The sequence below is a fragment of the Pseudomonas sp. B6(2017) genome (assembly GCF_002112765.1).
In the GTDB taxonomy this organism is placed as follows: Bacteria; Pseudomonadota; Gammaproteobacteria; order Pseudomonadales; family Pseudomonadaceae; genus Aquipseudomonas; species Aquipseudomonas piscis.
Genome location: NZ_NEIQ01000019.1, coordinates 56,525 through 113,677 on the forward strand (window position 1 = coordinate 56,525; position 57,153 = coordinate 113,677).

Annotated in this window: 47 protein-coding genes and 1 tRNA gene (1 of these 48 running past the window's edge); 18 read left to right on the forward strand and 30 right to left on the reverse strand. The window is 63.8% G+C overall.

Going from position 1 to position 57,153, the window contains the following annotated elements; all coding sequences use genetic code 11:
• Positions 1-94 precede the first annotated feature (94 nt).
• Positions 95-1,024 (reverse strand): LysR family transcriptional regulator, encoded by a 930-nt coding sequence (locus CAG11_RS27155; protein ID WP_022641456.1) that lies wholly within the window; start codon positions 1,022-1,024, stop codon positions 95-97.
• 229 nt (positions 1,025-1,253) lie between these two features.
• On the opposite strand from CAG11_RS27155, the gene CAG11_RS27160 reads away from it, so the two are divergent.
• The 3 genes from CAG11_RS27160 (at position 1,254) to CAG11_RS27170 (ending at position 3,686) form a co-directional block, all read left to right on the forward strand.
• Positions 1,254-2,537 carry an aspartate aminotransferase family protein gene (locus CAG11_RS27160; protein WP_085599106.1) on the forward strand — a complete coding sequence of 428 codons (1,284 nt, stop codon included), beginning with the start codon at positions 1,254-1,256 and terminating at the stop codon, positions 2,535-2,537.
• The gene (locus CAG11_RS27165; protein WP_085599108.1) at positions 2,537-3,262 is read left to right on the forward strand and encodes a type 1 glutamine amidotransferase; all 726 of its coding nucleotides are present in this window, start codon (positions 2,537-2,539) and stop codon (positions 3,260-3,262) included. Before CAG11_RS27160 ends, CAG11_RS27165 begins: the two co-directional genes overlap by 1 nt.
• Before the next feature lie 265 nt (positions 3,263-3,527).
• Positions 3,528-3,686, forward strand: coding sequence for a YqaE/Pmp3 family membrane protein (locus CAG11_RS27170; protein WP_011063854.1), 159 nt, complete (start codon positions 3,528-3,530; stop codon positions 3,684-3,686).
• 34 nt (positions 3,687-3,720) lie between these two features.
• Here CAG11_RS27170 and CAG11_RS27175 read toward each other — a convergent pair whose 3' ends face one another.
• The 16 genes from CAG11_RS27175 to rpsU form a co-directional block, all read right to left on the reverse strand.
• Positions 3,721-5,553 (reverse strand): S9 family peptidase, encoded by a 1,833-nt coding sequence (locus CAG11_RS27175; protein ID WP_085599110.1) that lies wholly within the window; start codon positions 5,551-5,553, stop codon positions 3,721-3,723.
• Complete coding sequence (gene pqqE / locus CAG11_RS27180; protein ID WP_085599112.1) at positions 5,519-6,685, reverse strand: pyrroloquinoline quinone biosynthesis protein PqqE; 1,167 nt, start codon at positions 6,683-6,685, stop codon at positions 5,519-5,521. Before pqqE ends, CAG11_RS27175 begins: the two co-directional genes overlap by 35 nt.
• Positions 6,657-6,932, reverse strand: coding sequence for a pyrroloquinoline quinone biosynthesis peptide chaperone PqqD (gene pqqD / locus CAG11_RS27185; protein ID WP_022641451.1), 276 nt, complete (start codon positions 6,930-6,932; stop codon positions 6,657-6,659). Before pqqD ends, pqqE begins: the two co-directional genes overlap by 29 nt.
• On the reverse strand, positions 6,929-7,681 hold the full coding sequence (pqqC, locus tag CAG11_RS27190; protein WP_053137658.1) for a pyrroloquinoline-quinone synthase PqqC: 753 nt from the start codon (positions 7,679-7,681) through the stop codon (positions 6,929-6,931). Before pqqC ends, pqqD begins: the two co-directional genes overlap by 4 nt.
• A 93-nt stretch (positions 7,682-7,774) precedes the next feature.
• Positions 7,775-8,686, reverse strand: a complete 912-nt coding sequence (pqqB, locus tag CAG11_RS27195; RefSeq protein ID WP_022641450.1) for a pyrroloquinoline quinone biosynthesis protein PqqB — start codon at positions 8,684-8,686, stop codon at positions 7,775-7,777.
• Positions 8,687-8,788: 102 nt separating this feature from the next.
• Positions 8,789-8,863 carry a pyrroloquinoline quinone precursor peptide PqqA gene (pqqA, locus tag CAG11_RS27200; protein ID WP_003194766.1) on the reverse strand — a complete coding sequence of 25 codons (75 nt, stop codon included), beginning with the start codon at positions 8,861-8,863 and terminating at the stop codon, positions 8,789-8,791.
• A 156-nt stretch (positions 8,864-9,019) separates the two neighbouring features.
• Positions 9,020-11,479: a pyrroloquinoline quinone biosynthesis protein PqqF gene (gene pqqF / locus CAG11_RS27205; RefSeq protein WP_085599114.1), complete on the reverse strand. Its 2,460-nt coding sequence runs from the start codon at positions 11,477-11,479 to the stop codon at positions 9,020-9,022.
• Positions 11,480-11,527: 48 nt separating this feature from the next.
• Positions 11,528-12,322 carry a carbon-nitrogen hydrolase family protein gene (locus tag CAG11_RS27210; RefSeq protein WP_085599116.1) on the reverse strand — a complete coding sequence of 265 codons (795 nt, stop codon included), beginning with the start codon at positions 12,320-12,322 and terminating at the stop codon, positions 11,528-11,530.
• A gap of 106 nt (positions 12,323-12,428) precedes the next feature.
• Positions 12,429-14,111, reverse strand: a complete 1,683-nt coding sequence (locus CAG11_RS27215; protein WP_085599118.1) for an NAD(P)/FAD-dependent oxidoreductase — start codon at positions 14,109-14,111, stop codon at positions 12,429-12,431.
• A gap of 160 nt (positions 14,112-14,271) precedes the next feature.
• Complete coding sequence (locus tag CAG11_RS27220) at positions 14,272-14,733, reverse strand: Lrp/AsnC family transcriptional regulator (RefSeq protein ID WP_022641446.1); 462 nt, start codon at positions 14,731-14,733, stop codon at positions 14,272-14,274.
• Between the two features lie 94 nt (positions 14,734-14,827).
• Positions 14,828-15,928, reverse strand: a complete 1,101-nt coding sequence (locus CAG11_RS27225) for a pyridoxal phosphate-dependent aminotransferase (RefSeq protein WP_085599120.1) — start codon at positions 15,926-15,928, stop codon at positions 14,828-14,830.
• A 167-nt stretch (positions 15,929-16,095) separates the two neighbouring features.
• Positions 16,096-16,172 (reverse strand) — tRNA-Ile (locus CAG11_RS27230).
• 15 nt (positions 16,173-16,187) lie between these two features.
• Positions 16,188-19,934: a bifunctional diguanylate cyclase/phosphodiesterase gene (locus CAG11_RS27235; RefSeq protein WP_085599122.1), complete on the reverse strand. Its 3,747-nt coding sequence runs from the start codon at positions 19,932-19,934 to the stop codon at positions 16,188-16,190.
• 107 nt (positions 19,935-20,041) lie between these two features.
• Positions 20,042-21,889: an RNA polymerase sigma factor RpoD gene (rpoD, locus tag CAG11_RS27240; RefSeq protein WP_022641436.1), complete on the reverse strand. Its 1,848-nt coding sequence runs from the start codon at positions 21,887-21,889 to the stop codon at positions 20,042-20,044.
• A gap of 67 nt (positions 21,890-21,956) precedes the next feature.
• Positions 21,957-23,927: a DNA primase gene (gene dnaG / locus CAG11_RS27245; protein ID WP_085599124.1), complete on the reverse strand. Its 1,971-nt coding sequence runs from the start codon at positions 23,925-23,927 to the stop codon at positions 21,957-21,959.
• 459 nt (positions 23,928-24,386) lie between these two features.
• Positions 24,387-24,602, reverse strand: coding sequence for a 30S ribosomal protein S21 (gene rpsU, locus CAG11_RS27250; RefSeq protein ID WP_002551877.1), 216 nt, complete (start codon positions 24,600-24,602; stop codon positions 24,387-24,389).
• 202 nt (positions 24,603-24,804) lie between these two features.
• Here rpsU and tsaD point away from each other — a divergent pair, with 202 nt between their 5' ends.
• A complete protein-coding gene (gene tsaD, locus CAG11_RS27255) occupies positions 24,805-25,830 on the forward strand; it encodes a tRNA (adenosine(37)-N6)-threonylcarbamoyltransferase complex transferase subunit TsaD (protein ID WP_022641434.1) in 1,026 nt (341 codons plus the stop codon).
• A gap of 46 nt (positions 25,831-25,876) precedes the next feature.
• On the opposite strand, the gene plsY is transcribed toward tsaD, so the two are convergent.
• Positions 25,877-26,446: a glycerol-3-phosphate 1-O-acyltransferase PlsY gene (plsY, locus tag CAG11_RS27260; protein WP_022641433.1), complete on the reverse strand. Its 570-nt coding sequence runs from the start codon at positions 26,444-26,446 to the stop codon at positions 25,877-25,879.
• 74 nt (positions 26,447-26,520) lie between these two features.
• On the opposite strand from plsY, the gene folB reads away from it, so the two are divergent.
• Positions 26,521-26,874 carry a dihydroneopterin aldolase gene (gene folB, locus CAG11_RS27265; RefSeq protein WP_085599126.1) on the forward strand — a complete coding sequence of 118 codons (354 nt, stop codon included), beginning with the start codon at positions 26,521-26,523 and terminating at the stop codon, positions 26,872-26,874.
• A complete protein-coding gene (folK, locus tag CAG11_RS27270; RefSeq protein ID WP_085599128.1) occupies positions 26,865-27,380 on the forward strand; it encodes a 2-amino-4-hydroxy-6-hydroxymethyldihydropteridine diphosphokinase in 516 nt (171 codons plus the stop codon). The genes folB and folK overlap by 10 nt, the downstream gene beginning before the upstream one ends.
• 47 nt (positions 27,381-27,427) lie before the next feature.
• Here the strand turns inward: folK and CAG11_RS27275 are convergent, their stop codons facing one another.
• From CAG11_RS27275 to CAG11_RS27325, 11 genes are all read right to left on the reverse strand, one after another.
• A complete protein-coding gene (locus CAG11_RS27275; protein ID WP_085599130.1) occupies positions 27,428-28,657 on the reverse strand; it encodes a multifunctional CCA addition/repair protein in 1,230 nt (409 codons plus the stop codon).
• A gap of 65 nt (positions 28,658-28,722) precedes the next feature.
• The gene (locus CAG11_RS27280; protein ID WP_085599132.1) at positions 28,723-30,285 is read right to left on the reverse strand and encodes a SpoVR family protein; all 1,563 of its coding nucleotides are present in this window, start codon (positions 30,283-30,285) and stop codon (positions 28,723-28,725) included.
• Complete coding sequence (locus CAG11_RS27285) at positions 30,282-31,556, reverse strand: YeaH/YhbH family protein (RefSeq protein WP_053137622.1); 1,275 nt, start codon at positions 31,554-31,556, stop codon at positions 30,282-30,284. The genes CAG11_RS27280 and CAG11_RS27285 overlap by 4 nt, the downstream gene beginning before the upstream one ends.
• A 140-nt stretch (positions 31,557-31,696) precedes the next feature.
• Complete coding sequence (locus tag CAG11_RS27290) at positions 31,697-33,619, reverse strand: PrkA family serine protein kinase (RefSeq protein ID WP_011063831.1); 1,923 nt, start codon at positions 33,617-33,619, stop codon at positions 31,697-31,699.
• A 302-nt stretch (positions 33,620-33,921) separates the two neighbouring features.
• Complete coding sequence (gene glpE, locus CAG11_RS27295; RefSeq protein ID WP_022641427.1) at positions 33,922-34,251, reverse strand: thiosulfate sulfurtransferase GlpE; 330 nt, start codon at positions 34,249-34,251, stop codon at positions 33,922-33,924.
• A 29-nt stretch (positions 34,252-34,280) separates the two neighbouring features.
• Entirely contained in the window at positions 34,281-35,141 is an 861-nt protein-coding gene (locus tag CAG11_RS27300; protein ID WP_085599134.1) for a symmetrical bis(5'-nucleosyl)-tetraphosphatase, read from the reverse strand.
• Complete coding sequence (apaG, locus tag CAG11_RS27305) at positions 35,141-35,521, reverse strand: Co2+/Mg2+ efflux protein ApaG (RefSeq protein WP_022641425.1); 381 nt, start codon at positions 35,519-35,521, stop codon at positions 35,141-35,143. Before apaG ends, CAG11_RS27300 begins: the two co-directional genes overlap by 1 nt.
• A gap of 125 nt (positions 35,522-35,646) precedes the next feature.
• Positions 35,647-36,456 carry a 16S rRNA (adenine(1518)-N(6)/adenine(1519)-N(6))-dimethyltransferase RsmA gene (rsmA, locus tag CAG11_RS27310; protein ID WP_022641424.1) on the reverse strand — a complete coding sequence of 270 codons (810 nt, stop codon included), beginning with the start codon at positions 36,454-36,456 and terminating at the stop codon, positions 35,647-35,649.
• Positions 36,453-37,442, reverse strand: coding sequence for a 4-hydroxythreonine-4-phosphate dehydrogenase PdxA (pdxA, locus tag CAG11_RS27315; RefSeq protein ID WP_085599136.1), 990 nt, complete (start codon positions 37,440-37,442; stop codon positions 36,453-36,455). Before pdxA ends, rsmA begins: the two co-directional genes overlap by 4 nt.
• Complete coding sequence (gene surA, locus CAG11_RS27320) at positions 37,439-38,755, reverse strand: peptidylprolyl isomerase SurA (RefSeq protein ID WP_143494776.1); 1,317 nt, start codon at positions 38,753-38,755, stop codon at positions 37,439-37,441. Before surA ends, pdxA begins: the two co-directional genes overlap by 4 nt.
• On the reverse strand, positions 38,736-41,570 hold the full coding sequence (locus tag CAG11_RS27325) for an LPS-assembly protein LptD (protein ID WP_085599138.1): 2,835 nt from the start codon (positions 41,568-41,570) through the stop codon (positions 38,736-38,738). Before CAG11_RS27325 ends, surA begins: the two co-directional genes overlap by 20 nt.
• A gap of 131 nt (positions 41,571-41,701) precedes the next feature.
• On the opposite strand from CAG11_RS27325, the gene CAG11_RS27330 reads away from it, so the two are divergent.
• From CAG11_RS27330 to CAG11_RS27340, 3 genes are read left to right on the forward strand one after another with little or no spacing between them, the layout of a single operon-like run.
• A complete protein-coding gene (locus tag CAG11_RS27330; protein ID WP_085599140.1) occupies positions 41,702-42,727 on the forward strand; it encodes an aminoglycoside phosphotransferase family protein in 1,026 nt (341 codons plus the stop codon).
• Complete coding sequence (murU, locus tag CAG11_RS27335; RefSeq protein ID WP_053137601.1) at positions 42,724-43,398, forward strand: N-acetylmuramate alpha-1-phosphate uridylyltransferase MurU; 675 nt, start codon at positions 42,724-42,726, stop codon at positions 43,396-43,398. Before CAG11_RS27330 ends, murU begins: the two co-directional genes overlap by 4 nt.
• 1 nt (position 43,399) lies before the next feature.
• Positions 43,400-44,167 (forward strand): TerB family tellurite resistance protein, encoded by a 768-nt coding sequence (locus tag CAG11_RS27340; RefSeq protein ID WP_085599142.1) that lies wholly within the window; start codon positions 43,400-43,402, stop codon positions 44,165-44,167.
• A 50-nt stretch (positions 44,168-44,217) separates the two neighbouring features.
• On the opposite strand, the gene CAG11_RS27345 is transcribed toward CAG11_RS27340, so the two are convergent.
• Entirely contained in the window at positions 44,218-45,210 is a 993-nt protein-coding gene (locus tag CAG11_RS27345) for an alpha/beta hydrolase family protein (protein ID WP_085599144.1), read from the reverse strand.
• 74 nt (positions 45,211-45,284) lie between these two features.
• On the opposite strand from CAG11_RS27345, the gene CAG11_RS27350 reads away from it, so the two are divergent.
• The 9 genes from CAG11_RS27350 to CAG11_RS27390 all read left to right on the forward strand — a co-directional run.
• Positions 45,285-47,684 carry a PAS domain S-box protein gene (locus CAG11_RS27350; RefSeq protein ID WP_085599146.1) on the forward strand — a complete coding sequence of 800 codons (2,400 nt, stop codon included), beginning with the start codon at positions 45,285-45,287 and terminating at the stop codon, positions 47,682-47,684.
• 13 nt (positions 47,685-47,697) lie between these two features.
• The gene (locus tag CAG11_RS27355; RefSeq protein WP_022641414.1) at positions 47,698-48,327 is read left to right on the forward strand and encodes a response regulator transcription factor; all 630 of its coding nucleotides are present in this window, start codon (positions 47,698-47,700) and stop codon (positions 48,325-48,327) included.
• Positions 48,328-48,626: 299 nt separating this feature from the next.
• Positions 48,627-49,751 (forward strand): ABC transporter ATP-binding protein, encoded by a 1,125-nt coding sequence (locus CAG11_RS27360; protein ID WP_022641413.1) that lies wholly within the window; start codon positions 48,627-48,629, stop codon positions 49,749-49,751.
• A 45-nt stretch (positions 49,752-49,796) separates the two neighbouring features.
• Positions 49,797-50,840 carry an ABC transporter substrate-binding protein gene (locus CAG11_RS27365; RefSeq protein ID WP_022641412.1) on the forward strand — a complete coding sequence of 348 codons (1,044 nt, stop codon included), beginning with the start codon at positions 49,797-49,799 and terminating at the stop codon, positions 50,838-50,840.
• Between the two features lie 76 nt (positions 50,841-50,916).
• Positions 50,917-52,164, forward strand: a complete 1,248-nt coding sequence (locus tag CAG11_RS27370) for an ABC transporter permease (protein WP_053137591.1) — start codon at positions 50,917-50,919, stop codon at positions 52,162-52,164.
• A 13-nt stretch (positions 52,165-52,177) separates the two neighbouring features.
• A complete protein-coding gene (locus tag CAG11_RS27375) occupies positions 52,178-53,002 on the forward strand; it encodes an ABC transporter permease (RefSeq protein ID WP_022641410.1) in 825 nt (274 codons plus the stop codon).
• A 101-nt stretch (positions 53,003-53,103) separates the two neighbouring features.
• Positions 53,104-54,477: a sigma-54-dependent Fis family transcriptional regulator gene (locus tag CAG11_RS27380; RefSeq protein WP_085599148.1), complete on the forward strand. Its 1,374-nt coding sequence runs from the start codon at positions 53,104-53,106 to the stop codon at positions 54,475-54,477.
• A 195-nt stretch (positions 54,478-54,672) separates the two neighbouring features.
• The gene (locus tag CAG11_RS27385) at positions 54,673-55,821 is read left to right on the forward strand and encodes an iron-containing alcohol dehydrogenase (protein ID WP_085599150.1); all 1,149 of its coding nucleotides are present in this window, start codon (positions 54,673-54,675) and stop codon (positions 55,819-55,821) included.
• A 73-nt stretch (positions 55,822-55,894) separates the two neighbouring features.
• Positions 55,895-57,153 carry the 5' portion of a hypothetical protein gene (locus tag CAG11_RS27390; RefSeq protein WP_085599152.1) on the forward strand. The gene runs 184 nt beyond the window's last position, so the window shows 1,259 of its 1,443 coding nt (coding positions 1-1,259); it begins with the start codon at positions 55,895-55,897; the stop codon falls past the right edge of the window.

Genomic DNA, 57,153 nt, shown 5'->3' on the forward strand with positions numbered 1-57,153 from the left:
AGGATGGTGGAGTGAAATGGATGTCAGGGAAACAGTCTGCAAAGCCCCGCTTCGGCGGGGTTTTTCTTTTGTGCGGATTTTTTCCCGATCCGCTTCAGGCCAGGGTTTCTGGCAGTGCCGGCCCGCCCAGCCGCGTGTCCTGGCTGTGCAGCGGATCTTCCAATAGCGTGCGCAGCAATTCCAGGGTTCCCTGCTGACGCTGCAGGTCACGACAAACCAATCCGACTTTCAACGGCACCCTGGGCTCGCTCAAGGGTTTCCAGAGCAATTGCCGATTGCCGTTCTGCTGCTGGGAGCGTCCCGGCAGTACGGTGGCCAGCCGGGTATGGGGCAGGCTGTCGAGAATCCCGGCCATGTTGTTCAGCTCCGCCTGTACCTGCGGGCGGCGCCCCAGGTTGGCCAGTTGGGCCTGCCAGATCTGGCGGATCTGGAACTCCTCTCCCAGTAGCAGCATCGGCAGTTCGGCCGCTTGGCTCATGGAGACTTTCTTGAATTCACGCAGGGGATGCTGCTCGGGGATGACCAGGGTCAGTTCGTCTTCGTACAGCGGTACGCCATGCAGCCCCGGTTGCCGCGGTGGCAGATAGCTGATGCCGATATCCAGCGAGCCATTGAGCAAGCGCCGTTCGATTTCCAGGCCAGTCAATTCGTAGATCTGCACCACCAGGTGCGGCTGGGCCTTGCGCACCCGTTCGAGCATCTGCGGCACCAGGCTGCTGTGCACGGTTTGCAGCACGCCGATGGCCAGGGTCCGCAGGGCCTGGCCCTTGAAGTTGCGCAGGGCTTCGCGGGCCTGTTGCAGGCCATCGAGCAGGGGCAGGGCATGGTTGTACAGGGTATGCGCGGCCAGGGTCGGCAACAGGCGCTTGCTGCTGCGCTCGAACAGGCTCACATCCAGGTGCTGCTCCAGCTGGCGAATCTGCTGGGAAAGCGCTGGTTGGGAGATCGAAAGGCGCTCTGCGGCGCGCCCTACGTGACCTTCTTCATACACCGCGACGAAATAACGCAGTTGCTTGAAATCCATAAGTAATTCTTATCGAAAAAGCTTAAAAATCGAAATGGCCCAAAGCCCCGTAGGAGCCTAGTCTACGCCTATTCACAGGGCTTACAGGGCCACGAAAGAAGATGAGTAGCGTTCAGGTCGATGGTTCTTACATAGGAAAGGCAACAAACATCGACCCAGGACAGGTCCATGACGAGGGCCAAGGCACCCTTGCAAAGCAGATCGGATCATGGTCATGGAGCCTGCGGGCATGAACCTGTTCAACCTGCGTCGCACCCCGCCCAGCCTGGACCAGCTGGCCATGGCCCCGAGCGCGGCCACTGTGGTCGACAGCCTCTCCAGCGACTGCCTGATGCCCAGTGTACCCAGGCCGCAACCGGTATTCGTCCGTGGCCAGGGCTCCTGGTTATGGGACAGCGATGACCGAACCTACCTCGACTTCACCCAGGCCGGAGCCGCCAACAGCCTTGGCCATAGCCCGTCGGTGCTGGTCAACGCCCTGACCGCCCAGGCGCAATCGCTGATCAACCCCGGCTCCGGGTTCTACAACCGCGGCATGCTCAAGCTCGCCGCGCGGTTGTGCCGCAGCACCGGCAGCGACCAGGCCTATCTGTTGGGCAGCGGCAGCGAGGCGTGTGAAGCGGCGATCAAGCTGGCGCGCAAATGGGGGCAACTGCATCGCGGTGGCGCGGCGGGCATCATCACCGCCAGCCAGGCTTGCCATGGCCGGGGGTTCGCCGCGCTGTCGGCGTCTGCGGGCAATGCCACCGGCAATCGGTTCGAGCCGCGCCTGCCGGGTTTCAGCCAGGTGCCGTTCAATGACCTGCCGGCCCTGCATGCGGCGGTGGATGCACAAACCGTAGCGATCATGCTCGAGCCGATCCAGGGCGAGGCGGGAGTGGTGCCGGCCACCGAGCATTACCTCAAGGGCGTGGAGCGACTGTGCCGCGAGCTGGGCATCCTGCTGATCTTCGATGAAGTCCAGACCGGTATCGGTCGTTGCGGCACCTTGCTGGCCGAACAACTGTATGGCGTGCGCGCCGACATCATCGCCCTGGGCAAGGGCCTGGGTGGCGGAGTGCCGCTGGCGGCCCTGCTGGCCCGAGGCAAGGCCTGCTGTTTCGAGCATGGCGAACTGGATGGCACTCACCACGGCAATGCCCTGATGACCTCGGCCGGGCTGGCGGTACTCGACTGCCTCCAGGAGCAGGGCTTCTTGCAGCAAGTGCGCAGCAATGGCCAGTACCTGGGCCAGGGCCTGGTTCGCCTGGCCAGCCGTCATGCCCAGGGCCAGGTCCGTGGCCAAGGGCTGCTCTGGGGCATGACCCTGGCCGATGCCTCGGCCGAGGCGGTGGTCAAGGCCGCCTTGCAGGAAGGGTTGCTGCTCAATGCCGCGCAACCGGACTGCCTGCGCTTCACCCCGGCGCTGACCGTGAGCAAGGGCAATATCGATGAAATGCTGCTGCGCCTGGCCCGAGCCTTCGCCCGGGTCCGCACCGCGCAGCTGCAATGCCGCAAGGGAGTAGCCGTCTGATGCGTGTATTGATCCTGCAGCACAGCGCGGCTGCCGGTCCGGGGCGAATCAACCAGTGGCTGCTGGAGCGCGCCACTTCGGTGCATATCTGCCATGTGCATGCCCAGGCCCGCCTGCCACGGCTCGACAGCTTCGACCTGCTGATCCTGCTGGGCGGTCCCATGAGTGTGCATGACGAAGTCCAGGCGCCCTGGCTGGTCGCGGAAAAGCGCCTGCTGCGCAAGGCCCTGTCCACCGGCAAGCGCGTGCTGGGCATCGGCCTGGGCGGCCAGCTCCTGGCCCAGGCCCTGGGCGCCCAGGTCCGCCCCTGCGCGGCCAGCGAGATTGGCTGGTGGCCGGTGGAAAAGTATCCCAGCGCCCAGGATTCTCCCTTGGGGCTGGCGTTGCCGGAACGCCTGATGGCCTTCCACTGGCATGGTGAAAGTTTCGATCTGCCCAAGGGCGCCCTGCCGCTGTATCGCTCCGCCGCCTGTGCCAACCAGGGGTTCATCTGGCAGGAACGGGCCATTGGCTTGCAGTGCCTGCTGCAGAGCGATTTGCAGAGCATCGAGGCGCTGCTGCAATCGCGCCCCCGGGGTTGGTTGAGCGCCGAGCAGGATGCCGGGCCTGAAAGCGTCGAAGACCGCCAGGCGATCCTCGCCGGCATCCCCCATTGCAGCGGCCTGGCGCCGACCCTGTTCCGAGTGCTGGACTACTTGTCCGGGCCCCTGCCGACCTTGCGCTGACAGAATTCCTGAACCGTCTCGCGGTATAACGCATCGCCCCGTGCCTGATCTTTCGCACGGGGCGTTTTTTTGTCCCCGTCTTTTCCAGGCCCGAACACCCCCAGCGGCATGGCTCTGAAGCTACTGAGCATGGTGCACAAACATGGGATCGAGATTCGCGCCTGAGCGGGCCATGGGCCGCTTGGCAATTGGGCTGAACCCTGGCCTGGGGCCAGGGTCGATTGCAGGTAGGGCTCATCCGAGCCATTTCTGTCAGGAGTCATCCATGGATCTGATCCGCATTATCTTCGCCATCCTGTTGCCGCCCCTTGGCGTGTTCCTGCAAGTGGGATTCGGCGGCGCCTTCTGGTTGAACATCCTGTTGACCTTGTGCGGATACATCCCCGGTATCGTGCATGCGGTGTACATCATCGCCAAGCGCTAGAAAGCATCAGGCCCGCTCCAGGCGGGCCTGATATTCAGTGCTGCGCCTGCAACACCTTGCGGTAGAACAACCATTCCTGCTCCAGGGCGTGCGCCTGGTTCTGGGCCTTGCGAAAGCCGTGGCGTTCCTCCGGGTAGTAATGGGCCTGGGCGCAAATTCCCTGTTCTTGCAGGGCCTTGAGCATGACCCGGGTCTGCTCGGGCACCACCACCGCGTCCAGTTCACCCTGGAAGAACACCACGGGCACCTGGATGTTGCTGGCGTGCAGCAAGGGCGTCCGGGCCAGGTAGCGCTCGCGGTCCTGCTCGGGATCGCCGATCAGCCAGTCCAGGTAGTCGCCTTCGAACTTGTGGGTGACCCGTGCCAGTGCCAGGGGATCGCTGACGCCATAGAGGCTGGCGCCGGCACGAAAGACCCGGGCGAAGGCCAGTGCGCACAAGGTGGTGTAGCCACCGGCGCTGCCGCCGCGGATGAACGCTTGCCCGGGGTCGATCAGGCCTTGCTGGTCGAGGTAGGACACCACCGCGCAGGCGTCTTCCACGTCCACTTCGCCCCAGCGCAGATGCAGGGCCTGGCGATAGGCCCGGCCGTAGCCGCTGCTGCCCCGGTAGTTGAGGTCGGCCACGGCGAAACCGCGCTGGGTCCAGAACTGGATGCGCGGATCGAGTATCGGATAGCAGGCCGAGGTCGGGCCGCCGTGGATGAACACCACCAGGGGTGGACGTCCCGCGCCATTCATGGCCGGGTAGAAGAAACCATGGGCCTGGCCCCCGCCGCTGGGATAGCGAAGGGTCTGCGGACGGCTGATGAGCTCCGCAGGCAGGGGGGCGACGCCTCCGGCCAGGACCTGGACCTGGCTCGTGGCACGGTCGATGGCCAGCACTGCCGAGGGGCTGGTGGGCGAGGCCGCGATGCAATACAGCCGCTGCGAATCCAGGGCCAGGCTGCGAAAGCGACTGTAGGCACCGGTGAAATCCTGCGGTGCAGCATCGGCCTGGTGCAGCCCGAGACGGCCGAAGCCGTCCTCGGTCCAAGTGCCCAGCCAGCTATCGTCGCCCAGTGGCAGCCAGGTACAGCCGCCCAGTTGCCAGGGGGCCGGGGCGTGGTCCGCCGGCGCGCAGGGCAGTGGGCGCAAGCCCAGGCCCGACTCGGCCCAGGGCTGCCAGAAGCCCTGGCGGTCGGTGAGGCAATGCAGCTTGCCGTGCGGATCGAAGCGCGGTTGTTGCAAGGATTCCGGCTCGTCGTTGCCCGCCACGCAGCGCGGTTCGCCCCAACTGGCGTCGGCCAGGCGCTCGGCGAGCATCAGGCGGGTGCTGGTCCAGGGTTGGTGCGGGCGGTCCCATTCGATCCAGGCCAGGCGCTGGCCGTTGGGGCTCAGGGTCGGCGCGGCATAGAAGTCGGCGCCGGTCGCCAGTAGCTGGCGCTGGCCGCTGGCGCCGTCGAAGGCCACCAACTGATGCCGGTCGGCGCATTCCTCCACGACCAGCACCTGGCCGGCGTGCTGCTGCAGGTCGCCGTAGCGGCATTCGCCCTGGGTCAGGGCCACGGGGGCGCCCCCGTCCAGCGGCTGGCGGTACAGTTGTTGGTCGCGTTCATTGACGAACACCAGGCTGTCCTGGCCGACGCAAAAGGCGCCGCCGCCGTATTCATAGACCCGGCTGCGGACGCTGAAGCCCGTGGGTGTCAGGCAGCGAGCCTGGCCCTGGTGCCAATGCCAGATCCGGCAGGCACCGTCCTCGGGGCGGTACTCGTTCCAGAACAAGCCGTGGGACGTCAGTTGCAGTTCGGCGAAGTCGACGCCGGCGGCCGTGGCCTGGCTGGCGCTGAAGGGCTCAACCCTTGGCGATGAGGCGTGAGTTTCGTTCATTGCGAAATGCCAGTTGTTCGATGGTCTGGGTGGCGGTTTCGGACTCTTCCCGGGCCTTGAGGATCATCCCGTGGTGCGGCGACTTGCTGCATACCGGGTCGGCATTGCTGGCGTCGCCGGTCAGCATGAACGCCTGGCAGCGGCAGCCACCGAAGTCCTGTTCCTTCTCGTCGCAGGAGCGGCATGGCTCGGGCATCCAGTCGTAGCCGCGAAAGCGGTTGAAGCCGAAGGATTCATACCAGATGTGCTGCATGCTGTGCTCGCGCACATTGGGAAACTGTACCGGCAACTGCCGCGCACCGTGGCAAGGCAGGGCGGTGCCGTCCGGGGTCACGGTCAGGAACAGGCTGCCCCAGCCGTTCATGCAGGCCTTGGGGCGTTCCTCGTAATAGTCCGGAGTGACGAAGATCAGCTTGCACGGGTGGCCCTGGGCCTCCAGCTTGGCGCGGTACTCGTTGGTGACGCGCTCGGCGCGCACCAGCTGCTCGCGGGTCGGCAGCAGGCCAACGCGGTTGAGCTGGGCCCAGCCATAGAACTGGCAGGTGGCCAATTCGACGAAGTCGGCTTCCAGGGCGATGCACAGCTCGATGATGCGGTCGATTCTGTCGATATTGTGCCGATGGGTGACGAAGTTCAGCACCATCGGGTAGCCGTGGGCCTTCACCGCACGGGCCATCTCCAGCTTCTGCGCGAAGGCCTTCTTGGAGCCGGCCAGCAGGTTGTTCACCTGCTCGTCGCTGGCCTGGAAGCTGATCTGGATATGGTCCAGGCCAGCCTTCTTGAAGTCGCTGATCTTCTGCTCGGTGAGGCCGATTCCGGAGGTGATCAGGTTGGTGTAGAACCCCAGCTTGCGCGCCTCGCCGATCAGTTCGGCCAGATCCTGGCGCACCAGCGGTTCGCCGCCGGAAAAGCCCAGCTGCGCGGCGCCCATCTCCCGGGCCTCGCGAAACACCTTGAGCCACTGGGCGGTATCGAGCTCCCTGCCCTGTGCCGCGAAGTCCAGCGGGTTGGAGCAGTACGGGCATTGCAGCGGACAGCGATAGGTCAGCTCGGCCAGCAGCCACAGTGGCAGGCCGATCTCCGGCTTGGCGGGCACGTTGGAGTCAGCCGAGTTCGATCCAGTGCTGGGCACGGGCGACCTCCATGAATTGCTCGATATCGTCACCGAGCTCGGCGACCCCGGGGAACTGTACCTGCAGTTCGCCGATGATCGCCGCCACGTCGCGCTCGCCATCGATCAAGCCGCCGATCAGGGCAGCGCTGTCGTTGAGCTTGATCATGCCCTCGGGGTACAGCAGGACATGGCCCTTTTGCGCCGGCTCGTACTGGAAGCGGTAGCCGGGGCGCCAGCGTGGGGTTTTGCTGCGATCGAAACTCATAAGGTGATCCCTTTGTGCCAGACCCGCTGCTCGGTGACGCTGTGATAAGGCGGGCGGTTCAGTTCATAGGCCATGCTCATGGCGTCGAGCATGCTCCAAAGAATGTCCAGTTTGAACTGGAGAATTTCCAGCATGCGCTCCTGGCCCGCGCGGGTGGTGTAGTGCTGCAAGGTGATGGCCAGGCCGTGCTCCACGTCTCGCCGGGCCTGGCCCAGGCGCGTGCGGAAGTACTGGTAGCCGGCCGGGTCGATCCACGGATAGTGCTGGGGCCAGCTGTCCAGGCGCGACTGGTGGATCTGCGGGGCGAACAGTTCGGTCAGGGAACTGCTGGCGGCTTCCTGCCAACTGGCGCGCCGGGCGAAGTTGACGTAGGCATCCACGGCGAAACGCACCCCCGGCAATACCAGCTCCTGGGAGCGCAACTGGTCCGGGTCCAGGCCCACGGCCTGGCCCAGGCGCAGCCAGGCCTCGATGCCACCGTCCTCGCCTGGCGCGCCGTCATGGTCCAGCAGGCGCTGGATCCACTCGCGGCGTACTTCCCGGTCCGGGCAGTTAGCGAGGATCGCCGCATCCTTCATGGGGATGTTCACCTGGTAGTAGAAGCGGTTGGCGACCCAGCCCTGGATCTGCTCACGGCTGGCCCGGCCTTCGTACATCGCCACGTGGTAGGGGTGATGGATGTGGTAATAGGCGCCCTTGGCGCGCAGGGCCTGTTCGAATTCGGCGGGGGACAGCGGGGTGTCGGTCATCTGGGTTCTCCGGGGCTTGGCCTGGTCGCGGGCGGGCCCGCGGTTGCGCACACGGCCCCAGGGCGCTGGGGCCGAGCTTGTGGGGGATAGGCCCTACAGCTCAATACTCATTCCGTCGTAGGCCACTTCCACCTTTCGGCGTACCAGTTCGGCACGTTCGGCGGAGTCTTCGTCGAGGATCGGGTTGGTGTTGTTGATGTGGATAAGCACCTTGCGCTGGCGTGGCAGCTGCTCCAGCACTTCGAGCATGCCGCCGGGGCCGTTCTGCGCCAGGTGGCCCATCTCCCGGCCGGTGCGGGTGCCGACGCCACGGCGCTGCATCTCGTCGTCTTCCCACAAGGTGCCGTCCACCAGCAGGCAGTCGCTGGCGGCCATGATCTGCAGCAGCGGCGCGTCCACCTTGCCCAGGCCCGGCGCGTAGAACAGTTTGCCGCCAGTGCGCAGGTCCTCGACGATCAGGCCGATGTTGTCGCCCGGGTGCGGGTCGAAGCGATGGGGCGAGTAGGGCGGCGCGGCGCTGCGCAGGGGCAGAGGGGTGAAGCGCAGGTTGGGGCAGGCGGCCACGCTGAAGCTCTGGTCCAGTTCGATGCGGTTCCATTGCAGGCCGCCGTTCCAGTGGCTGAGCATCTTGAACAGCGGGAAACCGGTGCTCAGGTCCTCGTGGACCATGTCGGTGCACCAGACCTGGTGCGGGCAGCCTTCGCGCAGGCTGAGCAGGCCAGTGGTGTGGTCGATCTGGCTGTCCATGAGGATGATGGCGCTGATCCCGGTATCGCGCAGGGCTCGGCCGGGTTGCATGGGGGCAAAGCCCTGCAGTTGGGCGCGAATATCCGGAGAAGCGTTGCACAGCACCCAGTTCACCCCGTCATCGGAGATCGCGATGGACGACTGGGTACGGGCCTGGGCGCGCAGGCTGCCGTCGCGAAATCCCGCGCAGTTCACGCAGTTGCAGTTCCACTGCGGAAAACCGCCGCCGGCGGCGGAACCTAGAATCTGGACAAACATGGGCGCTCCCTGGGCTGTGACTTGAAGATTGTGGACGACTGAAAATGAAAACGCCCCGGACGGGCCGAGGCGTTGCGCTGGATGTTCCGACGAGGTCAGAAATCAGCGGCTGGCGAAGTACATGGTGACTTCGAAGCCGATGCGCAGGTCAGTGTAAGCAGGTTTGGACCAAGTCATGAAAATGCTCCTTTGAGGTGGGTGGGACGGGTGTTGCCTATACATATAGTCCACCTCCGGGCGGAGATGTTCAGATGCTTAGGCGGCTATCTTACTAAATTCCCATAACGGCTTGCCTGCAATTCTAAAGAAAGCTCATTACAGCGCTGGTAACGATCATTTTGCCCCTTGCCAGGGCGAGCCCGGGGCAGGCCCGTTGGCCAGGACCCTCCAGCCTCCGGCGGCTTGCTGCAACTGCCGGGCGGCCTGGATCACCAGCGCGGGCGTCAAGACCTCGATGCTGGCTTGCAATCGTTCCAGGTAGTCCGACGGATGGCCGGCCAACTTCGCCTGCCACAGCAGTTGCGCCGCCTGTTCCAGGGGCAACTCAGAGGCCCGCAACTGCTGGGCCAGGGCTTGGCGCTGGTCGAGCCAGGCCTGGGTATCGAGGGCCTGCAATTGTTCGGGCAAACGCAGGAAGAACTGTTCCAGATGGCCGAGGATTTCGCCCAGGCTGGCGTTCGGCGACTGCACCCCAAACAGCAGGCCGGTGCGGCCATCGAGTTGGCGCACCGCGCTGAACACGCCATAGCCCAGTTGCAGCTCGACCCGCAGACGCTGGTAGAATGGGGTCTGGCAGAGTTGCCCCAGCAGGCGCCAGGCAGCTTCGTCAGCCAGCAGGCTCGATGGGCTTGGGCAGAACAGCAGCAGTGCCTGCTCTACGCTGTCCATGGGCACCGTCTGCCAGGCAGGGCCGGTTCCTGGCTGCGGCGCCTGGCCCAGGTTGGCATCCGCGGTCCCGGGCATTCGTTGCAGGGCCCGGGCGAAGGCGTCCTGTCCGTGGGGCGGCACGCCCAGCGCCAAGCCATCCCAGCGGGCCGTGGCCCATAGCGCTTGCAGGGCGTCGGCGTTCAAGGTCGTACCGCTGTCGGGCAGTGGTTGTTCGGCGAAGGTCTTGAGCAGTTGGCGCAGGGGCATCGGTGGTGTCTCGACGTCTGTCCTGCCTGCTTGCCAGAACTCCGGGGATGGTTGGCCCAGTTGTCGTAGCGCTTGTTGCAGCACCGCCGGCATGGGTTGCTGCAGCCCGCGCAACTGCAGCAGCCAGTCCATGCCGCAGGAGCTGAAGCTCAGTTCTACCCCGGCTTGCCGGGCATCCCCGGCCAGGGCTGCCAGGCTGTGCTGCAAACGCCGGTGCAGGCCGCTCGGCGCGGGACTGGCCAGGCGCCAGCGCAACAACAACTGCCCTGCCTCGGTATCGGTGGGCAAAGCCTGGCTGAAGCTCAGGGCCGGGTTGTCCCGGCGGCCTCGGCTGCGGTCCTGGGCGAAGGTCCGCAGGCCGCGATGCTTGCTGCTCTGGCCGCGAATCAGGCCGGCCTGGGGCTCCTCGACGGCGCCGCGCAAGAACGGGTTGGCGGGCGGCAACTGCCAGTCGCCGCTGAAGTCATCCACAACCTTGGGCTGCAATTGCCGCAGCAGCGCCTTGAGGGCCACGAGTCCGGCGGCGCCCAGCTCCTGGGCGGCGTGCCGGCTGTCCCGACGGGCCAGTTCCAGGGCACTGTCGACTTGCAGCCGGCGTTGTTGCAGCAGGGCGTATTCCTCGCACAACTGCGGCCAGTCGCCCTGGGCGCCGAAGAACCCCAGCCAGTCCAGCACCAGCTGGTGGATTTGTGCTGGCGCCTCGCTGGGCGCGTGGCCCAGGTCCAGCTCCAGGTGCAGCAATGCTTGCCCGGCGAACTCATACCGCGCCTGGGCCTTGAGGCTGCGGGCCAGTGACTGTTGTTGGAGCTTGGCAAGCAATCCGCCGGGTTTACCCGATTGCAGCCAGGTACAGAGGAAGTCCAGCGCCACGCCGGCGCCTGCCGGCAGCCCTTCAAGGGCGAACAGCAGGTCCAGGCGTTGGCCGTCGAACCGTTGATAGTTGTTGGCGTTGCTGGCCAGCAGTGGCACTGGTGCTATTTGTTGCTGGCGCGGGCCAGTAGGCAGGACCGCGCCGTAGCGTTCGGCCAGGGCCCGGAGTTCGGCCAGGGGTTGTGGTCCGGCCAGACTCAGGGTCATCTGCCCAGCCTGGTAGAAATCGCGGTGGAACTGCCACAGGCCCTGCTGGAAGGCCGGGTTGGCCAGGTTCAGGCTATAGCGGTTGCCGGCATGGAAGGCCCGCAGCGGATGGGTCGCGGACAGGCCGTCGCACAAGGCGAACTGGCGTTGGGCGTTGGCGTCCCGGGACCAGGCGAGGAATTCCGCATGCAGCACTTCGCGTTCCCGGCGCTGCTCGGCGAGGCCTAGGCGGGGCTGGGCGAGCATGTCGCACAAGCGCTCCAGGCCGCCGGCGAAGGCGTTGATTGGCAATTCGAAAAAGAACTCGGTGTTGCGCTCGCCTGTGCTGGCGTTCAGTTGTCCGCCCTGGGCGCGAACGTAGGCCATCAACCCCTGCTCGGCAGGAAACCGCTCGGTGCCGAGAAACAGCAGGTGTTCCAGGAAGTGCGCCAGGCCCGGCCAGGCCTGTGGTACGTCATGGCTGCCAGCAGCGACCTGCAGCGCCGCGGCGCAGCGTTTCAGGTGGGGAGCATGGCGCAGGGAGACCTGCAGGCCGTTGGCCAGGGTTTCCAGGTGGGGCAGGGGGTGGTTCGGCGCAGGCATGGGCACATCCAGGACAGAGAGGCGCCCATGCTAGCGGATATCCCCGGATCAGCGCTTGCCCAGCGCTGCGTAAAGTTCGGGGCGACGATCGGCCAGGTAGCGATTCAGGGTCCGGGATTCGTTCATCAAGTCGCGGTCCAGGGTGCCGATGATCAAGGTCTCGTCCAGCCCGGCCAGGGCGATCCGGCTGCCATCCGGAGCGGCGATGCTGCTCTGGCCGCAATAGCGGATCTGTTCCTCGCGGCCGCAGTAGTTGGCGTAGGCCACGTAGCATTGGTTCTCGAAGGCTCGGGCACGAATGGTCACGTCGGCGACGAAGTCGTAGGGAATCATGTTCGCCGTCGGCACCAGGATCAGCTCGGCGCCCGCCAGGGCCAGGCGCCGGGCATTCTCCGGGAACTCGATGTCGTAGCAGATCAGGAAGCCGAGCTTCCAGCCGTTGAGCTCCACGAGGGGGAAGTCGTCTGCGCCGGCGCTGAACATCGAGTGGTCCAGGTCACCGAACAGATGGGTCTTGCGGTAATTGCACAGGCGCTGGCCGTTGGCGTCGATCAACTGCACGGCGTTGTAGATCCGGCCGTCGGCGTCACGCTCCGGATAGCCGTAGAGAATCGCCATGCCGGCGGCCTGGGCGATGGCGGCGATCCGTTGGGCGGCAGGGCCATCCTGGGCCTCGGCCAGGGCGCCGACGGCCTCGGGACCGATGTTGTAGCCGCTGAGGAACATCTCCGGCAGCACCAGCAGATCGGCCTCGGTGGCCTGCATGACCACCTGGTGCAGGCGTTGCAGGTTGCCGGCCACATCCAGCGGCAGTGGTGGGCACTGATACAAGGCGACGCGCATGTTCTTCACTCCTCTGACTTGCGATAGCGGCTATCTTCGCCGCTACCGCAGACTCGGGCCAGGTCCGGATGGTGCCTTTGCAGGGGCCGGCCTGGCCCGGTATGGCTCAGTCGGCCAGGGCAATAGGGCCGATCTGGTTGAACACATCGCCCGGTCCCGGATTCTCCGGATGAGAGGCGCCGCCGAAGTGCTTCATGATGCCCCACACGGCGTTGAGCGAAGTCTGCACCGCACCCTCGACCCAGGCCGGGGTCCAGGAGACGTCGTCGCCGGCGATGAAGATGCCGCGCTGTTCGGCCGGCATGTCGTCCTGCATGAAGTGCGCATACATCCGCTGGTTGTAGCGGTAGTGGCCCGGCAGCGCGCCCTTGAAGGCGCCGAGGAAGTGCGGGTCGGCCTCCCAGGAGACGGTGATCGGGTTGCCGATGACGTGGCCGGCGATGTCGACCTTCGGGTAGACCTTCTTCAATGCGTCCAGCGCAAGCTGCACGCGCTTTTCCACTGGGTGCGGCAGCATCTTCATGGCATCGCTCATCCAGGAGTAGGACAGGCAGATCACCCCGGGCTTGTCGTCGCCGTTGTCGAACAGGTAGGTGCCGCGAGTCAGGCGGTCGGTGAGGGTCATGCTCATCACGTCGCGGCCGGTCTGCGGGTCCTTGTCCTTCCAGAATGGCCGGTCGACCATGACGAACGTCTTCGACGATTGCATGTAGCGGGTGCGGTCCAGGGCCATCCACATCTTCTGCGAGAACAGCGCTTCCTCGCACTCGATCTGGGTGGTCAGCAGCCAGGTCTGGCAAGTGGCCAACACCGCCGCGTAGTGGCGGGTATCGCCCCAGTAGTCGGTGACGGCGAAGGTGCCATCGGCGGCGCGGGCGATCTTCTTCACACCGGGACGCGGTGCGCCGTTGTGCAGCTTGGCCAGGGAGGTGCCGGCCGGCCAGTGGGCGCATTTTTCCGGAACGTGGCTCCAGATGCCGCGAGGCACTTGCTCGACGCCGCCCACCACCAAATGCTGGTGGTCGTCGCAGTTGGTCATCACCACGCGGAAGATTTCCAGCATGGAGTTGGGGAAGTCCGAGTCCCAGCCACCGGTGCCGAAGCCCACTTGGCCGAAGATCTCGCGGTGGCGGTAGGACAGCTGCGAGAACGCCTTGGAGGTGGCGACGAAGTCATAGAAGGTGCGGTCGTCCCATTTGGGTACCAGCTCGTCCCACAGGGCCTTGAGCTTGAGCGTATCGCGCTCGCGGATGGCGTCCTGGATCTGTGAGAAGCGTGCGCCGTCTTCCAGGGCGTCGGCCCAGGCCCGGGCCACTTCGCGGAAGATCTCCGGCAGGTCGTCCATCTTCTCGGCGTAGTGGCTAGTGCCTTCCAGGTCGACCACGGTGCTGCCCGAGGCTGGCGTCAGCGGGTTGGGGAAGGGGCGGGTTTCCAGGCCGAGCTTGTCGACGTAGTGGTAGAAGGCGGTGCTGGACACCGGGAAGCGCATGCCACCCAGCTCGGCGATGATGCCGTCGGCGCCTTCGAAGGTTTCCGAACGCAGGCGGCCGCCCATTTTCGATGCTTCGTAGACCACCGGCTTGAGGCCCATCTTCATCAATTCATAGGCTGCAACCAGCCCGGAGATGCCGGCGCCGACGATCGCCACTTCGGCGCCGTGCTGGGCCTTTGGAATGCTGCCCAGGCCGGCGGGATGCTCGATCCAGTCATCGAAGGCGAAAGGGAAGTCCGGGCCGAAGATGGTGATCGGTTTCTTGCCGTCTGCAGGATGGCGATTGTTCTTGTTCATGGCTGACCTTGGCGGGCGGCTCAGCGGAATGCTGAGTATAGGAAAAGATGGCAGCCATTCTAGAGAGGGGGAAACTCGTAAATAAGACGCAAACTGTCGTCGTTATGCATTGTTATTTTTCAATATGACGAAATATGTGTTCAGAGTGACGAACTGCTTGTCACAGTGCGTGCCCGCGATCGATCTTGCTGCTGAGGATGATCGAGGTGGTGGTCTTTTCCACGCCATCGATGCTGCCGATCTGGTCCAGCAACTGGTCCAGTTGCTCCGGGGATTCGGTGCGCAGCCAGGCCACGTAGTCGAATTCGCCACTGACCGCGCACAGCTGCTGGACCTGGGCCATGCCGCTCAGGCGACGCAAGACTTCCTTGCCGGAGCGTGGCTGGACCTTGATGCCGACATAGGCTTGCAGCCCGCCATCGACCACCCGCTGGCCCAGGCGCACGCCGTAGCCGGTGATCACCCGGGTCTTCTCCAGGCGTGCCAGGCGCGAGGTCACGGTGGTGCGGGCGATGCCCAATTGCCGCGCCAGCATGGCCACGCTTTCACGTGCGTTGATCTGCAAGGCGGCGATCAGCTGGCGGTCGACTTCGTCGAGAACGGGAGGGCGGCTATCGGACAAGATGGGCTCCAGCGCGGTGGTCGGGGAGCGCACATGTTAGCGTCTCCCACGGTCCGCCGCTCGCTGCCCGGACTGGGTCCTGGGCGGCGTGGGCTCAGGCGGGAATGACCTGGGCGAAGGCGTGGCGAAAGCGCTGCATGTCCTGTTCGTCGCCGATGCTGACCCGTGCCCAGTTCGGCCAGCTGTCCCAGACCCGGCCGATCTTTACCTGGCGTGCCGCCAGGGCATCCACCACTTCCTGGGCCGGACGCCGGACATCGACCATGAAGCAGTTGGCCTGGGAGGCGGTGCAGTTGAATCCGCGTTGCTGCAGCCAGGCGATGGTTTGGTCGCGCAGTTGCTGGTTGTGCCGCTTGCGCTCGCCCAGCAGCTTTGGGTCTTCCAGGCTGGCCAGCCCTCCCAGCAAGGTCGATGCCGCCGGTACGTTGTAGCCGCCGTAGGTTTCCAGGCGCTCGAGCAGCGCCGGCTGGCCCACAGCTAGCCCCAAGCGAGCCCCGGCCATGCCGTAGATCTTGGAGAAGGTGCGCAGCACCAGCAGTTGCGGGTGTTCCTTGACCAGCGGGATGCAGGTGCTGGCCGTGGAGAAGTCGATGTAGGCCTCGTCGATCAGCATGACCGTGCCCTTGGGCAGGCGCGCCAGGGCCTGTTCGATGGCCTTGCGTGGCGTCAGGGTGCCGGTGGGGTTGTTGGGGTTGCACAGGTAGAGCAGGCCCGGCGCCGGGTCGACGGCGAGCATCGCCTGCAGATCGTGGGCGTGGTTGGCGTCCAGCGGTACCTCATGCACCTTGGCCTGGCATCCCTCGGCAGCTTCCCTGGGAGCCTCGTAGGAGGGGGTGGCCATGACCAGGCTGGCGTCCTGGGTGAAAGCCATGACCGCATGCTGCAATGCTGCCTTGGAGCCGCAGAAGCTCTGCACATGATCCCCGGGAATGCCCTGCTGGAGGGCGAACAGCGCGTTGAGCCGGTACTGGATCTTGTAGGGATAGCGACCGCTGATGGCGATGCCTTGCTGCATGGCCTGGCGGCTGGCGGGAGAGGGGCCCCAGGGGCTCTCGTTGAAGTTGATCAGGACATCGCCGGAAGGCGATTGGAGGGGCGGTGCGGCGGGCTCGGCGGCCCGGCTCCATCCTGGTAGTCCAAGCAACGGCAAGGCGGAGGCGAGTCCCACCAGTGATCGGCGCGTAATCTCAACCATCGATAGATCCCTTTCTTATCGTGAAAGACAACAGGGTGTCTTTTGTCCTGGTTGGACATCGATATGACGGCGGGAAAACAGCGGGATTTAAGCTGGCGATTCGATGGCTCGGGTATGGAGCTGGTCCGCAGGCATAAAAAAACCGCGCAATGCGCGGTTTTCATGCTTGGTGGGCCCACACGGACTTGAACCGTGGACCAAAGGATTATGAGTCCTCTGCTCTAACCAACTGAGCTATAGGCCCTCAGTAGGCGGCGGATTATAACGATGGTTTCTCGGCTGTGCTATCCGAAAAACCGGAAACGCGGATCTGCAGGAAGCGCGTGCAGAACTCTTCGGCTTCCAGCGGCAGGCTGACGATGTAGCCCTGGATCTGTTCACAGCCTTCCAGGGCGAGGAAGGCTTGCTGTTCCTGGTTCTCCACACCTTCGGCGATCACCGTGAATTGCATGCTGCGACCCAGGGCGATGATGGCGCGCACGATCGCCACGTCGTGGGGGTCGTCCGGCAGGCCGCGGACGAACGACTGGTCGATCTTGAGGAAGTCCAGCGGCAGGCGCTTGAGGTAGCTCAGGGATGAATAGCCGGTGCCGAAGTCGTCGATGGCCAGTTGCACGCCCAGGCGCTTGAGTTGGTGCAGGACCTCCAGTGCCTCTTCGGCCTGGCTCATGATGAAGTTTTCGGTGATCTCCAATTGCAGCAGCCCGGGTTGCAGGTCGTGGTCGCGCAGCAACTGTTCGATGCGGTCCAGCAGGCCGGGTTGGCGCAGTTGGGCGCCGGCCAGGTTGACCGACAGTGGGCCGAAGCTTTCATAGTGCTGGTTCCAGTGTTGAAGATGCAGGCAGGCCTGTTCCAGCACCCAGTCGCCAATCGGCAGGATCAAGCCGTTTTCCTCGGCCAGCGGGATGAAGTGTTCGGGCGCAACTTCGCCGAAGTTCGGGTTGCGCCAGCGAATCAGGGCTTCGGCGCCGACCAGCTCATGGTTGCCGAGGCTGATCTTGGGTTGGAAGTACAGGGTCAGTTCGTTGCGTTCGATGGCGCGTCGCAGTTCATGTTCCAGGGCCACGCGCTCGCTGGCCTGGGCGGTCAGTTCGCGGGTGTAGCGTTCCACGCGGTTACGTCCCTTGGCCTTGGAGCGGTACATGGCGGCATCGGCGTTCTTGATCAAGGTGGCGACGTCGCAGCCGTCCTTGGGGTACAGGCTGGTACCGATGCTGGCGCTGATGAAGAACTCGTGTTCGCCGGCCTGGAATGGCGCGGTGAAGCAGTTCAACAGCTTGCTGGCGATGTAGTCGGCGTCGCTGGGCTGGTGCAGGCCGGGGAGCAGGATGATGAATTCGTCCCCGCCCAGGCGGGCCACGGTATCGATGTCGCGCAGTTGCTCCTTGAGCCGCACGGCGATGCCCTTGAGCAGCAGGTCGCCCACCGGGTGGCCGAGGCTGTCGTTGATGTGCTTGAAGCGATCCAGGTCGAGGAACAGCACCGCGCCCTGGCCGCCGCTGTCCTGCTGGTTATCGAGCGCCGCCAGCAGCCGGCTTTCGAACAGGGTGCGATTGGGCAGGCCAGTCAGCGGATCGTGGTGGGCCTGGTAGTCGAGCCTTGCCTGGGCGTGCTTGAGGCTGGAGATGTCGGCGAACACCGCGACGAAGTGGGTGGTCTGGTGTTCCTGGTTGCGTACCGCGTTGATCGTCAGCCAGTTGGGGTACAGCTCACCGTTCTTGCGGCGGTTGGATATCTCGCCCTGCCAGTGCCCTTCCAGGGTCAGCTGGTGCCACATCGCCGCGTAGAAGGCGCTGTCGTGCAACCCCGAGGCCAGCAGGCGCGGGGTGTGGCCAAGGGCTTCGCTCTCGCTGTAGCCGGTGATCTCGCTGAAGGCGCGGTTGACCGCGCTGATGCGCTGCTGGGTGTCGGTGATCATCACGCCTTCGGCGGTGCTCTCGAAGACCGTGGCGGCCTGTTGCAGCTTTTCCTGCATCAGGTGGCGGTCGGTGATGTCCCGGGCGATGGTCAGCATGCAGTCGTCTTCGCCGATGGGCAGGGGGCGGCTGGAGACTTCGCAAAGCCGTACCTGGCCATCGCTGCGGCGGATATGGCAGGTGAAGTCTCGGACGAATCCGTCCCGTTGCAATAGATCGAGCAACTGCTTGCGTTCGTTGAGGTTGACCCAGATTCCCAGGTCAAGGGTCGAGCGATCCAGGGACATGGCGCTGTTGAAACCGGTGATGCGGCTGAAACCCTCGTTGACCTCCAGCAGCAGGCCATCGCGTTGTCGGCTCAGTAGCAGGCCGTCCGGGGAGGCGTGGAAGGCCTTGGCGAACTTTTCCTCGGAGGTCTGCAGCCGTTGCTGGGTTTCCTTGAGCGGGCTGATGTCGCGCACTACCACGACCAGTGCCGGGGTGGTGTCGAGGTCGAAGGGCTCGGCGGAGATCAGCCCGGTGAACAACTGGCCGTTGTGCCGCCGGAAGGGCATCTCCAGGTTGCGGATGCTACCGGCCTGCAAGCGCTGCAGCAGGCTGGGACCGACCCCGGGGATGCCCCATATGTTCAGTTGCGTGGCGGTCTGGCCTATCACTTGCGCGGCGCTCAGGCCGATCTGTTCCTCGAAGGCCTTGTTCACCTCCAGCAGGCAGCCGTCCGACAAGCGGGCGATCACCAGGAGGTCGGGGCATTGCTGGAACACCGAGGCGAATTTCTGTTCGGATAGGCGCAGGGCTTCCTCGGTGTGCTTGGCCTCGCTGATGTCGATCATCAGGCCGCGCATCACCGGTTCGTGGCCGTGCTCGATCAGGCTGACGATATCCCGGACCCAGAGGCAGCGGCCATCGGCGGCGATCACCCGGTAGTCGAGGCTGTGGTCGCGTCCGGCCTCGAGTTCGTGATCGCAGAACGCCTGGGCGCGAGTCAGGTCGGCGGGGTGGATGATGTTGCGCCAGAAGCCGGGAACCAGCCAGTGGGCCAGGGGATAGCCCAGCAGCGGCTCGGCATGGGGTGAGACATAGCTGTAGGTGAAATCGCTGACGCGGGCCTCCCAGGCGATGGCCGAGAGGCTCTCCACCAGGCTGCGGTAGTGGTATTCGCTGCTGCGCAGTTCCTGCTCCAGGGCTACCCGGCGGGAGATTTCCGAGCTCAGGCGGCGGTTTATGCGGATTACCACGGCCAGTACTGTGACCAACAGCAGCAGCCCCGGCAGGCCATAGACCAGCACATCTCGCCAGAATGTGCGGTGGTCGAGCACGCTGCCGACCCAGCGCTGCTGGATAGTGCTGATTTCGTCCGGGCTGAGATCGGCGAGGACCTTGTCGAGAATGCCTACCAGGATGATCTTGCTCTCTTTCGGCACGGCCATGGCCAGTTGATAGCGGTAAGGGGTCTCACCGCTGACGTAGAGGCCCTCGAGCTTGAGCTGGCGCAGGCTCCAGACGCTGGAAGCCAGGTCACCCACCACCGCATCCACCTTATCGGTGGCCAGCGCTTGCAGGGTCGAGCTGACGTTGGGCAGGGCCACCAGGTTCAGGTCAGGGTGATGGGAGCGCAGCAGCTCGTGGGGCGCGTAGTTCTCCACCACGGCCACTTTGAGGCCGTACAAGTCTTCGAGATTGCGGGGCTGGGCGCCGCCCTTGTGGGCCAGGATCACGATGGGGAAGTCCAGGTAGGGCCGGGTGAAGGCCATGTAGCTTTGGCGTTCGGGGGTCGACATGATCCCGGGCAGCAGGTCCAGCTTGCCTTGCCGGGCATCTTCCAGCACGGCGGTCCAGCTGGCCGGTTCCACGGGCTTGAGGCTGATGGAGAGGCGTTCCTGGATCAGCTGGATATAGTCCGCTGCCAGGCCCTGGTAGCGACCTTCCTCGTCCCGATACTCGAAAGGTGGCCAGGAGGCATCCACGCCCAAGCGCAGTTCCGGGTGGGACTTGAGCCAGCTACGTTCTTCATCGGTAAGAGTTAGCGCGCCAGCCGTTGCGGTCCAGGTAAGCAACGCCAGCAGAAGCATGGCCGACAGTCTGGGCATAACCGTCTCGTTGTGGGGGAACGGGAGAATGCTTCGAGTGTAGACGGGGTATCGGCGCAGGGAGGCTACAGAAAGCAAAACCCCCAGCAGGGCTGGGGGTCTTGGTGTTACTCGTCGAGGAAGGAGCGCAGATGCTCGCTTCGCGTCGGGTGGCGCAGCTTGCGCAGTGCCTTGGCTTCGATCTGACGGATCCGCTCGCGGGTCACGTCGAACTGCTTGCCGACTTCCTCGAGGGTATGGTCGGTGTTCATATCGATGCCGAAACGCATGCGCAGCACCTTGGCTTCGCGGGCGGTGAGACCGGAAAGCACGTCGCGGGTGGCTTCCTTCAGGCTCTCGACGGTGGCCACGTCGATCGGGGACTGCATGGTCGAGTCCTCGATGAAGTCGCCCAGATGGGAGTCTTCATCGTCGCCGATCGGGGTTTCCATGGAGATCGGCTCCTTGGCGATCTTCAATACCTTGCGGATCTTGTCCTCAGGCATTTCCATGCGTTCACCCAGCTCTTCCGGAGTCGGTTCGCGACCCATTTCCTGCAGCATCTGCCGGGAAATACGGTTGAGCTTGTTGATCGTCTCGATCATGTGCACCGGAATACGGATGGTGCGGGCCTGGTCGGCAATCGAGCGGGTGATCGCCTGGCGAATCCACCAGGTGGCGTAGGTCGAGAACTTGTAGCCACGACGGTACTCGAACTTGTCCACCGCTTTCATCAAGCCGATGTTGCCTTCCTGGATCAGGTCGAGGAATTGCAGGCCACGGTTGGTGTACTTCTTGGCGATGGAGATCACCAGACGCAGGTTGGCTTCAACCATCTCTTTCTTCGCGCGACGGGCCTTGGCCTCGCCGATCGACATGCGACGGTTGATTTCCTTGATCTCGAGGATCTTCAGGCCGGTCTCGGCTTCCAGGGCGGTCAGCTTCTGCTGGCAACGGACGATATCCGGCTGCAGGCGAGCGATGGCCTCGGCGTACTTGCTCTTGCCTTTGGCCAGGGCGTCGGTCCAGCTTTCGTCCACTTCGTTGCCCGGGAACTGGCGCAGGAAGTCGGCACGCGGCATGCGAGCGTCACGCACGCACAGTTGCATGATGGCGCGTTCTTGCTGACGCAGGCGATCCAGGGCGCTGCGTACACGCTCGACCAGGGCCTCGAATTGCTTGGGCACCAGTTTGATCGGCATGAACAGCTCGGCCAGGGCGAGCATCTCGGCGATAGCCTGCTTGTTCTCGCGGCCGTGCTTTTTCAGCGCCTTGCGGGTGACTTCCAGCTGGTCGGCCACGGCGCCGAAGCGCTGGGCTGCGACGACCGGATCAGGACCGCTTTCGGCTTCTTCCTCGTCATCGGAGGCTTCACCGTCTTCGTCTTCGCTGTCGTCGTCTTCTTTTGCCGACTTGGTGTCGACAGGCGGCGGTACCTCGGCGGCAGGCGGCGTGATGCCGTCGTCCGGGTCGATATAACCGCTGAGAACGTCAGACAGGCGGCCACCTTCGGTGGTGACGCGAGTGTATTCGGAGAGGATGTGATCAACCGTGCCAGGGAAGTGCGCGATGGCGCCCATCACTTCACGGATACCCTCTTCGATACGCTTGGCGATTTCGATTTCGCCTTCGCGAGTGAGTAGCTCTACGGTGCCCATTTCGCGCATGTACATGCGCACCGGGTCGGTAGTGCGACCGATGTCGGTTTCCACAGCCGCCAACGCTGCGGCGGCTTCTTCAGCTGCTGCTTCGTCGGTATCGGCTTCGGCCAACAAAAGGGCATCCGCATCCGGAGCACTCTCGAATACGTTGATCCCCATGTCGTTGATCATGCGGATGATGTCTTCCACCTGTTCCGGATCTGAAATATCCTCCGGCAGGTGGTCGTTGACCTCCGCGTAAGTCAGGTAACCCTGCTCACGTCCACGGCTGATCAACTCTTTGAGGCGAGACTGCTGTTGCGCTTTTCCGGACATAACACCCTATCCACTGAAGGTCTTGGCGGGCAAAAAACAAGCCGAGGATTATACCCGAGCTATGACCTCACGCGCCAGTTGAGGTCGGGTTTGATGCGGGAACATTGCGTCTTAGAAGCTCCACCAGCTGTTTTTTCTCTTCACTGCTGAGCTCGCTTTGACGCGATTTCCTGAGAAGTTGTTCTAAAACACGCTCGCGTTGGCGGGCGGACAAGCTATTAATGGTGTCGAAAAACTGTTGTTCAAGGTTATCTCCGTCGATCAACCACTCTTTTTCCGCCAGGGCGGTGAGCAGGTTTCCCTGCTGGGTGCCGTGCCAGCGCGCCATCAACTGATGAATAGAGCGTAGCTTAGGATTTTTCTGCACGGCTTCGATCAGGGCCACCAGCAACTGGGTGTTGGTGTTGTCGTCATCGGCAAAGTGCCCGGCATCTTCAACTTTTTCTGCCAGTTGCGGGTGATGCAACAGGGTCCGCAGTGCGGCCAGGGTTGGCGGCTCCACCGCTGCGGGAACGCGCGGGGCCCGTGGCTGGTCGCGGTCTCGCCTGCCCTTGCCGTTCTTGTCCCACGGCTTGTTTTCCCATTTCTTGCCGCCACCGTTCTTCTTCGGCGCCCACTCCTGCTGGGGAGCATAGGCTTCCTGCTGAGGTTCATGGTGGTAGTCGGCGTAGTCCGGCATGCCGTCGTAGTCGATGCCTGCGTCGTAGGTCGGCGTGGCTTCCGGCATGGGGTTGTGCGCCAGCTGGTTGACCGTTTCATTGGTCAGGCCGGTGATTTCGGTGAGGCGCTGGCGCATCAGGATCCGCAGGTTGGCGCCGGGGATCTTCTCGATCAGCGGGGCGGCCAGCGTCGCCAGGTGGGCCTTGCCTTCCAGCGAGCGCGGATCTGCTTCCTCGATCAATTGCTGGAAGAAGTAGTCGGCCAGCGGCTGGGCGTGCTGGTTGATCCGGGCCTGGAAGGCATCGGTGCCTTCCGAGCGGACCAGGGTATCCGGGTCTTCTCCCTCGGGCAGGAACAGGAAGCGTGCACGGCGCCCGTCCTGCAGCGAGCCCAGGGCTGACTCCAGCGCGCGCCAGGCGGCCTTGCGACCGGCCTGGTCGCCGTCGAAGCAGAACAGCACGCTGGGCACTATGCGGAACAGGCGCTTGAGGTGTTCTTCGCTGGTGGCGGTGCCCAGGGTCGCGACCGCGTTGCGCAGGCCTTGCTGGGCCAGCGCGATCACGTCCATGTAGCCCTCGACGACGATGATTTCCTCGAGGTTGCGATTGTTCTTGCGTGCTTCGAACAGGCCGTAGAGCTCTTGTCCCTTGTGGAACACTGGGGTTTCCGGGGAGTTCAGGTACTTGGGCTTGTCGTCGCCCAGGACCCGGCCGCCGAAGGCGATGATCCGACCGCGGGTATCGCGGATGGGGAACATCACCCGGTCGCGAAAGCGGTCGTAGCGCTTGCCGGTCTCGGCATTCTCGATCAGCAGGCCGGCGTCGATCATGGCCTTTTGTTGCAGCGTATCGCTGCTCAGGTGCTTGAACAGGTTGTCCCAGCCGGGCGGGGCGAACCCCAGGCCGAAGTCCCGGGCGATTTCGCCGGTGAGGCCGCGTCCCTTGAGGTAGTCCACGGCCGCCTTGCGCGCGGGATGGCTCTTGAGGGCCTGGCGGTAGTAGTCGGCCGCTGCGGTGAGCAACGGGTACAGCGGTGAGTCGGTAGGCTGGCGGGGCTTGCGCTGGCCGCGCCCGCTTTCTTCGCGGGGGATCTCCATGCCTGCGGCTTTCGCCAGTTCCTCGACGGCCTGGGGGAAGTCCAGGTTGTCGTGGTCCATGATGAAGCCGAGGGCGTTGCCGCCGGCGCCGCAGCCGAAGCAGTAGTAGAACTGCTTGTCGGGGCTGACGCTGAACGAAGGGGTCTTTTCCTTGTGGAACGGGCAGCAGGCGGTGTAGTTCTTGCCGGCTTTCTTGATCTGCAGGCGCGAGCTGACGACATCGACGATGTCGGTGCGGTTCAGGAGGTCGTCGATGAAACTCTGGGGAATGAGCCCGGCCATGGCGTTCTCGTCATCACTGCGCGGAAAAATAGCCCTGGCGATGCAGTCGAGGGATCAGGGGCGGCAAGGCATGAGGAATGCACGGCTCGACCCGGGATTTCGGCGTGATCGCAGTCAGGAAGTGTATCTGCCGAGCGTCCACTGACGTTAATCGTAATCAGTATTCGACTATCTGGAGGTGTTGCGCCGAGTCCGGCAGCGGCCACCGGGCGAGCATCGAGGAGGGCGCCTTGGGCTGGGTATCTGCAGGAATCATTAAAAGGTGTGCTCGTCAGTAGCCTTGGAAGGCTCGTCAGAAGAGACGTGCACCGCTGGCATTAGCCAGGTCTGACGTGGTGAAGCAGATTTGTCTTGGTCGCCAGGGCGACTTCGACGATGAAGCATCAAGCGTGATCCGCAAATGCCATTAGCCCGGCGAGAGGCCGGGCTTGGCAGAAGCTTGCAGCGAACGTCTGTGTATTAGTACAGGCGTACGGCGCGGCGCTGTTCGCGCTGAACTTTCTTGGCGTGACGCTTAACAGCAGCAGCTGCTTTGCGCTTACGCTCGGAAGTCGGCTTCTCATAAAATTCGCGGCTACGAACTTCAGCCAGAACACCGGCTTTTTCGCAGGAGCGCTTGAAACGACGCAGAGCTACGTCGAAGGGTTCGTTCTCTTTAACTTTGACGGCTGGCATCCAGAGCTACCTTCATTCATTACCGGGGTCAACGTTCTCGTCGCAATAAAATCGCGGCTGAGATCGTCGGTTTTTAAGGGTTGCGGATGTTAACCCCTCGCCGCCAGGAATGCAAAGCCTCTGATCGAAAACCGCTGGTCGGGCGAGGGAGTGGCGACTATCATGCGCGCCTTCGAATTCAGCCTCTGCAAGGCGCAAACCCATGCTAGTACTGGGATTAGAAACTTCCTGCGACGAAACCGGCGTCGCGCTCTACGACAGCGAGCGGGGCCTGCTGGCCGACGCGCTGTTCAGCCAGATCGACCTGCATCGCGTCTATGGTGGCGTGGTGCCTGAGCTGGCCTCCCGTGACCACGTCAAGCGCATGCTGCCGTTGATCCGCCAGGTTCTGGCGCAGGCCGACTGCGTGCCCACCGAGATCGACGCCATTGCCTACACCGCTGGCCCAGGCCTGGTGGGGGCGCTGCTGGTGGGTGCTTCCTGCGCCCAGGCGCTGGCCTTCGCCTGGGGCATTCCGGCCCTGGGTGTGCATCATATGGAAGGGCACCTGCTGGCGCCAATGCTGGAAGCCCAGCCGCCGCAGTTTCCGTTCGTCGCCTTGTTGGTATCCGGTGGTCATACCCAGCTGGTCCGGGTCGACGGCATCGGCAAATACGAGCTGTTGGGCGAGAGCCTGGATGACGCCGCCGGAGAAGCTTTCGACAAGACAGCCAAGCTGATCGGCCTGAACTATCCGGGCGGTCCGGAAATCGCCCGCCTGGCCACCCAGGGTGTGCCGGGGCGCTTCGTCTTCCCACGGCCCATGACCGATCGTCCTGGCCTGGAATTCAGCTTCAGCGGCCTCAAGACCTTTGCCCTGAACACCTGGCAGCAGTGCGTCAGCGCTGGGGACGACGGCGAGCAAACCCGTTGCGACATCTCCCTCGCGTTCCAGCAAGCGGTGGTGGACACTCTGACCATCAAGTGCAAGCGCGCCCTGAAGCAGACCGGCCTCAAGAGCCTGGTGATCGCCGGGGGCGTGAGCGCCAACAAGGCGCTGCGGGCTTCCCTGGAGAATATGCTTGGCGAGATGAAGGGTAACGTGTTCTACGCACGCCCCGAATTCTGTACCGACAACGGCGCGATGATCGCCTTCGCTGGTTGCCAACGGCTGCAGGCCGGGCAACAGGAAGGCCTGGCGATCACTGTGCAGGCGCGTTGGCCGATGGAGCAGTTGTCGGCCATCTGATGTCGCTGCGCCAGGTGGCAAGCTGAAGGTTTTTCACCTGCGGGATTCAAAAATGCCGTTCGCGCCCGGCGAACAGGTCGCGTAAATTGCCGCGGTGGCGCCAGACGATCAGCAGCGTGAGCACGCTCATCGGCAACAGCGCCTCGGGCTCCTGCCAGGCCAGCAGCGGCAGGCTCAGGGGCGTGGCGATGAGCGCCGCCAGCGAGCTGGTGCGGGTGAGGTAGAAGGTCAGGACCCAGGCGGCGATGGCGACCAGGGCTGCGGGTGGATACAGCCCCAGCAGCATGCCGGCGGCGGTGGCGACGCCCTTGCCGCCGCGAAAACGGAAATACAGCGGGAACAGGTGGCCGAGCACGGCATAGAGTCCGATCCAAGCCTGTTGCTGCAACGAAAGCCCTGCGAGGCTGGCGATCAGCACAGGCACCAGGCCTTTGCACAGATCCCCCAGCAGGGTCAGGATGGCGAGCTTCTTGCCGGCCAGGCGCAGCATGTTGGTGGCGCCGGCATTGCCGGAACCGCTCATGCGCGGGTCGGGATTGCCCGTGAGGCGGCTGAGCAGGATGGCGAAGGACAGAGAGCCGAGCAGGTAGGCGAGAATCGCCAGTAACCAAAACATGCTAACTATTCCGGGCGAGGACGCCCTGATTCTAACGGGGCATTGCGCCCTTGTCGTGCTGCGGAGAAGAGTGCTTGGACAGAGTGTTTATCGAAGGACTGGAAGTGGACACCGTGATTGGCGCCTATGACTGGGAGCGGGGGATCCGCCAGTGCCTGCGTCTTGATCTGAGCTTTGCCTGGGACAACCGCTCGGCCGCAGCAGGGGATGACCTGACCCTGGCGCTGGATTACGCCAGCGTTTCGACAAGGATCCAGGCGTTTGCCGAGCAGGCCCAATACCAGTTGGTGGAGACCTTTGCCGAGCGTCTCGCCGAGGTGTTGATGAGCGAGTTCAACATTCCCTGGCTGCGCTTGAAGCTGACCAAGCCAGGCGCTGTCCCGGCTGCCAAGGGCGTGGGCGTGGAGATCGAGCGCGGATGTCGCTGACTCAGGTATTCCTAGGGCTTGGTAGCAATATCGAGCGTGAAACCCATTTGCGTGCCGGGCTCGATGCACTGGCCGGGTTCCTGGTGGACATGCGCTGTTCAGCGGTGTTCGAAAGCCAGGCGGTGGGCATCAAGAGCGGCCCGTTCTTCAATTTGGTGGTGTCGGCCTTCACCGACCTGCCCTTGATCGAACTCGATCGGCGGCTCAAGTTCATCGAGGCGGACAACGGCCGCTATGCACCGGACCGCAAGGGCCTGCCGCTGGATATCGACGTGCTGCTGTACGGCGACCTGACCGGCAACTTCGATGGCCTGGTATTGCCTCGCGCAGAAATCCTGAAGAATGCCTTCGTGCTGTGGCCGTTGTCGCTGATGGCTCCAGAACGTGTTCATCCATTGGCCGGCAAGAGCCTGGCGGAACTCTGGCGGCAAGCGCAGATAGACCAGGTGCTGGCGCCCGTGCCCTTCGAATGGCGCGGCCAGCAACTGACCCCCCCCGATCTGTAAGGTCCCCTTGACCGGCGGGCAAGGCACAAGACCTCGCCCGCAGGCTTTCAAGCAGCGTGCTGTTCCTTGTAGGCCTTGATCGCTTTCAGGCGTGCAAGGCGCAAGGCCTCGCCCAGTTCCGGCCCCTTGAATCCTTGTTCCAGCAACGGTTGCACGGCCACCGAGCGTGCGGCATTGGCTGCGCCACGCAGGTAGTCGGCCTGTGGATAAGGTCGTGATTCCAGGCCCTGGCGGCCACGGGCGTCCATTTCGCAGGCGGTGATGAATTCCTCGAAGCGCTGGGGGCGCCGGAAAATATCGAAGTGCTGCAGCAGTTCCAGCAAGGTCGAGGCCTTGAGCTCCCGGGCGCGATGCCCATGGGTGTGGTACTGGCCTACCAGCAAGGCCAGCTCCTGGCATTCCCGGGGAGCCTTGAAGCGCTCGTTGAGTGCCTTGATCAGTTCGAGGCCTGCCTGCTCATGGCCAATATGCCGTGGCCATTGCTCCTCGGGAGTGGCGCCCTTGCCGAGGTCGTGCAGCAGGCAGGCCCAGCGCACGCTCAATGGCTGCCGGTGCAGGGCTGCTTGTTGCAAGACGCTGAGGATGTGCAGGCCGGTGTCCACTTCCGGATGATGGGCCGGCGGTTGCGGCACGCCGAACAACGCATCGACCTCCGGCATCAGCACCGCCAGGGCACCGCACTCGCGCAGCACCTGGATGAACACCTGGGGCTGATCCTCCATCAGGGCGCGGGAAATCTCCTTCCAGCTGCGCTCCGCTGTCAGGGCCTCTAGCTCGCCTGATTGGCTGAGCTGGCGCATCAGGTCGAGGGTTTGCGGGGCCACGCTGAAACCCAGCTCGGCATAGCGGGCGGCGAAGCGGGCAACCCGTAGCACTCGCAAGGGATCTTCGGCGAACGCCGGGGAAACATGGCGAAGAATTCGGTCTTCGAGGTCCTTCTGGCCGTGGTAGGGGTCGGTGATCTTGCCCTGCTCATCCTCGGCCATGGCATTGATGGTCAGGTCGCGGCGGATCAGGTCTTCTTCCAGCGTCACCTCGGGGCTGGCGTGGAAAGTGAAACCGCCATAGCCATGCCCGCTCTTGCGTTCGGTTCGGGCCAGGGCGTATTCCTCGCCAGTGCGCGGGTGCAGGAATACCGGGAAATCCGCGCCCACGGGACGAAAACCCTGGTCGAGCATTTGTTGGGCGCTGGCGCCGACCACCACCCAGTCGATATCGGTGATCGCTCGACCCAGCAAGCGATCCCGTACCGCGCCACCGACTTTGTAAATCTGCATAGAAAACCTCCGTTAGCGCGACAGGATAACCCTTGTGTCGTGCCAACGGAGGCTTGTCGTCGGCCTCAGAGGTGGATGACCGCCAGGTCCAGCCGCCCGTAGTCGTTTTCGCCGTGCTCGTTCCTGGGCGGTACGTGGTGGGTCTTCATCACCTGGTCGCCCTGCAGGGTTTCCAGGTGGATATCGAAGCCCCAGAGCCGGTGCAGGTGCTTGAGCACCTCGTCGGTGGAGTCGCCCAGCGGCTTGCGGTCATGCTGTTGGTGGCGCAGTGTCAGCGAGCGATCGCCGCGCCGATCGATGCTCCAGATCTGCACGTTGGGTTCGCGGTTGCCCAGGTTGTATTGTGCGGCCAGGGTCTCGCGGATGATGCGGTAGCCGCTTTCGTCATGGATCGCCGGGACCAGCAAGTCGTCCCGCTGGTCGTCGTCGAGGATGCTGAACAGCTTCAGGTCGCGGATCACCTTGGGCGACAGGTACTGCAGGATGAAGCTCTCGTCCTTGAAGCTGCTCATGGCGAACTTGATGCTCGAGAGCCAATCGGTGCCGGCCAGTTCGGGGAACCAGCGGCGGTCCTCCTCGGTGGGCTCCTCGCACATGCGCCGGATGTCGCGATACATGGCAAAACCCAGGGCATAGGGGTTGATGCCGTTGTAGTAGGGGCTGTCGAAGCCCGGCTGGAACACCACGCTGGTATGGGAGGCGAGGAACTCCATCATGAAGCCGTCGGTGACCAGGCCCTCGTCATACAGGTCGTTCATGAGGGTGTAGTGCCAGAAGGTGGCCCAGCCCTCGTTCATCACCTGGGTCTGGCGTTGTGGATAGAAGTACTGGGCGATCTTGCGCACGATGCGTACGATCTCCCGCTGCCAGGGCTCCAGCAAGGGCGCATGTTTCTCGATGAAGTAGAGGATGTTCTCCTGGGGTTCGGCGGGGAAGCGTGCGTTGTCCTTGTCGCTGAGCTTGTCGATGTTCTTGGGAATGGTGCGCCACAGGTCGTTGATCTGCTTTTGCAGGTGCTCTTCCCGATCTTTCTGCCGGCGCCGTTCTTCTTCCGCGGAAATCGGATAAGGCCGCTTGTAGCGGTCGACGCCGTAGTTCATCAGGGCGTGGCAGGAGTCCAGCAGGTCTTCCACAGCATCGATGCCATGGCGTTCCTCGCACTGCGAGATGTACTGCTTGGCGAAGACCAGGTAGTCGATGATCGAACTGGCGTCGGTCCAGGTGCGGAACAGGTAGTTGCCCTTGAAGAAGCTGTTGTGGCCGTAGCAGGCATGGGCCACCACCAGGGCCTGCATGCAGATGGTGTTTTCCTCCATCAGGTAGGCGATGCACGGGTCGGAGTTGATGACGATCTCGTAGGCCAGGCCCATCTGGCCACGGCTATAGGATTTCTCGGTGCTGAGGAAGTGCTTGCCGTAGGACCAGTGGTGGTAACCCAGGGGCATGCCCACCGAGGCGTAGGCGTCCATCATCTGCTCGGCAGTGATCACTTCGATCTGGTTAGGGTAGGTGTCCAGGGCATAGCGGGCCGCGATACGGCTGATTTCGCGGTCGTAGGCCTGGATCAGCTCGAAGGTCCATTCCGAGCCGGTGGAGATGGGCTGGCGTTTCTGCTCTCTGGCGGTCATGTCACTAACCTGCGCTGGAAGAGTTCACGGAAGACCGGATAGATATCTCCGGCCGAAACCAGTTGTTGCTGCGCGAAAGTCTCGGAGAAGGCTTCTGCGATGCGTTCATATTCGAACCACAGGGCCTGGTGTTCCCGGGGTGTGATCTCGACGTAGGTGTAGTACTGCACGAACGGCATGATCTGGTTGATCAGGATATCGCGGCAGATGGGCGAGTCGTCGTTCCAGTTGTCGCCGTCGGAGGCCTGGGCGGCGTAGATGTTCCACTCGTTGCTTGGATAGCGCTCGGCCATGATCTCCTGCATCAGCTTCAGGGCGCTGGAGACGATGGTCCCGCCGGTTTCCCGTGAGTAGAAGAATTCTTCCTCGTCCACTTCCCGGGCGCTGGTGTGATGGCGGATGAACACCACGTCGATCTTGTCGTAGTTGCGCTTGAGGAACAGGTACAAAAGGATGAAGAAACGCTTGGCGATGTCCTTGGTGGCCTGGGTCATGGAGCCGGAGACGTCCATCAGGCAGAACATCACCGCCTTGGAGCTGGGGTTGGGATGCTTCACCAGCAAGTTGTACTTGAGGTCGAAGGTGTCGAGGAAGGGCACGCGGTGAATTCTCGCGCTCAAGCGCTCGATTTCAGCTTCCAGTTCCTGGATATCGCCGAAGTTGTCCGGCTCTTCGCGCTTCAGGCGGGCCAGTTCCTCTTTCGCTTCGCGCAGCTTGGCCCGGCTGCTGCCGGACAGGGCGATGCGCCGCGCATGGGCCGAGCGCAGGGTACGGATGATGTTGATCCGCGATGGGTTGCCTTCGTTGCTGATACCCGCGCGTACGGTCTTGAAGGTATCGATGCCGGTCAGGTTGCGCTTGACCAGGTTGGGTAGCTCAAGGTCCTCGAACATGAATTCGAGGAACTCCTCCTGGGTGATCTGGAAGACGAACTCGTCCATGCCTTCGCCGGAGTTACCGGCCTTGCCGCCGCCCCCGCCGCCTCCGCCACCCCCTTGGGGCCTGGCGATATGCTCGCCGGCGGTGAATTCCTTGTTGCCCGGGTGCACGACGGTCTGTTTGCCGCCGCGTCCGTGGTGCAGGACTGGTTCGTCGATGTCTCGTCCGGGGATGCTGATCTGTTCGCCATGCTCCATGTCGGTGATGGAGCGGCGGCTGACGGCCTCCTCGACGGCCTTCTTGATGTGGTCGCGGTAGCGCCGCAGAAACCGCTGGCGATTCACCGTGCTCTTGTTCTTGCCGTTCAGGCGTCGGTCTATTACGTAGCTCATGATTCCTCCGGTGACTGGATGCAGCCGCAAGCCTCAAGCTTCAAGCTGCAAGAAAGAGCAGCCACCGCTGCCGCAAGCCGCGGCGCGGGTTCGAACCCGACGCCGGACGACTTGCAGCTTGCGGCTTGTCGCTTGCCGCTTTATTGCGATTTCCTGACCCGCAGGTACCATTCCGACAGCAGGCGTACCTGCTTGTCGGTGTAGCCACGCTCCACCATTCGGGTGACGAAGTCGTTGTGTTTCTGTTGATCCTCCTTGCTGGCCTTGGCGTTGAAGCTGATGACCGGCAACAGGTCCTCGGTGTTGGAGAACATCTTCTTCTCGATGACCACCCGCAGTTTCTCGTAGCTGAGCCAGGTGGGGTTCTTGCCGTTGTTGTTGGCCCGGGCGCGCAGCACGAAGTTGACGATCTCGTTGCGGAAGTCTTTCGGGTTGCTGATGCCCGCCGGTTTCTCGATTTTTTCCAGTTCTTCGTTGAGCGCTACGCGGTTGAGGATTTCGCCGGTCTCCGGGTCGCGGTATTCCTGGTCCTGGATCCAGAAGTCCGCGTACAGCACGTAGCGGTCGAAGATGTTCTGGCCGTACTCGCTGTAGGACTCCAAGTAGGCCGTCTGGATTTCCTTGCCGATGAACTCGATGTAGCGCGGCGCCAGGTACTCCTTGAGGAAGCGCAGGTAGCGCTCGCGGGTTTCAGCCTGGAACTGTTCCTGTTCGATCTGCTGCTCCAGCACATACAGCAGGTGTACCGGGTTGGCCGCCACTTCGTGGGGGTCGAAGTTGAAGACCTTGGACAGGATCTTGAAGGCGAAGCGCGTCGACAGGCCGTTCATGCCCTCGTCGACACCGGCGCTGTCGCGGTATTCCTGGATCGACTTGGCCTTGGGATCGGTGTCCTTGAGATTTTCCCCGTCGTAGACCCGCATCTTGGAATAGATGTTGGAGTTCTCCGGCTCCTTGAGGCGCGAGAGCACGGTGAACTGCGCGAGCATCTTCAGGGTGTCCGGGGCGCAATGGGCCTTGGCCAGGGAACTGTTGAACAGCAGCTTGTCGTAGATCTTCACTTCGTCGGTCACGCGCAGGCAGTACGGCACCTTGACGATATAGATCCGGTCGATGAAGGCCTCGTTGTTCTTGTTGTTGCGGAAGGTGTGCCACTCCGACTCGTTGGAGTGAGCCAAGAGGATGCCGGTGAACGGAATCGCCCCCAGGCCCTCGGTGCTGTTGTAGTTGCCTTCCTGGGTCGCGGTCAGCAGCGGGTGCAGTACCTTGATGGGGGCCTTGAACATCTCGACGAATTCCATCAGACCCTGGTTGGCCCGGCACAGCGCCCCGGAATAGCTGTAGGCATCGGCGTCGTTCTGCGGGAACTCCTCGAGCTTGCGGATATCCACCTTGCCCACCAGGGCCGAGATGTCCTGGTTGTTCTCGTCGCCAGGCTCGGTCTTGGCCACGGCGATCTGGTTGAGGATCGATGGATACAGCTTCACCACGCGGAACTGGCTGATGTCGCCACCGAACTCCGACAGGCGCTTGGTCGCCCAGGGCGACATGATGGTGTTCAGGTAGCGCCGTGGAATGCCGAAGTCTTCCTCGAGGATGGCGCCATCTTCCGTGGCGTTGAACAGCCCCAGTGGCGACTCGAAGACCGGCGAGCCCTTGATGGCGTAGAAGGGCACCTTCTCGATCAGTTGCTTGAGCTTTTCGGCCAGGGACGATTTACCGCCGCCAACCGGGCCCAGCAGGTAGAGGATCTGTTTCTTCTCTTCCAGGCCCTGGGCGGCATGGCGGAAATAGGAAACGATCTGGTCGATGCATTCTTCCATGCCATGGAAGTCTTCAAAGGCCGGATAGCGCCGGATCACTTTGTTGGAAAAGATTCGCGACAGCCTCGAGTTGGTCGAGGTGTCCAGCAGCTCTGGTTCGCCAATGGCCAATAGCAGGCGTTCTGCGGCCGAGGCATAGGCGCTGCGATCCTTCTTGCACAGTTCGAGGTATTCCTGCAGGGAAAACTCTTCCTGGCGCGTGGATTCGAAGCGTTGTTGGAAGTGGCTAAAAATACTCATGACGTCACCTCGCTCGATACGTGGAGCCGGCCGCGGATCAGTCAGTCAAGTGCTGGCATGCAACTGATGAAGTTCCAGTTGCTGTTTACCCCCCAGAACACTTTCAAAGCTATCGAGCTTGAAAGCTAGTACCGATGACCCGCTCGCCGGTGTACCGGCTCTCCCCTGATTTGGATGGCCTGTGGCTAAGGATAGTTCGGAATCGCAGAGGTCAAGGCGCGATGGCGGATTAGTTACACGCTACCGTTCGTCTGGTGGCGCCTCAGCCCGCGTAGTACGCGGGCTAGAGCGGTGGAAAAAAATTATTCGGCGTTGTCCCGGGCGGTTTCCGCAGGATAGGTGCTGCGCCATAGCTCGAAACCGCCATCGAGGCTGTAGACGTCGGAGAAACCCTGGCTGACCAGGTAGGCCGCAGCGCTCTGGCTGGAGTTGCCGTGGTAGCACACCACCACCAGCGGGGCGTCCAGGTCGGCGTTGCGAATGAAGTCCGAGATGGAGTGGTTGTCCAGGTGCAGCGAGCCGCTGATGTGGTTCAGGGCGTAGGTTTGAGGGTCACGGATATCCACCACGACGGCGCCTTGTTCGCGCAGGGCCTGGGCCTGTTCTGGAGGGATGCGTTTGAATTCGCTCATGGCGGACTCCTGGGTTGGCTCGGCGCCGTCTAGGCGACGGGCGGGGTATGGATGGGGGCGGGTGCTGCATGGCCATGGGCATCGCAGTCGCAGGTCAGGCGCAGGCCGGTATCGACGTTCATCAGGGTCATGGAGCCGCCCCAGACACAACCGCTGTCCAGGGCGAAGACGCCCGGTTCGTTGCACTGGCCTTCCAGGGCCGCCCAGTGGCCGAAAATGATCTTCAACTCCCGGGTCTTGCGTTCCTTGTGGCTGAACCAGGGGGCATAGCCGGCAGGCGCGGTATCCAGGCCCTCCTTGGTCTTGAGGTCGAGCTTGCCGTCGCTGGTGCAGAAGCGCATGCGCGTGAAGTAGTTGGTGATGACCCGCAAGCGGGTGACACCCTTGAGCTCGCTGTCCCATTTCGCTGGGTCGTTGCCGTACATGCCGTCCAGGAAGGGTTCGAAGAGGTTGTCGTCACGCAGCGCCTGCTCGACTTCCGCTGCGTACTTGAGCGCCTTCTTCAGGGACCATTGCGGAGCGATGCCGGCATGCACCATGGCGACGTTGCGGGTTTCGTCGTAGTGCATCAGCCGCTGCTGGCGCAGCCATTGCAGCAGTTCCTCGCAGTCCGGGGCCTGCAGGATCTCGCGCAGGGTATCGGACTTCTTCAGGCGCTCGATATTGCGCCACGCGGCCAGCAGGTGCAGGTCATGGTTGCCCAGTACGCAGACCAGCGACTCACGGATGGAATAGAGATAACGCAGGGTCTCCAGGGACTGTGGGCCGCGATTGACCAGGTCGCCGACCAGCCACAGGCGGTCCCGGGTGGGGGCGAAGGCTACCTGCTCCAGCAGGCACTGCAGCGGTTCCAGGCAGCCTTGCAGGTCGCCAACGGCGTAGGTTGCCATCAGTGCAGTGCCCCGGGGACCGCGAGGCGGAAGGGCGCGATGATGGCGTCGAACTGTTTGCCGTCTTCGGCCAGCATCTGGTAGCTGCCCTGCATGTTCCCGACCTGGGTGGTCATGACTGTGCCGCTGCTGTAGGTGTGGCTCTTGCCGACGGCGATCAACGGTTGCTGGCCAACCACGCCGGCACCGCGTACCTCTTCCACGTGCCCGTCGCCATCGGTGATCACCCAGTGCCGGGACAGCAACTTGGCTGGCAGCAGGCCGTTGTTCTGCACGGTGATGGTGTAGGCGAAGGCGAAACGGTTGTGCTCGGGTTGCGACTGGTCTGCCAGGAAGCGAGTGACGACGCTGACGTCGATCTGATAGCGGGGATCGGACATGCAAAGGGCCTTTAAAGCAAAGCGGGGCGCGGGACAGGATTGACGCAGGTCAGTCTAGGTCAAGTAGCGGGTAGGACACCAGACATCCTGGTTGACGTCCTACCCGCTGGCGCTGGGAGGGTTGCTCAGCTGGCGGGCTTGGCCTGGTCGGCCAGTTGGTCGGCCAGGCGCACGAACGCGGCCAGGTCCAGCTGTTCAGGGCGCAGGCTGCCGTCGACGCCGGCGGCTTCGATCTCGGCATTGCTCAGGAGGGCCTTGAGGGTGTTGCGCAGGGTCTTGCGGCGCTGGTTGAAGGCTTCGCGAACGATGCGTTCCAGCAACCGATGGTCCTTGGCCGGATGCGGCAGCACTGCGTGGGGCACCAGGCGCACGATTGCCGAATCGACTTTCGGCGGCGGGTTGAAGGCGCCAGGGCCGACATTGAACAGGTGCTCCACGCGGCAGTGGTACTGGACCATGATCGACAAGCGGCCCCAGTCGCCACCGCCTGGGCCGGCGGCCAGGCGCTCCACCACTTCCTTCTGCAGCATGAAATGCATGTCGCGGATCAGGCTGGCGTTGTGCAGCAAATGGAAGATCAGCGGCGTGGAGATGTTGTAGGGCAGGTTGCCCACAACCCGCAGGCTGCCTGGCGCGGCACCCAGGGTGTTGAAGTCGAACTTCAGGGCATCGCCCTGGTGCAGCTTGAAGTTGCCGCGGCCAGCGAACTGCTGGTTGAGGATCGGCACCAGGTCCTTGTCCAGCTCCACCACGTCCAGTTGCGCGCCGCTGCCCAGCAGGCCCTCGGTGAGGGCGCCCTGGCCCGGGCCGATTTCCAGCATGCGGTCCTGGGGCTTGGCGTTGATGGCCCGCAGGATGCGGTCGATGACGCCAGCGTCATGCAGGAAGTTCTGACCGAAGCGCTTGCGCGCCCGGTGTTGGTATTGCTCGCTCATATACGGTTCTCGGCCATCTGGTAGGCGGTTTCCAGGGCGACCTGCAGGCTGCCGGTATCGATCCTGCCGCTGCCGGCCAGGTCCAGGGCGGTGCCGTGGTCGACTGAGGTGCGGATGATCGGCAAGCCTAGTGTCACGTTGACGGCGGCGCCGAAGCCTTTGTACTTCAGCACGGGCAGGCCCTGGTCGTGGTACATCGCCAGCACTGCGTCGCAGTGCTCCAGATATTTGGGGGTAAACAGAGTGTCGGCCGGCAGCGGACCACGCAGGTCCATGCCTTCTTGGCGCAGACGCTCCAGGGTAGGTTCGATGATGTCGATTTCTTCGCGGCCCAGGTGGCCGCCTTCGCCGGCATGGGGGTTGAGCCCGCAGACCAGGATTCGCGGCTGGGCGATGCCGAACTTCTGTTGCAGGTCGGCATGCAGGATCCGCGTGACCCGTTCCAGGCGCTCGGGGGTGATCGCATCGGCGATATCCCGCAGCGGCAGGTGGGTGGTCACCAGTGCCACGCGCAAGCCGCGGGTGGCCAGCATCATGACCACCTGCTGGGTCTGGGTCAGGTCCGCGAGGAACTCGGTATGCCCGGAAAAGGCGATCCCGGAATCGTTGATCACGCCCTTGTGTACGGGGGCGGTGATCATCCCGGCGAAGCGACCGTCCAGGCAACCCTGGCCGGCACGCGTCAGGGTCTGCAGGACGAAGGCGGCATTGGCCTGGTCCAGTTGGCCGCTGGCTACGGGTTTACCCAGGGGGGTATCCCAGACATAGAGGCTGCCCGCCGCTGCCGGAGCATCCGGCAAGTGCTCCGGGTCCACCGACAGCAGGGTGACGGCCACTCCCAGTTGCGCGGCCCGCTCGAGGAGCAGGTCGCGGCTGGTAATGGCAATCAGGGGGTGGGGCTGGGGTTGCGAGGCGAGCAGCAGGCATAGGTCGGGGCCTATACCCGCCGGCTCGCCGGGTGTCAGGGCGAAACGTGCGGGTTTCACTGTGCCGCCTGTTCAGCGCCAGGCAGCTTGATTTCAACGTAGGCCTCGTCGCGGATCTGCCGCAACCAGGTCTGCAACTCTTCGTCGTACTTGCGGTTACGCAGGACGGTCATGGCTTGCTGCTCGCGGGCCTGGCTGGTGCTGTCGGTGGCGCGACGGCCAAGGACTTCCAGTACATGCCAGCCATAAGGGCTCTTGAACGGCTTGGACAGCTGGCCCTGTTGGGTCTTGGCCATCACTTCGCGGAACTCCGGCACCAGGGCGTTCGGGTCGATCCAGTTGAGGTCGCCACCGTTGAGTGCCGAGCCCGGATCTTCCGAGTAGCTCTTGGCCAGTTCGGCGAAGTCTTCACCGGCAGTGATGCGCTCGTAGAGCTTCTGCGCCAGGCGCTTGGTCTCTTCTTCGCTGCGGATCTCGCTAGGCTTGATCAGGATGTGGCGCACATGCACTTCGTCACGCACCTGGTTGCCACCGCCACGCTTGTCCAGCAGCTTGAGGATGATGAAGCCGCCAGGAGTACGAGCCGGCTGGGTGATGTCGCCAACCGACATCGCACTCAGTTCACGGTCGAATGGAGGTGGCAATTGCGCGGCCTTGCGCCAGCCCATGTCGCCGCCTTCCAGGGCGTTGTCGCTGCCGGAGCGGGCGATGGCCAACTGGGCGAAGTCGGCGCCCTGCTTGAGCTGCTGGTACACCTCCATGGCCTGGCGGGCAGCGCCCTGGATGGCTTCGGAGCTGGCGCTTTCCGGAGTCGGGATCAGGATGTTGGCCAGGTGCAGCTCCTCGGAGAGCTGCATCTTGCCCAGGTCCGAGGCGAGGAAGTTCTTCACTTCCTGCTCCGATACCTGGATGCGCTCGGCCACACGGCGTTGGCGCACACGGCTGATGACCATCTCGCGGCGTACCTGCTCGCGGGCATCTTGATAAGACAGGCCGTCACGGGCCAGGGCGCCACGGAACTGCTCGACGCTCATGTTGTTGCGCTGGGCGATGGTGCCAATGGCCTGGTTCAGTTCTTCATCGGTGATGCGGATACCGGAGCGCTCGCCGATCTGCAGTTGCAGGTTCTCGACGATCAGGCGCTCCAGTACCTGCTGTTCCAGGACGCTGGCAGGTGGCATGCCGCCGCCGCGCTTGGCGATGGTCTGCTGGACTTCGTTTACCCGCTGGTCCAGCTGACTCTGCATGACCACGTCGTTATCGACGATGGCCACGACCTTGTCGAGGGACTGCACCGCGGCGCTGGCCGCAGTGCTCAGGAACAGCGCGCCCAGCATCAGCGGGCGCAGACAATCAGAAAGCTTGGTCTTCACGTTCACGATAACCTTGGATGCCTTTGTCGAGGAAGCTCTCTACCTTGGTGCCCATGACGCCACCGAGACCTTTCAGAACGATTTGGAGGAAGATGCCGCGGTCGCCACTTTCGTTTTGCGGAGCCTCCTGACTGAACTCGTCATACTTGACCCAGTACCGACTGATCAGGCGCAGTTTCCAGCAGCAGTTGTCATATTCGAAACCACCGAAGGCCTCGAGCGTGCGGTTACGGTTGTAGTCGTACTGCCAGCGGCTGATGGCGTTCCACTGCGGCACGATCGGCCAGATCACCGAGAAGTCATGCTGCTGGATCTTGTAGTAGTCCTTCACGTAGCCAGGCTGGCCTTCGACGCCATAGCTGGAGTTGCCCACTTTCCAGGTACCGCTGTTCTGGTCGTAGCGGATCTGGTCGTTGCGATAGCGATAACCGACGTTGACCACCTTGTTCGGGTTGTCTTCGGGCTGGTAATGGAGCATCGCACTGCCGGAGCGCGGGCTGCGGCTGTCTGGATCCCAGTTGTAGTCGGCGGTGGTGCGCCAGTCGCGGTTGTAGCGGTATTCGTACTCGAGCGCATAAGGCGAGACGTTGGACTTGGCATCGTCGCGAGTGTGGTAATCGATGCCTGGCAACTGGACGGTGCGGTCCTTGAAGTACAGGGCCTGGCCGACGCTGATGCGCTGGCGCTGGAAGCCATTGTCTTCGATCCAGCGGCTGGTCACGCCCAGGGACAGCTTGTTTTCATCGCCCACGCGGTCGGAACCGCTGAAACGGTTGTCCCGGAACAGCGAGGCATAGTTGAAGCTAGGCTCGCCGGTATCGAATACCGGGATGTCCATTTGGTCCTTCTCTGGAACGTAGAGGTAGAACATCCGCGGCTCCAGGGTCTGGCGATAGTTCTTGCCGAACCACTGGGTATTGCGGTCGAAGTACAGGCCGCCGTCCAGGCTAGCGATCGGTACGCCACGGCTCTGCGAGCTTCCGAAGTCACCTCCGACATAACGAGTGCCCATGAGGGTCGCGGCGTTGCGGGCGTCGATAATGCCTTGTTTGCCTTTAGCGTCGAGGTCAAGGTTGTAGCGGGTGTACATGTACTTGAGCGACGGCGTCAGGTAGCCATAGCTCCAGTTCAGTGGCAGGCTGACTCCGGGCTTGAGGTTCAGGCGATCGCCGTTGGCGCGGTCCAGGCCGGCGACGTTGGCATCCAGGCGGCGAGTGCCGTAGATGTTGTTAACCGGATCGAAAGGCCCGCCGTCCTTGTCCTTAAAGTAGCCTTTCTGTAGATCCCGATCAAAACGCACCAGCTCGGTTTCATAGGTGAAATCCAGGCCTTCGGGGTGGTAGGGCAGGGAGCCGTTGAAGGTGATCTGCGGCAGCTTGTCGTATGGGGTGATGTTGGACACCGTCGCCAGCTGGTACGCCTGCACGTTGAGGCGTGCGGTGTAGTTGTCGCCACGGTAGGTTACCGCGCCCTGCTGGTTGACGTAGTCGGCGGACTTCACGCCGATCTGGTCGGTCTGCAGATCCTGGAAGTAATACGGATCGCTGATCTTGGTGTAGTCGACCTCGGTCATCGTCCGCGAATCGAGCCCGCCCTTGTGCTGCCAGTTGAGCATGTAGCGGGTTTTTTCGTATTCGGTCTGCTTCTTGCGATCGTCGCTTTCGTCGTTCAGGTAGGCGGCGCCGAACTGGCCCTCGCTGTTCTTGGTCAGGTAGCGGAACTCGCCTTCCATCAACATGCCGCGTTTGGCCATGTAGCGCGGATACAACGTGGCATCGTAGTTTGGTGCCAGGTTGAAGTAGTACGGGGTGACCAGCATGAAGCCGGTGTCGCTGCCGGTACTGAAGCTCGGTGGCAGGAAGCCGGACTGGCGGCGATCGTCGATCGGGAAGTAGATGTACGGGGTATAGAGAACCGGGAAGTCCTTGACCCGCAGCGTTACGTTGGTCGCGGTACCGAAGCCGGTCGCCGGGTTCAAGGTGATGTTGTTGCCCTTGAGCTGCCAGGCGTTGCTGTTCGGTTCGCAAGTGGTGTACGTACCATCCTTGAGGCGGATGATGGCGTTTTCCGCCCGCTTGGCATATAGCGCACTGCCGCGAACCCGCGACTTGTGCATCACGTACTCGGCGTTGTCGACCTTGGCCTCGCCAGTGTCGAGCTGGACGTCGGCGTGGTCGCCGACCATCAGTGTGCCGTTGTCGCGGATGCGCACGTTGCCGCTCAGTTCGCCGCGGTTCTCGGCCTGGTACAGGTTGGCCTCGTCGGCCTCGACCTGCATGCTGCCCTGGCGCATGACCACGTCGCCGGCCAGGGTCGCCACCTGCTGCTCCTGCTGATAACGCGAGGCCTTGGCGCCGATGAAGGTCGGTGCGTCACTTTTCTTCGTCTTGTCATTCATGCCAGGACGAATCGGTTCGATATAGGAACCAGAGCAGTAAGGACCGGTCTCGGCCAGTTGGGCGGCGGTGAGCTGCTCACGCGGTACCCAGTCGAGATGGCTGTAGTCCGCGCTGCGGGACTTCAGGCCACGACCCTTGGCTTCGGTCACCAATACCGGCTTGTCGCCAGCATCTTGCGCCGCACCGCTGTCGGTGGCGCCGCTGGAGGTGAGCGAGTTGGCGTCGTGGACCGGGCGCGGCGGCAATTGGGCTGCACTGGTCTTGGGAGCACAGGCCCAGCCGCCGGAAGCGGAGACCGAACAGTCGTACTGTTCCGCGGCGACCACGAAGGAAGTGGCTAGAGGTTGCAGGGCCAGCAAACCGCCGGTGACCAGCAACGGGAATTTTTTACGAAACGCGGGGGATTTCAATGCCATCTTATTAGTCCGGGCTTCCTGCGTGCCATCTGCCCGCGGTGTTGGGCCGCACGCCTCTCGATGGTCTGAAAAAGATGCTGGATAATAAAGCATGACCCGCTTGACGGCTAGGGCCGTCGGAGACCCTTGTAATGCCTGACCAAGATGTACGCTTGCAACACCTGAAAGTTTGGCTCGATGAACAGTTGGCGATTGTCTATGCAGCACAGGGCTGGGGTGAAGTGCCCCCGGCTACCTTGGTCGCGGCCAGCAGCGACGCGAGTTTCCGCCGTTATTTCCGTTGGCAGGGCGCAGGTCGCAGCTTTGTGGTGATGGATGCTCCGCCGCCCCTGGAGAACTGCCGGCCCTTCGTGGAAATCGCCGGCCTGTTGGCGACTTCCGGTATCAATGTGCCGAAAATTTTTGCCCAGGACCTGGAGCGCGGCTTCCTGCTGCTCAATGACCTGGGTAGCCAGACCTACCTGGATGTAATAAACGAAGACAATGCCGACGCGCTCTTCGAAGACGCATTGCAAGCGCTGTTGGCCTTCCAGCAACTACCCATGGATGCCCCCTTGCCCAGCTACGATGTGCCCCTGCTGCGCCGCGAGCTGGAGCTGTTCCCGGAGTGGTACGTCGGCCGTGAGCTGGGCATTACCCTTACCGCCGAGCAGCGCCAGCAATGGCAACGGGTCAGCGACCTGTTGATCGACAGCGCCCTGGCACAACCCAAGGTTCTGGTCCATCGCGACTATATGCCGCGCAACCTGATGCTCAGCACGCCGAACCCGGGGGTGCTGGACTTCCAGGACGCGGTCTACGGCCCGGTGACCTACGACATCACCTGCCTGTTCAAGGACGCCTTCCTCAGCTGGCCGGAACCGCGCGTGCGGCTCTGGCAGGAAAACTACTGGACCCGCGCCCGAGCCCTGGGCATTCCGGTCCAGGAGGATTTTCAGGAGTTCCTGCGGGCCAGCGACCTGATGGGCGTGCAACGCCACCTCAAAGTGATCGGGATCTTCTCGCGCATCTGCCACCGCGACGGCAAGCCGCGCTACCTGGCCGATGTCCCGCGATTCCTGGCTTATATAGAAGCGGTGCTGGCCCGTCGGCCTGAATTGTCGGAGCTGGCGCAACTGCTGTTCAGCTTGAGCCAGCCGGCAGGAGCCCAGGCATGAAGGCGATGATCCTGGCGGCGGGCAAGGGCGAGCGCATGCGCCCATTGACCCTGACCACCCCCAAGCCCCTGCTGCCGGTGGCCGGCGTGCCTCTGATCGAATACCACCTGAGGGCCCTGGCGGCCGCAGGTTTTCGCGAGATCGTCATCAATCATGCCTGGCTTGGCCAGCAGATCGAGGATGCCCTGGGCGACGGCCAGCGCTGGGGCCTGAGCATCCGCTATTCGGCGGAAGACCAGCCGCTGGAGACCGGTGGCGGGATCTTCAAGGCCTTGCCGTTGCTGGGCGACGAGCCCTTCCTGGTGGTCAATGGCGATATCTGGACCGACTACGATTTCACCAGCCTGCGCCGGCCCCTGGATGGCCTGGCCCACCTGGTGATGGTCGACAACCCGCCACACCATCCCACCGGTGGCGACTTCTGCCTGGAAAACGGCCTGCTGCACGACGGCCAGCCGGGTGCGCCGACCCTGACCTACAGTGGCATTTCGGTGCTGCATCCTCGCCTGTTCCAGCACAGCGCCGCCGGCGCCTTCAAGTTGGCGCCGCTGCTGCGCGAGGCCATGGCCCGGGGCCAGGTCAGTGGTGAGCACATGCGCGGCCAATGGGTCGATGTGGGAACCGTCGAGCGTCTGGCGCAGGTCGAGCACCTGCTGCAAGCGGGGCGCTGACATGTGGTGGCCAGGGACTCTGATCGGAGCCGGAGCAGGTTTTGCCATAGCCAGCATTCCGGGGGCCATGCTTGGTGCGTTGCTGGGGCAGGCGCTGGATCGGCGCATGCAACTGCACAGCTGGGCACATGTACGTGAACGCCTGGGCGGGCGTCCGGCGCTGCGCAACGATGAGTTGCTGTTCGTCTTGCTCGGGCGCCTGGCGAAAAGCGACGGTCGGGTAGTGGATGGGCATATCCAGCAGGCGCGCCAGGAAATGCGTTCGCTGGACATGAACGAAGTGGCGCAGCGCCGAGCCATCGCCGCCTTCAACCGTGGCAAGTCGGGCAATGACCACCTGCGCGGCTACCTGCGCCGCCTGGGTAGCCAGCCCTATGCCGCCGAAGGCGTGCTGCGCGCCTGCTGGCGCATGGTCTGGGCCGACGGCCGGGTCGGTGCGGCGGAACGCGAGTTGATCCAGTCCTGGGGTAAATGGCTGGGTTGGAGCAGCGAGCAGATCCAGGCGCTGGCCCAGGACTACGGTCCCGCCAGGAGAGACACCGCCGAAGCCGGCATGAGCTACCAGGAGGCCCTGCGCCTGCTGGGGGTGGCGGCGACCACCGAGCCGGCGCAGATCAAGCGTGCCTATCGGCGGCTGCTCAGTCGCCACCACCCGGACAAGGTCGCCGGTAGCGGCGCGACGCCGGAGCAGGTGCGCACTGCCACGGAGAAAACCCGCGAACTGCACAGCGCCTATGCGCTGGTGCGCCAGCGCCGGGCCTTTCGCTGAAGGCAAGGCCGGGTCGCCGCTGCTTCTCTGGCAGCGGCGGTCCGGTGTTTTCAGTTATCGGCGTTTTGCGGATTGAGCCAGCCACGGACCCGGCGGAACAGCTGCTCCTGCTGGGCGCTGTCGTTGCCGGGCAGGGCCTTGAGGGAGATCTGGCTGAAGTTCGAGTGCTTCAAGCGCTTGCTGGCCTGCAGTCGCTCCAGTGCCTCCTTGCGCGCCACCGCTGTGTCGACATAGAAGATATCGGCAGTGGCCAGTTTCAGGGTCGGGGTCAGTTCCGCCAGTTGCGGCTTGCCGTTGCTTGGCGAACGAGCCTCGACCAGCACCAGTTTCTGTACCTGCGATGGCTGTTTTTCGTTCAGGTAGCGCGCGGCCCAATAGGCGCCGGTGCCATGGCCCAGCAGCACGATGCTGCGGGCATTCTGCTGTTCGGCGTAGGCCAGGGCCGCGTCGACCCGGGCGAAGATGCGCTCGGCGTCGGCCTTGACCTGCTCCTCGGTGGTTTCGGCGACCGGATGATCGGCCACATCGGCTTCACCGCCGGCGACCTGCTCGATGGGCTTGGCCTCGGTGCTGGCGTCCTTGGCGGTATTGGCGCTTTCGGTCGGTGCCGCGGGAGCCGCCTCGACAATTCGCGGTTGTGCCGCTTCGCTTTGCATATCGGGGAGGGTCAGGCTCAGGCTGCCCCAGTCGGTGTCGGGCAGGCGATTGCGCAATGGCGCCACCACCTGTGGCCAGTCGGCGCTTTCCCCGGCTCCAGGGAGGATGATCACCACGCCCTTGGGCTCGCTGGTGTTGGCCGGTTTCCACAGGGCCAGGAAACTGCTGTCGCCAGCTTGCAGTTGCTGCTGTTCCTGGGTGGGCAAGCGGCGTTCCAGGGCGGTGGCATCTTCCTGGCTGCGTTCGGGCAGGGCGGGGCGTGGCGCCGGTTGTTCCTCGGCAGGCTTGGCCTCGGGAGCCGGATCGTCGGCGTGGGCGGAAAAGCTCCAGGGCAGGATCAGCGACAGGCACAATACGGGCAGTGCCGAGCGGGGGACGAGGGGCATCGGATATTCCAGGCCAGAAGTAATTCCGGCAGCCTAATGGGTTGGTCAGTATTTGTCAGGGTGTGAGACTTCAGATGATGCGCTTTCGCTGCCTCTTGCTTATCGGCTGTCTGTGCCTTCCCTTGATAGGCGCGGCGGCGCCGGCGGCCCGCGAGCCTGCCGCGGTCCTGGGCCATGAGCTGCGCCAGTGGCTGGAGCAGCACCCGGAGCTGCGCGTGGGGGTGGTGCTACAGGCGCCCTTGGCCCAGTACGACCGGCGCTTGCAACGCTTGTCCGGGGCCAACGTCGAGTTGATGCAGGCCGTGGCCAGGACCCTGGGCACCGAGTTCAGCTGGCGCAACTTTCCCGACCAGGCCCAACTGGAAAAGGCCCTGCGCGACGGCGAGATCGATATGGCCCCGGGCCTGACCCAGACCCCAGCCGGCCTGCGCCTGTGGCTGTACAGCGATCCTTACATGCGGGTGCCGCAACTGGTGGTGGGAGAGCGCAAGGCTTCCGGGGCGGTGGAGCTGGAGAAGCTCGACAGCCAGGCCCGGGTGGCGGTGCGCATGCCTAGCGCGGTGTCCGAGTACCTGCGCCAGACCTACCCCAACCTCAACTTGCAGGGCGTGCCCCAGGAGCGCCAGGCCTTGCAGTTGCTATTGAGCCAGCAGGCCCGCTACGCGGTAGTGGATGAAGCCCAGCTCAGCCGCCTGTCCGCCGAGGCGGAGTTCTCCGGCCTGGCGGTGGTGGGCGATATCGGCCTGCCGCAGCTGTTGCGGGTGGCCACCCGGCGCGATTGGCCGGAACTGGCCAGCATCATGCAAACCGCCCTGCGCACGATTCCCGCCAAGGAGCTGGAGCAACTGCACAACCGCTGGCTGCAACCCAAGTATCCGCGCCTGGGCGAGTCCCCCGGCGCCTGGCGCAGCCTCAGCCTGTTGCTGGCCCTGCTGTTGCTGGGCAGCCTGGGCTTGATCCTCTGGCTGCGCCGCCAGCAACGTGGGCTGGAGCAGCAGCTGCTGGCGGCCCGGGAAGACATCGCCTTGCGCGCCGCCAGCGAGGAGGCCTTGCGCCTGACCCAGTTTTCCATCGACCAGAGCACTGTGGGCATCCTCTGGGTCAATTGGGACAGCCACGTGCGCTATGCCAACCGCGCCGCCGAAGAAATGCTCGGCTATGCCCCGGGTGGAGTGATCGAGCGGCCGCTGATCGATTTCGAACCCAACCTGCACATGGATCGCTGGCTCAACCTGTGGAAGCGCGCCCGGGCCAGCGCCGGGGGCGTGCAGAGCTTCGAAAGCCAGTGCGTACGGGCCGACGGCAGCATCCTGCCGACGGACGTGTCCTTGAGCTTCCTGCGTTTTCGCGACAGCGAGTACCTGGTGGTCTACCTCACCGATGTCACCGAGCGCCGTCGCGCCCTGGCGGCCCTGCGCGAGAGCGAAGCGCGGCTGCAAGGCATCGCCGCCAACGTGCCGGGCCTGGTGTTTCGCCTGGAGCGCGCGCCAGTCAGCGGGCAGATCGACTTCGCCTACATCAGCGAGGGCAGCCAGACCCTGGTGGGCTACTCGCCTGCGGTGCTCGCCCATCGCGACAAGGGCCTGCGCAGCCTGGTGCACCCTGATGACAAGGCCAGTTACCACCAGACCCAGGACCAGGCCCTGGACACCGACAGCGACTGGTCCTGGCAGGGGCGTATCCTCACCCGCCAGGGCCAGCAGCGCTGGGCCGAGATCAAGGCGATTACCCGGCAGCTGGACGACGGCACCTTCGTCTGGGACGGCATCGTCTGGGATATCAGCGAGAGCAAGCGCATCGAGTTGGAGCTGGCCAGTTCCCGCGAGCAGCTGCGCGAGCTGTCGGCGCACCTGGAGAGCGTGCGGGAAGAGGAAAAGGCCCGCATTGCCAGGGAAGTCCATGACGAACTGGGGCAGATGCTCACCGTGCTCAAGCTGGAGACCTCCATGTGCGAGCTGGCCTACGCTCAGCTCGATCCCGGGCTGAACGAGCGCCTCAACAGCATGAAGCGCTTGATCACCCAGCTGTTCCAGTTGGTGCGCGACGTGGCCACGGCCCTGCGCCCGCCGATCCTGGATGCCGGTATCGCCTCGGCCATCGAATGGCAGGCCCGGCGTTTCGAGGCGCGCACGCAGATCCCGTGCCTGGTGGACGTGCCGGATAACCTGCCACGCCTGAGCGACGCCAAGGCCATCGGCCTGTTCCGCATCCTCCAGGAGGCCCTGACCAACGTCATGCGCCATGCCCAGGCGCATACTGTGGAGCTGTCCCTGGTACTGGACGGGCCACAGTTGTGCATGAGCATCAGCGACGATGGCCTGGGGTTCGATACCGCCGCCACGCGTCCCACCTCCTTTGGCCTGGTGGGGATGCGCGAGCGAGTGCTGATCATGGGCGGCAGCCTGGCGCTGCACAGCGAGCCGGGGGAGGGCACCAGCCTGACTGTCCGGGTACCCCTGGACCGACAACAATAACGAGGAGAACCGCGTGATTCGTGTACTGGTAGCCGAAGACCACACCATTGTCCGCGAAGGCATCAAGCAACTGATCGGCCTGGCCAAGGACCTGACGGTCGTGGGGGAGGCGAGCAATGGCGAGCAACTGCTGGAGACCCTGCGCCAGGTGCCTTGCGAGGTGGTATTGCTGGACATCTCCATGCCCGGGGTGAACGGCCTGGAAGCCATCCCACGAATCCGCGCCCTGAGCGATCCGCCGGCGATCCTGGTGCTGTCGATGCATGACGAGGCACAGATGGCCGCCCGGGCCCTGAAGATCGGCGCCGCTGGCTACGCCACCAAGGACAGCGATCCGTCACTGCTGCTGACGGCCATCCGCAAGGTGGCGTCCGGTGGGCGCTACATCGACCCGGAACTGGCGGATCGCATGGTCTTCGAGGTCGGCCTGACCGATGCCCGGCCACTGCATTCGCTGTTGTCCGAGCGTGAATTCTCGGTGTTCGAGCGCCTGGCCCAGGGCGCCAATGTCAACGACATCGCCCAGCAATTGGCCTTGAGCAACAAGACCATCAGCACCCACAAGGCGCGGCTGATGCAAAAGCTCAACGTCACCTCACTGGCCGAGCTGGTGAAGTACGCCATGGAGCACAAGCTGCTCTGAGCCAGCGGGAGTCAGCTCCCCCCGCCACAATGGATACGCCCCGAGGTCGATGGTCCTGGCCAAGGCATTGGCGGGGCATATCCGTTTACGACATCGCCACTTCCCGGCCTATGCCTGTTCTTGGGGCTTGCCGCTTCAAGCTTGCCCCTGCTCTTGTCTGTTTCCGCCATTCTTGTAGGGCAATCCCTACAGGCAGCCTTCCAGGCGGCTGAGGCGAATCTCTCCTACCCCCCGATTTTCGGGCTTTGTGGGCTGCACTAGGCTTGCCCTACAGCCGTCTAAAACAAAAAGGTGCGGGTATGAGCGAGGTCGATTCAAGCGCTGGGGCCAATGATGTTCTGGTCAGCTTTCGTGGTGTGCAGAAGAGCTACGACGGCGAGAACCTGATCGTCAAGGACCTCAACCTGGAAATTCGCAAGGGCGAGTTCCTCACCCTGCTCGGGCCGTCCGGCTCCGGCAAGACCACCAGCCTGATGATGCTGGCCGGTTTCGAGACGCCGACCGCCGGCGAGATCCAGTTGGCCGGGCGCTCGATCAACAATGTGCCGCCGCACAAGCGCGATATCGGCATGGTGTTCCAGAACTACGCGCTGTTCCCGCACATGACCGTGGCCGAGAACCTGGCGTTCCCGCTGTCGGTACGGGGCCTGGGCAAGACCGACATCAGCGAGCGGGTCAAGCGCGTGCTGAGCATGGTCCAGCTGGACTCTTTCGCCCAGCGCTATCCGGCGCAACTGTCCGGTGGCCAGCAGCAACGGGTCGCCCTGGCCCGGGCCCTGGTGTTCGAGCCGCAGCTGGTACTGATGGACGAGCCCTTGGGGGCGCTGGACAAACAGCTGCGCGAGCATATGCAGATGGAGATCAAGCACCTGCACCAGCGCCTGGGTTTGACCGTGGTCTACGTGACCCACGACCAGGGCGAGGCCTTGACCATGTCCGACCGGGTGGCGGTGTTCCACCAGGGCGAGATCCAGCAGATCGCCCCGCCGCGGACCCTCTACGAAGAACCGAAGAACACCTTCGTCGCCAACTTCATCGGCGAGAACAACCGCCTCAGCGGTCGCCTGCACAGCCATGACGGCGAGCGCTGCGTGGTGGAGCTGGGGCGTGGCGAGAAAGTCGAGGCATTGGCGGTCAACGTCGGCCAGGTCGGCGGCCCGGTGACCCTGTCCATCCGCCCGGAGCGGGTGAGCCTCAACGGTTCCAGCGAACACTGCGCCAACCGCTTTTCCGGGCGGGTGGCGGAGTTCATCTACCTTGGCGACCACGTCCGAGTGCGCCTGGAAGTCTGCGGCAAGAGCGACTTCTTCGTGAAACAGCCGATTGCCGAGCTCGATCCAGCGCTGGCGGTGGGCGACGTGGTACCGCTTGGCTGGCAAGTCGAGCACGTTCGTGCGCTCGACCCGCTTCTAGAGGCGAATTGATCGCCCCCCTTGCAACACCAACCTGCACGTGGAGAACACAATAAAATGCTGAGATCCCTGAAACTCACAGCCCTGACGCTGGGCATGCTGGGGGCCGCGCACGCCTTGGCGGCGGGACCGGACCTGACCGTGGTGTCCTTTGGTGGGGCGAACAAGGCCGCCCAGGTCAAGGCCTTCTACGCTCCGTGGGAAGCGGCGGGCAACGGCAAGATCGTCGCCGGCGAGTACAACGGCGAGATGGCCAAGGTCAAGGCCATGGTCGACACCAAGAGCGTGTCCTGGGACCTGGTGGAAGTGGAGTCCCCCGAGTTGTCCCGCGGTTGCGACGAAGACCTGTTCGAACCCCTCGACCCGGCGCTGTTCGGCAAGGGCGAAGACTATGTCAAGGGCGCTATCCAGCCGTGTGGCGTGGGCTTCTTCGTCTGGTCCACGGTGCTGGCCTACAACGCCGACAAGCTCAAGGCGCCGCCAGGCAGCTGGGCGGACTTCTGGGACACGCAGAAATTCCCGGGCAAGCGCGGCCTGCGCAAGGGGGCCAAGTACACCCTGGAATTCGCCCTGATGGCCGACGGCGTCGCGCCCAAGGACGTGTACAAGGTGCTGGCCAGCAAGGATGGCCAGGACCGTGCCTTCAAGAAGCTCGATGAGCTCAAGCCCAACATCCAGTGGTGGGAAGCCGGCGCCCAGCCACCGCAGTACCTGGCCTCGGGCGACGTGGTCATGAGCTCGGCCTACAACGGCCGGATCGCCGCGGTGCAGAAGGAAAGCAACCTGAAGGTGGTGTGGAACGGCGGCATCTACGACTTCGATGCCTGGGCCATCCCCAAGGGCCTGGACAAGACCCGTGCCGAAGCGGCGAAGAAGTTCATCGCCTACTCGGTGCAGCCGCAGCAGCAGAAGACCTATTCGGAAAACATCGCCTATGGCCCGGCCAACACCCAGGCCGTGCCTCTGCTGGCCAAGGACATCCTCAAGGACATGCCGACCACTCCGGAGAACATCGCCAACCAGGTGCAGATCGACGTCAGCTTCTGGGCTGACAACGGCGAGCAGCTGGAGCAGCGCTTCAACGCCTGGGCGGCCAAGTAAGCATCGCTAGTGGCAGGGGCGGGCTGGCCCGCTCCTGTCGGTGGTGTATTCGAAAGATCGATTCGCGGAGTTTGTCATGACCATCACCGTTCCCCTGGATGCGGTCGCCGGCCCGACCCTCAAGCAGCGACTGGCCCGTGCCGAGAGGGTCAACCGCTGGAAGGCCCAGGCCCTGATCGCGCCGCTGGTGCTGTTCCTGCTGCTGGTGTTCCTGGTACCGATCGTGGCGCTGCTGTACAAGAGCGTCGGCAACCCGGAAGTGGTCGGCGGCATGCCGCGCACGGTGGTGGCCGTGAATGCCTGGGACGGCCGCGGCCTGCCCGGCGAGGCCGCCTACAAGGCCTTGAGCGAAGACCTGGCCGAGGCTCGCAAGAACCAGGGCCTGGGCGACCTGTCCAAGCGCCTGAACATGGAACTGGCCGGTTATCGCAGCCTGCTGACCAAGACTGCCCGTGCCTTGCCGTTCAAGGCCGAGCCCGAATCCTATAAAGAAGCCATGGAGGGGGTGGACGAGCGTTGGGGCGACCCGGCCTACTGGCAGGCGATCCGGCGCAATACCAGCAGCCTGACTCCCTACTACCTGCTGGCGGCGCTGGACCACCGGATCGACGACCTGGGCGAGCTGGCCCCGGCGACCCCGGACCAGTCGATCTACCTGGATATCTTCGCCCGGACCTTCTGGATGGGCCTGGTGATCACCGCCATCTGCCTGGTGCTGGCCTATCCCCTGGCGTACCTGCTGGCCAACCTGCCGGCGCGCAAGAGCAACCTGCTGATGATCCTGGTGCTGCTGCCGTTCTGGACTTCGATCCTGGTGCGGGTGGCGGCCTGGATCGTGCTCCTGCAGTCCGGCGGCCTGATCAACAGCGCCTTGCTGGCCATGGGCGTGATCGACAAGCCCCTGGAGCTGGTGTTCAACCGCACGGGGGTCTACATCTCCATGGTGCACATCCTGCTGCCGTTCATGATCCTGCCGATCTACAGCGTGATGAAGAGCATCTCGCCGACCTACATGCGCGCGGCGATCTCCCTGGGCTGCCATCCGTTCGCCAGCTTCTGGCGGGTGTACTTCCCGCAAACCTATGCCGGGGTTGGCGCCGGTTGCCTGCTGGTGTTCATCCTGGCCATCGGCTACTACATCACCCCGGCCCTGCTGGGCAGCCCGAACGACCAGATGGTCAGCTACTTCGTGGCCTTCTACACCAACACCAGCATCAACTGGGGCATGGCCACCGCCCTGGGCGGCCTGCTGTTGCTGGCGACCATCGTGCTGTACCTGATCTACAGCTGGCTGGTGGGCGCCAGTCGCCTGCGCCTGAGCTAAGGAGAGAATCGAAATGCTGAGCCCCTACATGTCACCCGTCGAGCGGGTCTGGTTCTACAGCTTGCGGATCCTCTGCGGCTTGATCCTGTTGTTCCTGGTGTTGCCGGTGCTGGTGATCATCCCGTTGTCGTTCAACTCGGGCAGCTTCCTGGTGTATCCGCTGCAGGGCTTCTCGCTGCACTGGTACCAGGACTTCTTCGCCTCCGCCGAATGGATGCGCGCCCTGAAGAACAGCATCATCGTGGCTCCGGCGGCCACTGTGCTGGCCATGGTCTTCGGCACCCTGGCGGCCATCGGCCTGACCCGCGGCGATTTTCCCGGCAAGTCGCTGGTCATGGCCCTGGTGATCTCGCCGATGGTGGTGCCGGTGGTGATCATCGGGGTCGCCAGCTACCTGTTCTTCGCTCCGTTGGGCATGGGCAACAGCTTCTTGTCGCTGATCATCGTGCATGCGGTGCTCGGGGTGCCGTTCGTGATCATCACCGTCTCGGCGACCTTGCAGGGCTTCAACCACAACCTGGTGCGGGCGGCGGCCAGCCTGGGCGCCTCGCCGCTGACCACCTTTCGCCGGGTGACCCTGCCGTTGATCGCCCCGGGGGTGATCAGTGGCGCGTTGTTCGCCTTCGCCACCTCGTTCGACGAAGTGGTGGTGACCCTGTTCCTCGCCGGACCCGAGCAGGCGACGCTGCCCCGGCAGATGTTCAGTGGTATTCGCGAGAACCTCAGCCCCACCATCGCCGCCGCGGCCACGCTGCTGATCGCCTTCTCGGTGATCCTGCTGCTGACCCTGGAATGGCTGCGCGGGCGCAGCGAAAAACTGCGCACTGCCCAGGCCTGATGCCCTTGGCGGCCTTGGACTAACGTCGCGGCCGCCGGCGTGCCGCTGCCTGGCGTTCACCCGTAAACTGCGCACTTGCCATGCTTACTGCGGAGTCACGGGTGAACTTCAACGATGCCAGTTTCGAAGAGCTGCTCAATGCACTGCATGACGGTGTCTACATCACCGACGGCCAGGGCCAGACCCTCAAGGTCAACCAGGCCTACGAGCGTCTCACCGGCCTGAACGGCGCCGAGCTGCTGGGGCGGCCGATGCAGGAACTGGTGAAAAGCGGGGTGATTTCCCAGTCTGCATCGTTGCGGGTCCTGCAGGATGGCCGGCCGGTCTCGATGATGCAGAGCCTCAGCCAGGGCAAGAAGCTGCTGGTCAGCGCCACGCCGATCCTCGCCGCCGACCGGAGCATCCGCTATGTGGTCAGCACCGTGCGCGACATGACCGAGCTGCTGCGTATCAAGCGCGAGCGCGACGAGCTGCAGCAACTCAAGCAACTGCGCAACAGCACCGCGCGGCTGCACGCCGGCCAGCGTGACGATCTTTTGCAATCGCCGCTGATGGCCGACCAGGAAGTCTCCGGGCGGATCTTCGCCCAGGCCCGGCAAGTGGCCGACTGCGACGTCAAGGTGCTGCTGCAAGGGGAAACCGGGGTCGGCAAGACCCTGGTGGCGCAGTTCATCCACAATGCCAGCGCTCGCGCCGCGGAACCGTTCCTGGCCCTCAACTGCGGAGCCTTGCCGGAGAACCTGATCGAGGCCGAGCTGTTCGGCTACGCCCCGGGGGCGTTCACCGGCGCGGGCAGCAAGGGCAAGCGCGGGCTGCTGGAGCTGGCCCACAACGGCACGCTGTTTCTCGACGAGATCGGCGACCTGCCGCTGGCGGTGCAGGTCAAGTTGCTCAAGGTCATCGAGGAGAACCGCTTCATCCCCGTGGGCGGCCTGGAGCTCAAGGAGGTGGATGTGCGGATCGTCAGCGCCACCCATCACGACCTCAAGCAGCGGGTGGCCGAGGGCAAGTTTCGCGCCGACCTCTATTACCGCTTGAACGTGGTGCCGATCGCCATCCCGGCCCTGCGCGAGCGCAGCGAGGAGATCGGCCCCTTGCTGGAGTACTACCTGGAGCACTTCAACCAGCGCTACCAGCGGCAGGTGCAATGGAGCCTGGAAGCCCTGGAGCATTTGGGCGAATACGCCTGGCCGGGGAACATCCGCGAGCTGATCAACGTGGTGGAGCGCCTGGTGGTGACTTGCCCGGGGCAGGTGATCGAGGCCCTGGACCTGCCCGAGGAGCTGGTCGGGCAGCAGGCGCGCCATCTCGACGACAGCCGCCTGCCCCTGCGCAAAGTGGTGGAGAACGCCGAGCGCCAGGCCATCCGCGTGGCCTTGCAACTGCACAAGACCACCCGCCTGGCCGCCAAGGCCCTGGGCGTGAGCCAGGCCACGGTGGTGCAGAAAATGAAACGCTGGGAACACTCTGATTAGGATCCTGATCAGAAGCCCCGCTGGCGATCAACAAAGCAATCGCGACGCCCCGGTCATTTCCCGGAATCTGTTGCCAGGGCCTTGTAAACCAAGGCTTCTGGCGTCTTGGCACAGCTTTCGCTCTACAAGCTTCGAGCCCATACGAGAGCCCGCCTGGCGGCGCTCTTGCCACAACAATGAATCAAGGCCGAACCGATGAGCATCCGTGCATTCAAAATTGCCAACAAACTGATTACCGGCCAGGGGGCCATCGAGCAACTGGACGCCGAGCTGGCGCGCCTTGGGGTCGACAATCCGCTGATCGTCACCGATGCGATCCTGGTGGCCTGCGGCACCGTGGACCTGGCTGTGGCCCACATGGGTGGGCGCAGCCATGGGATCTTCGATGGGGTCGAGCCCGAACCGCAGGTCGCCATCGTCCAGGAGTGCGCCAATGCCTATCGCGCCGGTGGCCATGACGGCCTGATCGGCCTGGGCGGCGGCAGTGCCATCGACATCGCCAAGGCCGTGGCCGCCTTCGCCGGCCATGCAGGTGCGCTGGAGCAGCTGTTCGGCATCGACCAGGTGCCGCGCAAGGGCCCACCTTTGATCGCCATCCCCACCACGGCCGGCACCGGCTCGGAAGTCACTAACGTGGCGATCCTCTCGGACAAGCAGGCCCAGCTGAAAAAAGGCATCGTCAGTGACTACCTGCTGCCGGACGTAGCGCTGGTGAGCCCGGCCATGACCCTGACCTGCCCGCGCAGCGTCACCGCAGCCAGCGGTATCGATGCGCTGGTGCATGCGGTGGAGTCCTACTTGTCGCTCAACGGCTCGCCGATCACCGATGCCCTGGCCCTGGGGGCGATCCGCCTGATCGTCAAGGCGCTGCCCAAGGCCTATGCCAACCCCGGGCACCTGCAGGCCCGGGAAGACATGGCCAGCGCCAGCCTGATGGCCGGCATGGCCTTCGGCAATGCCGGGGTCGGCGCGGTGCACGCCCTGGCCTATCCCCTGGGCGGGCGCTTCAACATCGCCCACGGTGTGAGCAATGCGCTGCTGCTGCCCTATGTCATGGCCTGGAACAAGCTGGCCTGCGTCGAGCGCCTGCGGGACATCGCCCAGGCCATGGATGTGCCCGTCATCGGCCTCAGTGACGAGCAAGCGGCGGAGCAGGCGGTCAAGGCCATGGCGGCGTTGTGCGCAGCGGTGGCTATCCCCACCGGCATGCGCAGCTTCGGCGTACCGGAGGAGGCGATCCCGGCCATGGCCGTGGAGGCCGCGGGCATCGAGCGCCTGATGCGCAACAACCCGCGCCAGCTGAGCGCTGCCGATATCGAGCAGATCTACCGGGCCGCCTATTGAGCGACCCGCCCCACGCCGGGCTGGCGTGGGGCGCCTTACACCGCCACCAATACCAATAAGACAGGTGCAGTTGATGCCAACCCCTTCCGACACCCGGCACGAAACGCCGTATTTCGCCCTTGGCCCGTTCAAGGTGCGCTTGCCGTTCATCCACTACAAGCTCGAGCTGCCGGACTACCTGCAGGGCTTGCTGATGTGCGCCGTGGACCTGGCGGCCATCCCGTTGATGACCGAATTCCTCGGCATGCCCTTCGAGATGGCCCTGGCCGTGGTCATGCTCAATGGCCTGTTGTACCTGGCCCACCATCTGCTGGGCGACCCGGTGGTGCCCGGCTGGATCACCCCGGCGGTGCCATTGCTGATGGCTTACTGCGCACAGTTCCCGGTAGGGCCGGAGCGGGTCCATGCGCTGATCGCCTTCCAGCTGATGCTCGGGGTGTTCTCCATTGCCCTGGGCGCTACCGGCATGGCGCGCAAGGTGGTGGGGTTCGTGCCATCGGCGATCAAGTCGGGGGTCATCATGGGCGCCGGGCTCAGCGCGGTGACCACGGTGTTCCAGGTGGGCGGCAAGTTCGACAGCTTTCCCTGGACCATTTCCATCGCCATCGGCATCGCCTTCTACCTGATCTTTTCCCAGCACTTCGCCAAGTTGAAGTTGCAGAGCCGCTTCTGGTGGAACTTCGCCAAGCTGGGGATCCTGCCGATCATCCTGCTGGCGGTGGTGCTGGCGCCGCTGTTCGGCGAAGCGCCGTGGCCGACCATCCAGTGGGGCCTGAGCAAACCGGACTTCGCCGGCCTGTGGAACAACTACACGGTATTCGGCCTGGGCATGCCGCCGCTGTCGATGTTCCTCAGCGCGCTGCCGACCATGCTGGCGGTGTACATCATCGTCTTTGGCGATGTGCTGAGCGCCAAGGTGTTGCTGGACGAGGCCGGGCAGATCCGCAAGGACGAGAAGGTGGACTACGACCCGGACCGTTCGCACCTGATCTTCGGTGGGCGTAACGCCTTCATGAGCATCTTCGGCCCGGACATCGCCATGTGCGGCCCGAAATGGGCGGCAATGCTGGTGGTCATCATCGAACGCTTCAAGGGCGGGCCCAAGGCCATGGGCTCGATCTATGGCGGCATGGGTTCGTTCCGCTGGGGCACCAACACCGGCTTGCTGCTGTTGCCGGTGGTGACCCTGGTGCAGCCGATCCTCGGGGTGGCGTTGGCCCTGACCCTGCTGATCCAGGGTTATGTCAGCGTGCGCCTGGGCATTCTCGAGGCCCGCAGCCAGCGCGACCTGGGCATCGCCGGGGTGATCGGCGCGGTATTGGCGATCAAGGG

What these genes read in the sequence shown, in the direction of transcription:
- CAG11_RS27155 (WP_022641456.1), bottom strand. Translation starts at nt 1,024, where the DNA reads ATGGATTTCAAGCAACTGCGTTATTTCGTCGCGGTGTATGAAGAAGGT.
- CAG11_RS27160 (WP_085599106.1), top strand. Translation starts at nt 1,254, where the DNA reads ATGAACCTGTTCAACCTGCGTCGCACCCCGCCCAGCCTGGACCAGCTG.
- CAG11_RS27165 (WP_085599108.1), top strand. Translation starts at nt 2,537, where the DNA reads ATGCGTGTATTGATCCTGCAGCACAGCGCGGCTGCCGGTCCGGGGCGA.
- CAG11_RS27170 (WP_011063854.1), top strand. Translation starts at nt 3,528, where the DNA reads ATGGATCTGATCCGCATTATCTTCGCCATCCTGTTGCCGCCCCTTGGC.
- CAG11_RS27175 (WP_085599110.1), bottom strand. Translation starts at nt 5,553, where the DNA reads ATGAACGAAACTCACGCCTCATCGCCAAGGGTTGAGCCCTTCAGCGCC.
- pqqD (WP_022641451.1), bottom strand. Translation starts at nt 6,932, where the DNA reads ATGAGTTTCGATCGCAGCAAAACCCCACGCTGGCGCCCCGGCTACCGC.
- pqqC (WP_053137658.1), bottom strand. Translation starts at nt 7,681, where the DNA reads ATGACCGACACCCCGCTGTCCCCCGCCGAATTCGAACAGGCCCTGCGC.
- pqqB (WP_022641450.1), bottom strand. Translation starts at nt 8,686, where the DNA reads ATGTTTGTCCAGATTCTAGGTTCCGCCGCCGGCGGCGGTTTTCCGCAG.
- pqqF (WP_085599114.1), bottom strand. Translation starts at nt 11,479, where the DNA reads ATGCCTGCGCCGAACCACCCCCTGCCCCACCTGGAAACCCTGGCCAAC.
- CAG11_RS27210 (WP_085599116.1), bottom strand. Translation starts at nt 12,322, where the DNA reads ATGCGCGTCGCCTTGTATCAGTGCCCACCACTGCCGCTGGATGTGGCC.
- CAG11_RS27215 (WP_085599118.1), bottom strand. Translation starts at nt 14,111, where the DNA reads ATGAACAAGAACAATCGCCATCCTGCAGACGGCAAGAAACCGATCACC.
- CAG11_RS27225 (WP_085599120.1), bottom strand. Translation starts at nt 15,928, where the DNA reads ATGGTTGAGATTACGCGCCGATCACTGGTGGGACTCGCCTCCGCCTTG.
- CAG11_RS27235 (WP_085599122.1), bottom strand. Translation starts at nt 19,934, where the DNA reads ATGCCCAGACTGTCGGCCATGCTTCTGCTGGCGTTGCTTACCTGGACC.
- rpoD (WP_022641436.1), bottom strand. Translation starts at nt 21,889, where the DNA reads ATGTCCGGAAAAGCGCAACAGCAGTCTCGCCTCAAAGAGTTGATCAGC.
- dnaG (WP_085599124.1), bottom strand. Translation starts at nt 23,927, where the DNA reads ATGGCCGGGCTCATTCCCCAGAGTTTCATCGACGACCTCCTGAACCGC.
- rpsU (WP_002551877.1), bottom strand. Translation starts at nt 24,602, where the DNA reads ATGCCAGCCGTCAAAGTTAAAGAGAACGAACCCTTCGACGTAGCTCTG.
- tsaD (WP_022641434.1), top strand. Translation starts at nt 24,805, where the DNA reads ATGCTAGTACTGGGATTAGAAACTTCCTGCGACGAAACCGGCGTCGCG.
- plsY (WP_022641433.1), bottom strand. Translation starts at nt 26,446, where the DNA reads ATGTTTTGGTTACTGGCGATTCTCGCCTACCTGCTCGGCTCTCTGTCC.
- folK (WP_085599128.1), top strand. Translation starts at nt 26,865, where the DNA reads ATGTCGCTGACTCAGGTATTCCTAGGGCTTGGTAGCAATATCGAGCGT.
- CAG11_RS27275 (WP_085599130.1), bottom strand. Translation starts at nt 28,657, where the DNA reads ATGCAGATTTACAAAGTCGGTGGCGCGGTACGGGATCGCTTGCTGGGT.
- CAG11_RS27280 (WP_085599132.1), bottom strand. Translation starts at nt 30,285, where the DNA reads ATGACCGCCAGAGAGCAGAAACGCCAGCCCATCTCCACCGGCTCGGAA.
- CAG11_RS27285 (WP_053137622.1), bottom strand. Translation starts at nt 31,556, where the DNA reads ATGAGCTACGTAATAGACCGACGCCTGAACGGCAAGAACAAGAGCACG.
- CAG11_RS27290 (WP_011063831.1), bottom strand. Translation starts at nt 33,619, where the DNA reads ATGAGTATTTTTAGCCACTTCCAACAACGCTTCGAATCCACGCGCCAG.
- glpE (WP_022641427.1), bottom strand. Translation starts at nt 34,251, where the DNA reads ATGAGCGAATTCAAACGCATCCCTCCAGAACAGGCCCAGGCCCTGCGC.
- CAG11_RS27300 (WP_085599134.1), bottom strand. Translation starts at nt 35,141, where the DNA reads ATGGCAACCTACGCCGTTGGCGACCTGCAAGGCTGCCTGGAACCGCTG.
- apaG (WP_022641425.1), bottom strand. Translation starts at nt 35,521, where the DNA reads ATGTCCGATCCCCGCTATCAGATCGACGTCAGCGTCGTCACTCGCTTC.
- rsmA (WP_022641424.1), bottom strand. Translation starts at nt 36,456, where the DNA reads ATGAGCGAGCAATACCAACACCGGGCGCGCAAGCGCTTCGGTCAGAAC.
- CAG11_RS27325 (WP_085599138.1), bottom strand. Translation starts at nt 41,570, where the DNA reads ATGGCATTGAAATCCCCCGCGTTTCGTAAAAAATTCCCGTTGCTGGTC.
- CAG11_RS27330 (WP_085599140.1), top strand. Translation starts at nt 41,702, where the DNA reads ATGCCTGACCAAGATGTACGCTTGCAACACCTGAAAGTTTGGCTCGAT.
- murU (WP_053137601.1), top strand. Translation starts at nt 42,724, where the DNA reads ATGAAGGCGATGATCCTGGCGGCGGGCAAGGGCGAGCGCATGCGCCCA.
- CAG11_RS27340 (WP_085599142.1), top strand. Translation starts at nt 43,400, where the DNA reads ATGTGGTGGCCAGGGACTCTGATCGGAGCCGGAGCAGGTTTTGCCATA.
- CAG11_RS27345 (WP_085599144.1), bottom strand. Translation starts at nt 45,210, where the DNA reads ATGCCCCTCGTCCCCCGCTCGGCACTGCCCGTATTGTGCCTGTCGCTG.
- CAG11_RS27350 (WP_085599146.1), top strand. Translation starts at nt 45,285, where the DNA reads ATGATGCGCTTTCGCTGCCTCTTGCTTATCGGCTGTCTGTGCCTTCCC.
- CAG11_RS27360 (WP_022641413.1), top strand. Translation starts at nt 48,627, where the DNA reads ATGAGCGAGGTCGATTCAAGCGCTGGGGCCAATGATGTTCTGGTCAGC.
- CAG11_RS27365 (WP_022641412.1), top strand. Translation starts at nt 49,797, where the DNA reads ATGCTGAGATCCCTGAAACTCACAGCCCTGACGCTGGGCATGCTGGGG.
- CAG11_RS27370 (WP_053137591.1), top strand. Translation starts at nt 50,917, where the DNA reads ATGACCATCACCGTTCCCCTGGATGCGGTCGCCGGCCCGACCCTCAAG.
- CAG11_RS27375 (WP_022641410.1), top strand. Translation starts at nt 52,178, where the DNA reads ATGCTGAGCCCCTACATGTCACCCGTCGAGCGGGTCTGGTTCTACAGC.
- CAG11_RS27385 (WP_085599150.1), top strand. Translation starts at nt 54,673, where the DNA reads ATGAGCATCCGTGCATTCAAAATTGCCAACAAACTGATTACCGGCCAG.